At 72.0% G+C, this 57,594-nt stretch carries 24 protein-coding genes; 19 read left to right on the top strand and 5 right to left on the bottom strand.

Going from position 1 to position 57,594, the window contains the following annotated elements; translation table 11 throughout:
• Positions 1-145: 145 nt before the first annotated feature.
• Positions 146-985 carry a mycofactocin oligosaccharide methyltransferase MftM gene (gene mftM, locus HQ603_RS15835; protein WP_222685712.1) on the bottom strand — a complete coding sequence of 280 codons (840 nt, stop codon included), beginning with the start codon at positions 983-985 and terminating at the stop codon, positions 146-148.
• Positions 986-1,199: 214 nt separating this feature from the next.
• On the opposite strand from mftM, the gene mftA reads away from it, so the two are divergent.
• From mftA to HQ603_RS15785, 10 genes are all read left to right on the top strand, one after another.
• The gene (gene mftA, locus HQ603_RS15830) at positions 1,200-1,310 is read left to right on the top strand and encodes a mycofactocin precursor MftA (protein WP_068099570.1); all 111 of its coding nucleotides are present in this window, start codon (positions 1,200-1,202) and stop codon (positions 1,308-1,310) included.
• Positions 1,310-1,651, top strand: a complete 342-nt coding sequence (gene mftB, locus HQ603_RS15825; protein WP_222685710.1) for a mycofactocin biosynthesis chaperone MftB — start codon at positions 1,310-1,312, stop codon at positions 1,649-1,651. The genes mftA and mftB overlap by 1 nt, the downstream gene beginning before the upstream one ends.
• Positions 1,648-2,931, top strand: coding sequence for a mycofactocin radical SAM maturase (mftC, locus tag HQ603_RS15820; RefSeq protein ID WP_222685708.1), 1,284 nt, complete (start codon positions 1,648-1,650; stop codon positions 2,929-2,931). Before mftB ends, mftC begins: the two co-directional genes overlap by 4 nt.
• Positions 2,928-4,163, top strand: a complete 1,236-nt coding sequence (mftD, locus tag HQ603_RS15815) for a pre-mycofactocin synthase MftD (protein ID WP_222685706.1) — start codon at positions 2,928-2,930, stop codon at positions 4,161-4,163. The genes mftC and mftD overlap by 4 nt, the downstream gene beginning before the upstream one ends.
• 25 nt (positions 4,164-4,188) lie before the next feature.
• Complete coding sequence (locus HQ603_RS15810) at positions 4,189-4,689, top strand: GNAT family N-acetyltransferase (RefSeq protein ID WP_082895772.1); 501 nt, start codon at positions 4,189-4,191, stop codon at positions 4,687-4,689.
• Positions 4,690-4,772: 83 nt separating this feature from the next.
• Positions 4,773-5,438, top strand: a complete 666-nt coding sequence (locus HQ603_RS15805) for a GTP pyrophosphokinase (protein WP_082895773.1) — start codon at positions 4,773-4,775, stop codon at positions 5,436-5,438.
• The gene (gene mftE / locus HQ603_RS15800; protein WP_308126567.1) at positions 5,435-6,124 is read left to right on the top strand and encodes a mycofactocin biosynthesis peptidyl-dipeptidase MftE; all 690 of its coding nucleotides are present in this window, start codon (positions 5,435-5,437) and stop codon (positions 6,122-6,124) included. Before HQ603_RS15805 ends, mftE begins: the two co-directional genes overlap by 4 nt.
• 68 nt (positions 6,125-6,192) lie before the next feature.
• Positions 6,193-7,599: a mycofactocin biosynthesis glycosyltransferase MftF gene (mftF, locus tag HQ603_RS15795; protein ID WP_068099576.1), complete on the top strand. Its 1,407-nt coding sequence runs from the start codon at positions 6,193-6,195 to the stop codon at positions 7,597-7,599.
• A 5-nt stretch (positions 7,600-7,604) separates the two neighbouring features.
• The gene (gene mftG / locus HQ603_RS15790) at positions 7,605-9,110 is read left to right on the top strand and encodes a mycofactocin dehydrogenase MftG (RefSeq protein WP_222685705.1); all 1,506 of its coding nucleotides are present in this window, start codon (positions 7,605-7,607) and stop codon (positions 9,108-9,110) included.
• 60 nt (positions 9,111-9,170) lie between these two features.
• Positions 9,171-10,427: a transcriptional regulator gene (locus tag HQ603_RS15785; protein ID WP_222685704.1), complete on the top strand. Its 1,257-nt coding sequence runs from the start codon at positions 9,171-9,173 to the stop codon at positions 10,425-10,427.
• Between the two features lie 4 nt (positions 10,428-10,431).
• On the opposite strand, the gene HQ603_RS15780 is transcribed toward HQ603_RS15785, so the two are convergent.
• Together HQ603_RS15780 and HQ603_RS15775 are read right to left on the bottom strand one after the other, a co-directional pair.
• Entirely contained in the window at positions 10,432-11,247 is an 816-nt protein-coding gene (locus tag HQ603_RS15780; protein ID WP_222685703.1) for an ABC transporter permease, read from the bottom strand.
• On the bottom strand, positions 11,244-12,263 hold the full coding sequence (locus HQ603_RS15775; RefSeq protein ID WP_222685702.1) for an ABC transporter ATP-binding protein: 1,020 nt from the start codon (positions 12,261-12,263) through the stop codon (positions 11,244-11,246). The genes HQ603_RS15780 and HQ603_RS15775 overlap by 4 nt, the downstream gene beginning before the upstream one ends.
• A 123-nt stretch (positions 12,264-12,386) precedes the next feature.
• Here HQ603_RS15775 and HQ603_RS15770 point away from each other — a divergent pair, with 123 nt between their 5' ends.
• A complete protein-coding gene (locus HQ603_RS15770; RefSeq protein ID WP_222685700.1) occupies positions 12,387-13,013 on the top strand; it encodes a response regulator transcription factor in 627 nt (208 codons plus the stop codon).
• Between the two features lie 8 nt (positions 13,014-13,021).
• On the opposite strand, the gene HQ603_RS15765 is transcribed toward HQ603_RS15770, so the two are convergent.
• Positions 13,022-13,255, bottom strand: a complete 234-nt coding sequence (locus tag HQ603_RS15765; protein ID WP_222685699.1) for a hypothetical protein — start codon at positions 13,253-13,255, stop codon at positions 13,022-13,024.
• Between the two features lie 98 nt (positions 13,256-13,353).
• Here HQ603_RS15765 and HQ603_RS15760 point away from each other — a divergent pair, with 98 nt between their 5' ends.
• The 3 genes from HQ603_RS15760 (at position 13,354) to HQ603_RS15750 (ending at position 16,703) form a co-directional block, all read left to right on the top strand.
• Positions 13,354-14,514: a sensor histidine kinase gene (locus HQ603_RS15760; protein WP_068361429.1), complete on the top strand. Its 1,161-nt coding sequence runs from the start codon at positions 13,354-13,356 to the stop codon at positions 14,512-14,514.
• Between the two features lie 138 nt (positions 14,515-14,652).
• Entirely contained in the window at positions 14,653-16,176 is a 1,524-nt protein-coding gene (exaC, locus tag HQ603_RS15755) for an acetaldehyde dehydrogenase ExaC (RefSeq protein WP_222685697.1), read from the top strand.
• Positions 16,176-16,703, top strand: a complete 528-nt coding sequence (locus HQ603_RS15750; RefSeq protein WP_261773933.1) for a DUF779 domain-containing protein — start codon at positions 16,176-16,178, stop codon at positions 16,701-16,703. The genes exaC and HQ603_RS15750 overlap by 1 nt, the downstream gene beginning before the upstream one ends.
• Positions 16,704-16,736: 33 nt before the next feature.
• Here the strand turns inward: HQ603_RS15750 and HQ603_RS15745 are convergent, their stop codons facing one another.
• Positions 16,737-17,675: a type IV toxin-antitoxin system AbiEi family antitoxin domain-containing protein gene (locus HQ603_RS15745; RefSeq protein ID WP_308126566.1), complete on the bottom strand. Its 939-nt coding sequence runs from the start codon at positions 17,673-17,675 to the stop codon at positions 16,737-16,739.
• A gap of 89 nt (positions 17,676-17,764) precedes the next feature.
• On the opposite strand from HQ603_RS15745, the gene eat reads away from it, so the two are divergent.
• The 5 genes from eat to HQ603_RS15720 all read left to right on the top strand — a co-directional run bounded on the left by eat (position 17,765) and on the right by HQ603_RS15720 (position 57,492).
• Positions 17,765-19,183, top strand: coding sequence for an ethanolamine permease (gene eat, locus HQ603_RS15740; RefSeq protein ID WP_222685695.1), 1,419 nt, complete (start codon positions 17,765-17,767; stop codon positions 19,181-19,183).
• On the top strand, positions 19,180-20,592 hold the full coding sequence (locus HQ603_RS15735) for an ethanolamine ammonia-lyase subunit EutB (protein ID WP_222685693.1): 1,413 nt from the start codon (positions 19,180-19,182) through the stop codon (positions 20,590-20,592). The genes eat and HQ603_RS15735 overlap by 4 nt, the downstream gene beginning before the upstream one ends.
• Complete coding sequence (gene eutC / locus HQ603_RS15730; RefSeq protein ID WP_222685691.1) at positions 20,589-21,314, top strand: ethanolamine ammonia-lyase subunit EutC; 726 nt, start codon at positions 20,589-20,591, stop codon at positions 21,312-21,314. Before HQ603_RS15735 ends, eutC begins: the two co-directional genes overlap by 4 nt.
• A gap of 52 nt (positions 21,315-21,366) precedes the next feature.
• Positions 21,367-22,854 (top strand): amidohydrolase, encoded by a 1,488-nt coding sequence (locus HQ603_RS15725; protein ID WP_222685689.1) that lies wholly within the window; start codon positions 21,367-21,369, stop codon positions 22,852-22,854.
• 417 nt (positions 22,855-23,271) lie between these two features.
• The gene (locus tag HQ603_RS15720; RefSeq protein ID WP_261773932.1) at positions 23,272-57,492 is read left to right on the top strand and encodes a non-ribosomal peptide synthase/polyketide synthase; all 34,221 of its coding nucleotides are present in this window, start codon (positions 23,272-23,274) and stop codon (positions 57,490-57,492) included.
• Positions 57,493-57,594 lie beyond the last annotated feature (102 nt).

The raw sequence follows: 57,594 nt of genomic DNA, 5'->3' as shown, positions 1-57,594 counted from the left end.
CGACCCGCCCCACGCACCGAGCAGAAACACGCCCGCCGCCGCCAGGAACGCAACCGAAACCGACTGCGCAACAACCTCAACGGTGTCCGACCACCCGAACCCGACGACGCACCACCCCCGTTCTGACCGGGGCGGCGCCGCGCGGTCACACAGGCGACGCAGCGTCCAGTACCGCCCACCCCCCGTGGTGGGAGAACACCTCGTACGGCCGCCCGGAGCGGGCAGCGAGCGCGGTGACGGCGTGCGCGTCGAAGACTCGGACGTGACCGTGGCACGCCTGTGCCTCGTCCTCGTACGGCACCGCGATCACCACGCGGCGTCGGGCGACGCGTAGTGCTTCGGCGACGATGCGGTCGCCGAGGTCGGCGTCCACGTGCTCGAGCAGATGCAGCGCGGTCACGGTGTCGACGGCGTCGTCGGGCACGGGGACGTCCGCTGCATCGCAGACGAGTGTTTCGATGTCGATGCCGAGGGGTGCCCGCATCGCGTCGAGCAACCGCATCGTGCCCGCGTGGATGTCGGTGGCGATCACCGGGACACCGCGGGCCGCGAGTCGCAGCGGGAAGAACCCGAAGCAGGACCCGAGATCCAGAACGGTTCCCCGAACCAGTGATGCCGCGACCTCGTGCACGGGGGCGAAATCGGCGGTCCCGTCGACGAGGTCGCGCAGGGACTGTCGGTAGTAGGTCGCCCACGCGTCGATCGGGTCGTCCACGGTGGAGCGCACCAGCCCGACCATGACGGCCTCGAACTCGTCGCGACCGGCGCCGGCCTCCGCGATCCGCGCCGTCACCTCCGCCACGAGCGACTCCCGCAACCGGTCGGCGGACAGGGTGTGGGTGACCACCAGCCGGCCACCCTCCCGTCGCACCGTCAGCGACGCCGAACCGAGCATCCCCGACTCGCGCAGCACCGTGACCGTGCCGTGTGACCACACTCCCGGCGTGCCGGGGGCGAGGGAGTCGAACGGGGTGAGGGTCGGCATACGCCGAGCGTAGGTCGCGCACGAGGCCGGCCGGGCCGGATGCGCCCGAACCCTCGGGTGCGCCGGTGAGCCACCTACCCGATCGGGCGGTTCTGCACTGCCGCACCGGGTTCGCTTCACCGCGGACCGCCGCGAGGGGGGCCGCGACGGGCCTAGCGTCGTCGACCACGGGACGCACTCGACCGTCCCCGCCGCCCGTCCGAAAGGAAGTCCCATGACCGAGAAGAACACCGTCGCCACCACCGAGGACGACACCGCCCGCCCGTTGGTCCAGGAGTCGCTGGTCGAGGACGTGTCCATCGACGGCATGTGCGGCGTGTACTGATGACCGCCGCAGCGTCCCCGACGGCTCCCGCAGGGAGTCTGCTGACAGGTCGGTGGCAACTCGCCCCTCAGGTGGCCGTGCGCCCGGAGCCGTTCGGGGCGCTGCTGTACCACTTCGGCACCCGACGGCTGTCCTTCCTCAAGACCCGCGGTGTGCTGGCGGTCGTGCGATCGCTGCCCGAGCACCCCGACGTGAGGTCGGCGCTCACCGCGGCGGCGGTGCCGGATGACGCCGTTCCGCAGTACCTGCACGCCCTGACCGCCCTCGCCGAGTCGGCGATGATCGTGCCGGCGCAGCAGGATTCACCGATTCCGGTCTCACCCCTGGAGGACCTCGTATGACCGCCACCCTGCCGGATCGCCTCGCCCCGGCAACTCCGGCAACCCCGACCGCTCCGCAACCCGTGGGCCGACTGATCGACCGGTTCGAGCTGGGACTCGATGCCCCCATCTGCCTGACCTGGGAGCTGACCTACGCCTGCAACCTCTCGTGCGTGCATTGCCTGTCGTCCTCCGGCCGGCGCGATCCGCGCGAACTGTCGACGGAGCAGTGCAAGGCCGTCATCGACGAGTTGCAGCGCATGCAGGTGTTCTACGTCAACATCGGCGGGGGCGAACCCACCGTCCGCTCCGACTTCTGGGAACTCGTCGACTACGCCACCGAGCACCAGGTGGGCGTGAAGTTCTCCACCAACGGCGTGCGGATCGACGAGACCGTCGCAGCGCGCCTCGCCGCGTCGGACTACGTCGACGTCCAGATCTCGCTCGACGGCGCCACCGCCGAGGTCAACGACGCGGTCCGCGGGCCGGGCTCGTTCGACATGGCGGTCCGGGCACTGCGCAATCTGAAGGACGCGGGCTTCAGGGACGCGAAGATCTCCGTCGTCGTCACTCGCCACAACGTCGCCCAGCTCGACGACTTCAAGGCCCTCGCCGACACGTACGACGCCACCCTGCGCATCACCCGCCTGCGCCCGTCCGGCCGCGGCGCCGACGTCTGGGACGACCTGCATCCCACCGCGGCCCAGCAGCGCGAACTCTACGACTGGCTGGTCGCCAACGGGGAGGGCGTGCTCACCGGGGATTCCTTCTTCCACCTGTCCGCCTTCGGCGGCACCCTGCCGGGCCTGAACCTGTGCGGCGCAGGCAGAGTGGTGTGCCTGATCGACCCGATCGGCGACGTCTACGCCTGCCCGTTCGCGATCCACGAGCAGTTCCTGGCCGGCAACGTTCTGCGCGACGCCACCGACACCCTCGGCGGCTTCCAGGCCGTCTGGCAGAACTCCGCGTTGTTCCGAGACCTGCGATCCCCGCAGACCGGTGGTGCGTGCAGCTCGTGCGCCCACTTCGACGCGTGCCGCGGTGGGTGCATGGCAGCAAAGTTCTTCACAGGGCTCCCGCTGGACGGCCCGGATCCCGAATGCGTGCAGGGCTACGGCGAATCCGCGCTCGCCGCCGACCGCGGCGAGATACCGAAGTCGTCCGTCGACCATTCCCGCAGCGGTCAGCGATCGACCCCCCGAGCCTCCGTCCCGCTGACGCTGTTGACGCGGCGGCCGCCGACGACACTGTGCGACGAGAACCCCCTCGCGGGACTGTCGCGAGAGGAGCGTTCCCGATGAAGCGAATCCGATCTCCCTGGGCTCGGCCCGAGTGGATGGAGACCGTGGCCGAGGCCCAGCGGCGGGCGAAGAAGCGGCTGCCCCCGTCGGTCTATTCGGCGTTGATCGCCGGGTCCGAACGCGGCACGTCGTACGACGACAACCAGAGCGCGTTCGGCGAGTTGGGCTTCGCCCCCCGCGTCGCGGACCACGCCGCGTCCCGCGATCTCGCGACCACGGTTCTGGGACAACAGCTCTCGATTCCGGTGATCATTTCGCCGACGGGGGTGCAGGCGGTGCATCCGGACGGCGAGGTGGCCGTCGCCCGCGCCGCCGCGGCTCGCGGCGTTCCCATGGGACTGTCGTCGTTCGCCTCGAAGCCGATCGAGGACGTCACCGCAGTCCACGGTCAGACCCTGTTCCAGGTCTACTGGTTGGGTAGTCGCGCCGACATGGTCGCGCGTCTCGACCGTGCCCGCGCCGCCGGCGCCGTCGGAGTGATCCTGACGCTGGACTGGTCCTTCTCCTACGGTCGGGACTGGGGCAGCCCCGCGATTCCGGAGCGGATGAACCTCGCCGCGATGGTGAAGTTCGCGCCCGAGGGTCTGCGTCGCCCGGCGTGGTTGCTCGACTTCGCACGCAGTGGCCGCATTCCCGATCTGACGACGCCCAACATCGTCCCGCCGGGTGCACCGCAGACGCCGACGTTCTTCGGCGCCTACGGCATGTGGCAGCAGACGCCGCCGCCGACGTGGGAGGACATCGCCTGGTTGCGACGTCAGTGGGACGGGCCGTTCGTGCTCAAGGGCATCTCGCGCGTCGACGACGCGAAACGTGCCGTGGACGCCGGGTTCTCCGCGATCTCGGTGTCCAACCACGGCGGCAACAACCTCGACGGCACCCCGGCCGCGATCAGGATGCTGCCCGCGATCGCCGACGCCGTCGGCGACGAGATCGAGGTGCTGCTCGACGGCGGGATCCGACGAGGCAGCGACGTCGTCAAGGCCGTCGCCCTCGGTGCCCGAGCCGTCATGATCGGGCGCGCCTACCTGTGGGGCCTCGCCGCCGGCGGTCAGGCCGGCGTCGAGAACGTCCTCGACGTACTGCGCATGGGCATGGACTCGACCCTGCTCGGTCTCGGCAAGGCGTCGGTCCACGATCTGTCGCCGGCCGACGTCGTCGTTCCGGATGGGTTCACGCGCACCCTCGGTGTCGATCCGGCGCGCACCCTGACCGCCGTCGCGATGCCCTAGCGGTGCGGGGTGAGACGATGGGCCGGTGACCGATCGCACCGGGCCCGTCGTCCGCCTCGCCCCCATGGACGCGGATCGCCTGCCCGCCTGGATCGAGGCCGGCAAGGCGGACTACCGCGCCGACCGCATCAGAGCGGGCGAACCGGTGGACCGCGCCACCGACGAGGCCGAGCAGACCTACGCCGCGTGGTTCGCCCACGGCGAGCCGGCCCCCGACCACCTGGTGCGCGACGTCGTGTGGGACGAGACCGTCGTCGGGTCGCTGTGGGTCGGGCCGCAGAGCATCGGACGCACCGACGAGTGGTGGGTGTGGAACGTCGAGATCGCCGAGGAGCACCGCGGCCGCGGGTTCGGTCGACGTGCCATGGAGCTCGCCGAGGACCTGGTGCGTGAGCACGGGGCGACCTCGTTGGGCCTGAACGTCTTCGGCTTCAACAGTGCGGCCCGGCGACTGTACGAGTCGTTGGGTTACGACGTCGCGGCCGTGCGCATGAGCAAGCCGTTGGACGCGGAGCCCCGACCGTGACGGAGGAGGGGCAAGAGGACCCGCGACCCGACGCGGCTCTGCCCGCCGACCCGCGCGAACTCCGGGATGCCTTCACCCGCTTCATGATGTCGTACCGCTTCGGGCTCGACGAGTTGCTGACCAAGATCAACATCCTGCGGGACGAGTTCGCCCACCTGCACAGCTACAACCCCATCGAGCACGTCTCGTCCCGGCTGAAGACACCGGAATCGTTGGTGCAGAAGGCCGTGCGCAAGAACGTCCCGCTGACCTTCGACGGTATACGCGAGAACATCGTCGATATTGCCGGCGTGCGCATCAACTGCAGCTTCGTCGCCGACACCTACACCGTGAAGGACATGCTCGTCGGGAGGGACGACGTGCGGGTGGTCGACTACGAGGACTACATCGCGAACCCGAAACCCAACGGCTACCGCAGTCTTCACCTCACGGTGGAGATTCCGGTCTCGCTGTCCGATCGTGTGCAGCGGGTCCCCGTCGAAGTGCAGATCCGCACCATGGCGATGGATTTCTGGGCCAGCCTGGAGCACAAGATCTTCTACAAGTACGACGGCGAGGTTCCGACTCGGCTGCGGACGGAGCTGCGCGATGCCGCGATCGCCGCCTACCGCCTGGACGTCACCATGGAGCGTCTGCACACCGAGGTGACGGCGCTCGACGCCGAGCGGACGCCGCGGACGGACACCGTGGACGTCGGAGCCCTCGAGGGCGTCTTCCTGCGATCGCTGCTCGGGGACGGCGGGCGGTGACCTCTCTCGGCGAGCGGGTCTGGACGGACGTGCCCGGCGGAACCGTCGCGGTGCCCGTCGGATCGGTGGAACAGCACGGCCCGCACCTGCCGCTCGACACCGACACCCGCATCGCGGCGGCGGTCGCCGAGGCCGTCACGGAGACGGTGCGAGGCGGTCTGGTGGCCCCCGCGATCGCCTACGGCGCCAGCGGGGAGCACGAGGGTTTTCGCGGCACGGTGTCGATCGGACTCGACGTGCTCACCTCCGTCGTGGTCGAGTACGGACGGTCGGCGTTCCGGTGGGCCGAGCGGGTGGTGTTCGTGAACGGCCACGGCGGCAACGGCCGCGCCCTGCGTGACGCCGTGACGCTGCTACGCCACGAGGGGCGCGACGCCGCGTGGTTTCCGTGCGCGATCCCGGGCGCCGACGCGCACGCCGGCCGGACCGAGACCTCGCTGCTCCTGCACCTCGATCCCCGGTCGGTCCGGGTCGACGCGGCCGAGGCGGGGGTGACGGATCCGGTGACGAACCTCATGGACCGCTTGAGAGTCGAGGGGGTCGCGGGTGTCTCGCCCACCGGTGTGCTGGGCGATCCGACGGGCGCGAACGCCGCCGAGGGCACGCGCCTTCTCACCGAGCTGCGGCACCGCTTCCGAGTGTCCGTCGATCGGTGGACACCCGACGACCGCGCCGTGCTGCACTGATTCCGATCGCGGTTCCCGATGTCGAGGGAGCTATGACAAATCCCGATCCGGTTGCTTACGATGACCCGATGCGTGACGGTCGACTACCCGACGGATTCGGCGTCCGGATCGACCCGAGGGTGCGCTCGCTGTCCGGTGGTCGCGTTCTGATCGGCGGGTCGCCGCCTCGCATGGTGACCTTGGCGCCCGAGGCCGCGGCGATGATCGGCGACGGGTTTTTGCGGGTGAGCGATCCCGATTCCGCCGTCGTCGCCCGTCGCCTGCTCGATTCCGGTGTCGCCAATCCTCGCCCGATGTCCGTCCCCTCCGCCGCCGACGTCACGGTGGTGGTGCCGGTCAAGGACAACCGTGACGGGCTGCACCGGCTGCTGAAGTCGCTGCGGGGACTGCGCGTCGTCGTGGTGGACGACGGGTCGTCGGTGCCGATCGAGGTGCCCGCCGGGTTCGGCGACGACCCGGCCGCCCCGTCGGTCACCGTGGTGCGGCACGAGTCGGCCCGCGGCCCGGCCGCAGCCCGCAACACGGGACTGGGCGCGGCCGGCACCGATTTCGTGGCGTTCCTCGACTCCGACGTGGTGCCCCGGAAGGGGTGGCTCGAGGTGGTGCTGAGCCACTTCTCCGACCCGTCGGTGGGGCTGGTGGCGCCGCGCATCGTCGCGCTCGAACCGGAGGGCAGCGCGCTCGCCCGCTACGAGCACGCCCGGTCGTCGCTCGACCTGGGCCGGCGGGAGGGACCGGTTCGTGCCGGTGGTCCCGTGTCCTACGTGCCGAGTGCCGCCGTCGTGGTGCGCCGACGGGCCGTGCACGAGTGCGGCGGATTCGATCCCGACATGCACGTCGCCGAGGACGTCGATCTGTGCTGGCGCCTGCAGGACGCGGGGTGGCGGTTGCGGTACGAGCCGGTGGCGCGGGTGGCCCACGATCACCGCGTGACACTGCGAGAGTGGTTCGCGCGCAAGCTTTTCTACGGTACGGGTGCGGTGTCCCTGGCCGCTCGACACGAGGGCAAGGTGCCCCCGGTCGTGATGTCCGTTCCCACCCTCGCGGCATTGCTGATGACGGCCACGGGCACCCGAACCGGCCTGCTCGGCGCCGTGATCACCATGGCCGTGACCATCGGTCGGCTGCGACGGGTGTTCGCCGATCTCGATCACCCCACCCGCCTGGCCGCGGTCTTCGCCGCGCGTGGTTTCGTCGGTGGCGCCTGGCAGCTGGCGTCCGCGGTGGTGCGCCACTACTGGCCGATCACTCTGCTCGCCATCCTTCTCTCCCGACGCATCCGGCGTCTCGCCGTGGCGATCGCGCTCGCGGAGGGTCTGCGCGACTGGGCGTCCCATCGTGAGCCCGGCGGACTGGGCCCGGTGTCCTACGTGACCTACAAGCGTCTCGACGACGTCGCCTACGGCACCGGACTGTGGCTCGGCGCGGTGACCGAGCGAGACCACCGCCCCCTGATGCCCAAGCTCGTCGGGTAGTTCGCGTGCCGGATGTCGTCGTGGTCGGTGGCGGAAGCGCGGGATGCGTTGCCGCAGCGGGGTTCGCCCGCGCCGGCGCGTCCGTGATGCTGCTCGAAGCGGGGTCGACCACCATGGCCCTGCTGTCCGATCCGGGGTTGTCCATGACGGAGCTGACCGACGCGCGGCGTCTGCCGATCGGGCCGTCGTCCCGGTACGTCGACCCGATCACGACGCGAGTGGACGGCGCGCGCGACGTCGTCGGGACCCGCGGCCGGGTGCTCGGCGGGTCGAGTGCGGTGAACGGCGCGTACTTCGTTCGTGCCCCCCTCGCGGACTTCGCGCGGTGGCCTCGGGATCGGTGGTCGGCCGACGTCGTCGCCGAGGGGTTCCGCCGCATCGAGACCGACCTCGACCTGGGCGACCGGCCCGGGCACGGAACGGACGGGCCGATGCCGGTCTCGCGCGCCGTCGTCGCCCCCGTGGCGGACGCGTTCCGTCGCGCCGCGACGGCCGCCGGCCACCGGGATCTCGACGATCTGAACGCGGCGGATGCCGGCGACGGGGTGGGCGCGGTGCCGTCCAACGTGGCCGGTGGACGGCGGGTGTCCGCCGCGGAGGCGTTCCTGGCGCCCGTCGCCGGTCTCGTCGAGGTGCGCGGCGAGGCGGTGGTGGCGCGGGTGGACGTGGTCGCGGGCCGCGTCGTCGGGGTGTCGGGTCGAGATGTGCACGGCGCGTTCACCGTTGGCGCGGACCGCGTGATCCTCGCCGCCGGTACGGTACGGACCGCCACCGTACTGATGCACTCCGGCATCGGACCGCGAGAGACCCTGCGCGGCATCGGGGTCGACGTCGTCGTCGACCGGCCCGGGGTGGGCGTGGGGGTCGGCGATCACCCGGAGGTGGCTGTCGCCTATCGGCCACCGGAGGTGGCGGAAGCGTACCGGCCGCGCCGGGTCGCCCAGACCTGGCGCACCCCCCTGGAGGTGGTGCTGGAGGCGGGTCCTGTCGAATTACGCTGCTATTCCACATCGTTCGACCGACTGATCGACGGAGTTCCGCCCGGCGATCCCGTGATCGGAGTCGCGGCGATGGTCGCCGAACCCCTCGGGTCCGTCGTCCCGCTCTCCGCCGACCCGTTCGCCGCACCGCGCGTCGACCATCCCGTCGCCGATGCCGACCGGCGAGCACTCGTCGACGGGGTGGCGTTGGCGCACGATCTTCTCGGTCGGCCGGAGATGGCCGAGGTCGTCGACCACGTCACCACCGCCCTCGACGCGCCCCTGCCTCCGGGTGCCGCGCTGCACACCGTCGGCAGCGCTCGGATGGGAGCGGACGACGACCCGCTCGCCGTCGTCGACTCGTCCTGCCGGGTGTTCGGGGTGTCGGGACTGGCCGTCGTGGACGCGTCGATGTTCCCTGCGGTCCCGACGCGCGGGCCCCACGCCACGGTGATCATGGCCGCCCACCGGGCGACGGAGATGCTGGTCGCCGAGGCCGACCGGTCGGCTGCCGTTCGCCGAGGACGATGAATCGACACTGTGAGCTGAGTTACAGTGGAGCGGTACACCCCGGTCCCGAGAGGAGCGCACGTGACCAACCCGTGGGTCGCTGTTCGCCCCGGCGAGGACCCGACCGCCCTGGCCCGGACGGTGTCGCGGGCGCACGAGACCTTCCTCGAGCGTCCCAGCGGGACGGACAGCTCGGTGCGGTCGGTCGTGCTGGAATCGTGGCGTCGCAGCCGCACCATGGGCGTCGATCCGGATCGCGCGGCCGACGACGCCATGGACGCCGCGTCGCTCGAGCGCTATCGCACCGAACATCCGATGTCGTTGATCCGACCCGTCGTCCGCAAGCTCCTCGTCGAGGACGCCGCCGACACCGGCCTGCTCGTCGCCATCACCGACGCGTCGGGTCGGTTGTTGTGGGTGGAGGGCGACACCGTCGCCAAGGATCGGGCCCACGCCATGAACTTCGCCGAGGGCACCGACTGGAGCGAGAGCCGGATGGGCACCAACGCCCCCGGCACGGCGTTGGCCGTCGACCACTGCGTGCAGATCTTCGCCGCCGAGCATTTCGCCCGACCCGTCCAGGACTGGAGCTGCAGCGCCGCCCCGGTGCACGATCCGCTCACCGGCCGGATCCTCGGCGCCATCGACATCACCGGCGGCCCGCGGGTGGCGGTGCCGGAGGTGCTGCAGCTGGTGCGCGCCACCGTCGCCGCCGCCGAATCCGAACTGCGTCTGCGGCTGCTGGAGTCCCCGCGCCTCGAGACCGCGGGGCCGCGCCTCGAGGTGTTGGGCACCGCCCGTCCCACCCTGGTGCGCGGCGGGGAGCGGGTTCCGCTGTCCGGCCGTCACGCGGAGATGCTGCTGCTCCTGCAGACCCATCCGGAGGGCCTCGGCGCCGACCACCTCGCCGTGCTGCTCGACGAGAACGACCTCGACTCGGTGACCGTCCGAGCCGAGATGTCCCGTCTGCGCAAGGTTTTCGGGGCCGACGGCCTCGCCTCGCGACCCTACCGATTGGTGGGGACGCTCACCTCCGACGTCGAGGACGTCCGCGCCGCCCTCGATCGCGGCGACGTCGAGACCGCGCTGCGGCTCTACACCGGTGCCGTCCTGCCGTCGTCGTACGCCCCCGGTATCGAGGAGCTCCGCGACGAACTGCGGGTGCGGATGCAGGCGGCGCTGCTGCGGTGCGGAGACCCGGTGCTCCTCGCGCGCTGGACGGCCTCCGTGCACGGCCGCGACGACGCCCGGGCGATGGAGGCGTACCTGCACACCCTCGACCCGGCGTCGGCGCTCCACGCGCAGGTCGAGGCGCGGCTGCGGTTGCTCGGGGTCTAGACCGTCATCCCCGCGGTTCCCACCGCCAGGTGACGAAGGCCAGGAACCCCAGCGCCACGATCCAGAACCCGGTGATGCCGAGGTCGAACACGATGGGCGACACGGGAAGTGGAGTGTCCGCGAGGACCGGCACCGACTCGCCCGCGCGGGCCACCAGGTCCACCGCTCCGGTGAAGGGTGCGAAGAGCAGGTAGCTGCGCAGGCCCGGGTCCACGTTCGGGGCGACGACGAGGTTCGACCCGATCGCCGCGAGCAGCAGCAGCGGCATCACCGAGTACTGCACGCGCTCGCTGTTCGGGGACACCGACCCGACGGCGACGCCGGCGGTCACCGACAGCAGCGCCGTCGCCAGGGCCGCCGCCGCGACCAGAGCAGGATCGGCCGGCAACGGGCCGCCGAGCACGGCGACTCCCGCGACGACGATGCCCACCTGCACCAGTCCGAGCAGCACCAGCGGCACCATCATCGAGACGATCAACTGCGTCGGAGTGAGCTCCGAGGTGCGTAACCGCTTGAACAGCTGCGATTCTCGCCGGGCCGCGACGATGGTGGCGCCGTTGATGTAGACCGAGAACACCAGCACCAGCACCGTCATGGGCGCCATGAGCATGGTCCATCCGGTCGCGTCCTCGGGCCGGGACACGATGGGGAAGAAGAGCACGAACACCGGCGCGAGCAGCGTCGCGAGCAACGTGTTCCGTTGCCGGAAGACCATCGACGTCTCGAACGCGATCTGCCGACGCGTGCGGGTCCAGCCGGACAGGCGACGCGAGCGCCCCGAGGACGCTGTGGTGGGGAGGGTGGAGACGGTGGCGGTCATCGGGACACCTCGCTCGTCTTGTGGTCGGGGGTTGCCGGGTCGGTGGTCGAGTTGCGGACGTGGTGGAAGACCTCGTCGAGCGACGCTGGGCTCGCCCGCAGGGGGCCGAGGACCATGCGCTCGTGGTCGGCCGTGCGGATCAGCCACGACAATGCGGCCTGCTGATCGTCCGAGACCACCTCCAGCGCACGCAGACCGGCGTCGGCGGGCCGACGCGCGTCGTTCCACGCGGCGGTGACCCCGGCGGGGGCGGCGGCGATCAGGCGCTCGCCGTCGACGGGCCGGACGTCGACCTGGATGCGCGACGGACGGGTCGCGAGCACCTCGTCCAGCGTGCCGTGCACGGCCAGCGCGCCCTGGTGCATGATCGCCACCACGTCGGCCAGCTCCTCGGCTTCCTCGAGGTAGTGCGTCGTGAGGACGATGGTGGTGCCGGCGTCGCGCAGGTCGCGGACGAGGCTCCACAACGTGCGCCGGGATTCCGGGTCGAGGCCGGTGGTCGGCTCGTCGAGCACGATGAGTTCCGGTGCGCCCCAGATGGCCATGGCCAGATCGAGCCGTCGGCGCTCGCCACCGGAGAGCGAGTCCACCCGGTTCTCGCTGCGGTGCGTGAGATCGACCAGCCCCAGCACGCGGTCGACGGAATCGGTGCGGCTCGACAGCCGAGACCACATCGTGAGCTCGGCGCGGACGCTGATCTCGCCGAAGTGTCCCGCCTCCTGCAGCACCACCCCGGTGCGGGCGCGAATCTCCGCGGGGTCGCGGAACGGATCGACGCCGAACACCGCCAGGTCGCCTCCGGATCGCTCCCGGAAGCCCTGCAGAATCTCGAGCGTCGTCGTCTTGCCCGCGCCGTTGGTGCCCAGCAGCGCGACGATCTCGCCGCGGCGCACGGTCAACGACACGTCGCGCACGGCGTGGTACCCGTCGTAGTGGAAGTCGAGGCCGGCGGCGTGGACCACGGCGTCGGGGGGAGGTGCCGTGGTCGCGTTCTCGGGGTGAGTCGACTCGGTCATGGCTCGATACTCGGCGACCGCCGTCACGGCGAGTAGTGCCGTTCCAGCCGGTCTCGCATGAGCTTTGTCATGTGTGCCCCGGTCCGACTCCGTGTGCCGTCGTCCTCGGGCGATACTGGGCGGGTGGCGACGGGAGGGGACCGAGTGGGGGACGTCCGCATCGTGGTGGCGGACGACGAGGTGACCATCCGCTCCGCACTGGTCGAACTGATCGGCCTGCGTCCGGGCCTGTCCGTCGTCGGCGGAGCGGCCGACGGAGCGGAGGCCGTCGCTCTGGCCAAGGCCCACCGGCCGGACATCGCGCTGCTCGACGCGGACATGCCCGTGATGAGCGGCATCGAGGCGTGCGCGGTCCTCGCACCCCTGGGAGTGAAGGTCGTGATCCTCACCGCGAGCGTGGCCCCCTCGACGATGCGCGACGCCATGAACGCCGGCGCGAGCGGCTACGTCACCAAGGCCACCGCGGTGGACGAGCTGGCGGACATCATCGGCAAGGTTGCGCGCGGGCAGTCCTACGTCGACCCGCAGCTCGCGGCGAGCGTCCTCAGCGCACCGCAGAATCCGTTGAGCACGAGGGAGATCGAGGTGCTGCGTCTGGTGCTTCCGGGCACGCCGGTCGCGGACATCGCGGAGGAGCTCCATCTGGCGGTGGGAACCGTCCGGAACTACCTGTCGTCCGCGATGTCCGCTCTCGGCGCACGCAATCGGCACGAGGCCGCTCGGATGGCCGTGCAGAAGGGGTGGGTGTGACCGGCGCGTCAGCCGTGCGCCGGCCGATTGCCGCGCAGCGCGACGTACAGCGGGCGGCCGAGGCCGTAGGCCACCAGGACGACGGCGAGCACGACGAACATCGTGTCCGCGCCGCCGCCGACGGCGTAGACGATCGCCAGCGCCAGCGCGCTGACGAGCAGGTTCGCGACGGCCACGGGGATTTCGCGGGCGAGCGTCGGGGCGGGTCCGAACTTCATGACGTCCTCGGTGAAATGCGACATGGTGCGCGTCCTTCCCTTCTCGGAGGGTGTCGATCCGTCCCTCTCGACCCTGCTCGGAGCGGACCCCGCCGGGTAGTGAGGCCGGTCAGGACTCCGGTATGACGAATCACCCGTCCGACTCCCGCGAGCCGGTGGTGCGGCCACCGGTGACGAACTACACCCGCGTCGGCAGCCTCTACGTCGCAGCGACGCTCTACGTCATGTCGTGGGGAACGGTGCTCCCGCTGATGTGGCGGACCCCCCTGCGGCTCGATCGGCCCGCGGTCTGGCTCTGCTGTGGCGTCGTACTCGCGGCCCTGCTCGGTCTGACCTGGCTGATCACGCGGGCGGCCGTGCCCGGTCACGTAGAGTCGCGACCGTTCCGACGCGCGGTGGCCTGGTATCTCGGCGTCGTGGCCGTGGGCGCGGTGATCGTCGCGGTGGTGGGCCAGGCGGCCTACGCGCAGCTCGCCTGGCTCGGCACCCTGCCGTTGATCTGCGGCGCCTTCGCCGCGTCCATGGTGTCGACACGGTGGGGTGCGGCGGCCACGATCGTTCTCGTCCCCGCGTGCCTCCCGATCACCGGCACGCCGGGGGCGCTCTGGATCTTCCTGGTGCTGGGCGCGGCCAACTTCCTCTACGTCCGCCTGGCCATGTGGATCTTCCGCCACGTCCGTGAACTCGACGCGGCCCGGCGACAGATCGCCCGGATGAGCATCGACCAGGAACGGTCCCGGTTCTCCCGCGACCTGCACGACGTCATGGGCCGCTCGTTGTCGTCCATCGCCCTGACCTGTGAGCTGGCCCTGTCCGTGCGAGACGACGCCGCCGCGAAGGACGCACACGTCCGCGACGCGCAGCGGACGGCGCAGCGCGCCCTCGCCGACATGCGCGCACTGGTGCGCGGGTACCACGACATCGAATTCGACACCGAACTCGCCGACGCGCTCGTCCTGCTCCGCACGGCCGGCGTGTTCGCCGAGGCCGACGGCGACGGCGGAGCCGACCTGGACCCGGCGGCGTCGCAGGCCGCCGCGTGGGTGATCCGCGAGGCGGTGACCAACGTGCTGAAGCACGCTCCGGCCGCGACGGAATGCGAACTCACGCTGCGCGAGGGGGTGCTCGAGATCGTCAACGACGGCGTCGACGGGCAGGCCGCCGGCGACGGACTCGGCCGCGGTCTGGCCGGACTGCGCGAGCGGGTGGAGGCCGTCGGCGGGACGTTCGCGGCGGGCCGCGTCGGCGCCACGTTTCGCGTGCGGTGCCATTTCCCGGCGTGATGGCGGCGTGCGCTGACGGCGTGCGGTGACATGTGCTCGAGGCACGCAACGGTGTTGCAACGGTCGGCTTCGTAGTGTTCCCGGTCACAGCCCCCGGGAAACACGGGGGCGGATCACGAGCGACGAAGGAGCTCTTCGATGACCGTCTACACCCGCCCGGGTTCGCCCGACAGCGCGATGTCCTTCCAGAGCCGGTACGACAACTGGATCGGCAACGAGTGGGTCGCTCCCGTGAAGGGCCAGTACTTCGAGAACCCCACCCCGGTCACCGGCCAGAACTTCTGCGAGGTGGCCCGCTCGACCTCCGAGGACATCGAGCTCGCCCTCGACGCCGCCCACAAGGCCGCCCCCGCCTGGGGCAAGACCTCCGCCGCCGAGCGCGCCGTCATCCTCAACAAGATCGCCGACCGCATCGCCGAGAACCTCGAGTCGATCGCCCTCGCCGAGTCCTGGGACAACGGCAAGCCGATCCGCGAGACCCTCAACGCCGACATCCCCCTGGCCATCGACCACTTCCGCTACTTCGCCGGCTGCATCCGCGCGCAGGAGGGGTCCCTGTCGGAGATCGACAGCGAGACCGTGGCCTACCACTTCCACGAGCCCCTGGGCGTCGTCGGCCAGATCATCCCCTGGAACTTCCCGATTCTCATGGCCGTGTGGAAGCTCGCGCCCGCCCTCGCCGCCGGCAACGCCGTGGTGCTCAAGCCCGCCGAGCAGACCCCGGCGTCGATCATGCACCTGATCTCGATCATCGGTGACCTGCTGCCGGCCGGCGTCGTCAACATCGTCAACGGGTTCGGCACCGAGGCCGGCAAGCCGCTCGCCTCGAGCCCCCGCATCAAGAAGATCGCGTTCACCGGCGAGACCACCACGGGACGCCTGATCATGCAGTACGCGTCGCAGAACCTGATCCCGGTGACGCTCGAGCTCGGCGGCAAGAGCCCCAACATCTTCTTCTCCGATGTGCTCAGCCAGAACGACGACTACCAGGACAAGGCCCTCGAGGGCTTCACGATGTTCGCCCTCAACCAGGGCGAGGTCTGCACCTGCCCGTCGCGGTCGCTCATCCAGCAGGACATCTACGACGACTTCCTCGCGCTCGCCGCGATCCGCACCAAGGCCGTCCGCCAGGGCGACCCGCTGGACACCGAGACGATGATCGGTGCGCAGGCGTCGAACGACCAGCTCGAGAAGATCCTGTCGTACATCGAGATCGGCAAGGGCGAAGGCGCGCAGATCGTCACCGGTGGCGAGCGGGCCGAGCTCGGCGGCGACCTCAACGGCGGTTACTACGTGCAGCCGACGATCTTCACCGGCAAGAACAACATGCGCATCTTCCAGGAGGAGATCTTCGGACCCGTCGTGTCGGTGACGTCGTTCTCCGACTACGCCAACGCCATCGAGATCGCCAACGACACCCTCTACGGCCTCGGTGCCGGCGTCTGGTCGCGTGACGGCAGCGTCGCTTACCGCGCGGGCCGCGACATCCAGGCCGGCCGCGTGTGGACCAACACTTACCACCAGTACCCGGCCCACGCGGCGTTCGGCGGCTACAAGCAGTCCGGCATCGGCCGTGAGAACCACCGCATGATGCTCGACCACTACCAGCAAACCAAGAACCTGCTGGTGAGCTACGCCCCGAAGGCCCAGGGCTTCTTCTGATGCTGCCCCGCTTGAAGGCCACCGCCGGGGCGATGGAGTTGCTCCGTCGCCTCGGCGGTCTCCACGGCGCGCTGATGATGCATCAAAGCGGCGGGTGTTGCGACGGCTCGTCCCCGATGTGTTACCCCGCAGGCGAATTCATCGTCGGGGATCGGGACGTGCTGCTCGGCCTGCTCGATCTGCGCGCCGACGTGGACACGGTGCCGCCCGACCTTCCGGCGGACGCCGACGCCGTGCCGGTGTGGATCTCCGGGTCGCAGTTCGAGGCCTGGAAGCACACGCAGATGGTGCTCGACGTCGTGCCCGGGCGGGGGAGCGGCTTCTCCCTCGAGACGCCGGAGGGGCTGCGGTTCCTCAGTCGCGGCCGGGCCTTCACCGAGGACGAGCTGTCGACACTGGCCTCCCAGCCCCCACTCACCGGGGCGCAGTGGGAGGAGGGCGAGCGGCCCGAGGTGCCCGACGAGTCCGTCGTCGTCGCCGAGGCCGTCGACGCCTGCCCGGTGCCGGGTATGACGCTGCAGGGCTGACGGTTCGGTGCAGTAGTCCACCGTCACCGTGGACTACTGCACCCGAGTCACGAAGCGCCGGATCTCGGCGAGGACCTCGTCGGGTCGATGGGTCAGGTCGTGCCAGATATAGCGCAGCACCGTCCAGTGCCGGACGAGAACGTTCTGGCGCCGCCGGTCTCGATGGAAGACGGTGCTGTCCGAATGGAACGCCCACCCGTCGATCTCGATCGCGAGTCGCAGCGCCGGGAATGCGATGTCGATGACATAGCCTCCGAACGGGTGGTTGACTTCCCACCCGGTCAGCCCGCCGGCGGTGAGCAGGCGGACCGCCAGCCGCTCGGCCTCCGACCGGGCACCGCCTTCCGCCGCGCGCAGATATCGCTCGGCCACCCGATGGCCGTGGCGGCGAGCATTGCGGTCCTGCGCCCGTCGAAGGGCGGGGAGAGTGGCGCGGCGCTGCAACTGGCGGTCGACGAGTTGTTGGCCCAGAACGGTCGACGCCTCGAGCACCGTCAGCTCCAACCGTGTCACGCGAACGCCTCGCAGTTCGACGACGTCGGCCGGGTCGAGCGTGCGTCGTCGTCTGCGCACCCCCGAGGCGCTCCGCCCCGACGCCGTGCGAGGCACCGTCACCTCGATCACGGGAACGAGGTAGGTGGTCAGTCCCAGCCAGAACGCGGCGCCGGCGCCGCTCAACACCCCGGACCCGGTGGACCACACGGCGCACCGCGCTCGGGCTTCATCGGTGAACGGTCGATCCACGGCGACGTAAAGCCCCCGAGCAACACGGCGCCAGGCTCCGGAGTTCACCCGCCTCTCGATCACCCGGTGCGTCAGTCCGGCCTCGCGTGCCTGTGCAGCCGTGATCACGCCGTCCTGCCGGGCGAGCACCTTCTCGATCATGACCTGATCGACGCGGCACCGGCCCGCGCAGTTCCGAACCGCACCGTTCTCGGTGCAGTCGTCCACCTCCACGGTGGAGTACTGCACCGAAACCGCGACCGCAGGGAAACACGCGGCAACACCCCCGCAACACACCCCACCTACGGTTCCACCACCCCCCGCGAGAAAGGCTCACCATGGCCGTCAAGGAACCCCGACCCGACACCCAGCCCACCGACGACTACCTCGCCAAACGCACGCTGAGGTCGGGCACGGCGGGGTGGGTGCTGCTCGCCGGGCTCGGCGTGAGTTACGTGGTGTCGGGTGACTACTCGGGCTGGAACTTCGGGCTCGAGCAGGGCGGCTTCGGCGGCCTCGCGATCGCGGCGGTGCTCATCGCCGGCATGTACCTGGCGATGGTGCTGGGGATGGCGGAGATGTCGTCGGCTCTGCCCGCGGCGGGCGGCGGCTACACCTTCGCGCGGCGCGCACTCGGCCCGTGGGGCGGATTCGCCACGGGGACGGCCATTCTCATCGAGTACGCGATCGCGCCGGCGGCCATCGCGACCTTCATCGGGGCGTACGTCGAGTCGCTCGGGCTGTTCGGCATCACCGACGGGTGGTGGGTGTACCTGGCCGTGTACGCGATCTTCATCGGCGTGCACCTGGCCGGGGTGGGCGAGGCGCTCAAGGTCATGTTCGTCATCACGGGCATCGCACTGGTGGGCCTGCTGATCTTCGTGATCGCCGCGGTGCCGATGTTCGACGCCGCCAACCTCACCGACATCGAGCCGACCGACGCCGCGGGCGCGTCGAGCTTCCTGCCCATGGGCTACCTGGGCATCTGGGCGGCGGTGCCGTTCGCGATCTGGTTCTTCCTCGCCATCGAGGGCGTTCCGCTGGCGGCCGAGGAGGCCAAGGACCCGGCGCGCAACGTTCCGCGCGGCATCATCGCGGCCATGGCCGTGCTGCTGGTGACGGCCGCCGCCATGCTGATCCTGGTGACGGGGGCCGGCGGCGCGGACGCGATGCAGTCCTCGGGCAACCCGCTGGTGGAGGCGCTGGGCGACAGCGGAGCCGCGACGGCGGTGAACTACATCGGCCTCGCCGGCCTGGTCGCGAGCTTCTTCTCCATCATGTACGCCTACTCCCGGCAACTGTTCGCCCTGAGCCGTGCGGGCTACCTCCCGAAGTCGATGTCGGTGGTGAACTCCCGCAAGGCGCCGACGCTGGCGCTGATCGTGCCGGGTGTCATCGGCTTCGCCCTGACCTTCACCGGCAAGGGTTCGATGTTGCTGAACATGGCCGTCTTCGGCGCCGCGCTCAGCTACGTTCTGATGATGGTGAGCCACATCGTGCTCCGCCGTCGCGAGCCCGACATGCCGCGCCCCTACCGGACTCCCGGCGGCACGGTGACCACCGGCTTCGCGCTGGTCGTCGCGGCCCTCGCCGTGGTGGCCACCTTCCTGGTGGACAGTCAGGCGGCGCTGTGGTGCCTGGTCGTGTTCGCCGCCTTCATGGCGTACTTCGGTCTGTACAGCCGCAACCGTCTGGTGGCCTCGTCGCCGGACGAGGAGTTCGCCGCCCTGGCCGATGCGGAGCGTGACCTGGAATGACCGTGTACCGACAGTCCCTGGCCGGCAGCACCTTCACCTTCGACGGGCTGGTCGAGGTGATGGCGAAGGCGACACCGCCGCGATCCGGGGATCGTCTGGCCGGCTGTGCGGCCGAATCCGACGCCGAACGTGCCGCCGCCGCATGGGCTCTCGCCGACCTGCCCCTGCAGACCTTCCTCGACGAGCAGGTGGTGCCGTACGAGGACGACGAGGTCACCCGGCTCATCTGCGACGCGCACGATGCCGACGCGTTCGGCGCCGTCTCGCACCTGACCGTCGGCGGCCTGCGCGACCATCTGCTCACCGTCGCAGCGGAATCCGGCAGCGCGGAAACCCTGCGCGCCCTCGCTCCCGGTCTCACGCCGGAGATGGTCGCGGCGACGAGCAAGATCATGCGGAACCAGGACCTGATCGCGGTGGCCAAGGCCGCGGTGGTGACGTCGGCGTTCCGCACGACCATCGGTCTGCCCGGCACGATGGCGACGCGCCTGCAGCCGAACCACCCGACCGACGACCCGCACGGCATCGCCGCGGCCACGCTCGACGGCCTGCTCATGGGGTCCGGCGACGCGGTGATCGGCGTCAACCCCGCCACCGATTCCCCCTCCGCCACAGCCGATCTGCTGTACCTGCTCGACGAGATCCGGCAGCGGTTCGAGATTCCCGTGCAGTCCTGCGTCCTCTCCCACGTGACGACGACGGTCGGCCTGATCGAGAAGGGCGTGACGGTGGATCTGGTGTTCCAGTCCATCGCGGGAACCGAGGGCGCCAACCGCAGTTTCGGCGTCACCGTGCCCATGCTGCTCGAGGCGAACGAGGCGGGAAAGTCGTTGCACCGCGGCACCGTCGGCGACAACGTGATGTACCTCGAGACGGGCCAGGGGTCGGCGCTGTCGGCCGGCGCGCACCTCGGCGCCGGCGGGAAACCGGTGGATCAGCAGACGCTCGAGACCCGCGCCTACGGCCTGGCCCGCGCGCTGGACCCGCTTCTGGTCAACACGGTGGTCGGCTTCATCGGCCCCGAGTACCTCTACGACGGCAAGCAGATCGTCCGCGCCGGCCTCGAGGACCACTTCTGCGGCAAGCTGCTCGGCCTGCCGATGGGCGTCGACGTCTGCTACACCAACCATGCCGAGGCCGACCAGGACGACATGGACACGCTGCTGACGCTCCTCGGTGCGGCCGGGGCGGCGTTCGTCATCGCGGTGCCGGGCGCCGACGACGTCATGCTCGGCTACCAGAGCCTGTCCTTCCACGACGCGCTCTACGTCCGGCAGGTGCTGGGACTCAAACCCGCGCCCGAGTTCGAGGCGTGGATGCACCGACTCGGTATGACCGACGACGCCGGCCGGGTCCTCCCCGTCGACGCCTCCACCTCGCCGCTGCGTGCATTGGCGGCTCCGGCGTGACCGCCCCCGACTTCTGGTCCGACCTGCGGCTCACGACGCAGGCGCGGATCGGGCTCGGCCGGGCGGGCGACGCGCTACCGACGTCGCGGGTGCTCGAGTTCCAGGCGGCCCACGCGGCGGCCCGCGACGCCGTCCACATGCCCCTCGACGTCGACGCCGTCGTCGCCGACCTGGCCGAGCTCGGCCTCGGGGACCCCGTCGTCGTGTCGAGCCGCGCCGAGTCCCGCAGCGAGTACCTGCGCCGCCCCGACCTCGGGCGGCTGCCGGCCGATCTGTCGGCCGTGCCGCGCACCGACGCCGAGCTCGGGATCGTCCTGTTCGACGGCCTGTCCCCGCGGGCCCTCGCCGAGCACGGCGTCGGGCTCACGCGCGCCCTCGCCGACGCCCTGGGAACGTTCACGATCGCGCCGCCCGTCGTCGCCACGCAGGCGCGGGTGGCGCTCGGTGACCACGTGGGCGAGGCGCTCGGCGTCGGCACCGTCCTCGTGGTCATCGGCGAGCGGCCCGGTCTGTCGGTGGCCGACAGCCTCGGGATCTACCTCACCCACGGGCCGCGGCCGGGCCGCAGCGACGCCGAGCGCAACTGCATCTCCAACATCCACCCACCGGGCGGCATGACCTACGACCACGCGGCGCGCGTGGCGGCGTCGCTGGTCGCGGGGGCACGGCAGCTGGGCCGATCCGGCGTCGACCTGAAGGACTCGTCCCGCGAGCTGACCTGAGCATCGGGGCCTACAGCGTCGACGCCGGCGCCCGCGCCTACAGTCTCCACCCGTGCTGCTGCAACGGGTGCGGGTCGATCCCGCGCGGGAGGGGTTGTCCGACGTCCGCGTCGACGGCGACCGCGTCACCGAGATCTCCGCTCCCGGCGAGCGGCTGAGCGCCGCGGGCGAGGACGTCGTCGACGGCGCCGGCGGGGTGCTGCTGCCGGGCTTCGTCGACGCGCACGTGCACATGGCGCAGTGGTCGATGGCCCGCAGCCGGATCGACGTCGGCGACGCGACCAGCGCGGTTGACGTCGTCGACCTCCTGGTGGCGTCGGGGGAGCGGTCCGCCGTGCGGGCCCACGGGTATCGCGCCGCGCTGTGGTCGACGCCCCCGCACAAGGACATGCTCGAGGCGGCGCTGCCGGGTGTGCACGTCGCCGTCACGAGCATGGACCTGCACTCGGTGTGGCTGTCGCCGTCGCTGATGGACGCGCTGGGCGTGGTCCATCCCACCGGCTACCTGCGCGATCACGACGCCATCGCCATGCTCGCCGTCCTCGACGCGCGGGTCGACGACGCCGAGGTGGACCGGCAGGTGCTCGACGGCGCCGACGAGTTGGCGCGGCGCGGCATCACCGAGATCCTCGATTTCGAGTACGACGACAACTGGTCGTCGTGGGCGCGTCGGGCCGCGCGCCGACTGCCCGCGGTGCGGGTGACCGCGTCGACGTGGTCGACGTGGCTCGAGCACTGCGTCGCGGCGGGTCGGCGCACCGGTGAACCGGTGCCGGACACGGCCGGCACGGTCCGCATGGGCCCGCTGAAGATCATGGCCGACGGATCGCTGAACACGCGGACCGCGTGCTGCCACGACCCGTATCCCGACGACGGCGCCGGCGGCGAGTCCCACGGCCTGCTCCTGGTCGACGAGCCGGAGCTGGTCCGGCTGATGACCGTGGCCGCCTCGGGTTCGATCGCGTCCGCGGTCCACGCGATCGGCGATCGCGCCAACACCGTGGTGCTCGACGCCGTCGCGGCGGTGCGGGCCCGCATGCGCACCGGCGAGCTGCCCACCGTCGGCGCCCGGATCGAGCACGCCCAGCAGGTCCGTCCGGCGGACCTCGCCCGGTTCGCCGAGCTCGGCGTCGTCGCGTCGGTCCAGCCGCAACACGCGATGAGCGATCGCGACGTCGTCGACGTCCTGTGGGCGGGCCGCGCGTCGCGGGCCTATCCCTACCGCTCGTTGCAGCGGCAGGGAGTGACGCTGCAGTTCGGGTCCGACGCCCCGGTCTCGCCGCCCGACCCGCGCGCCGCGGTGGCCGACGCCGTGCACCGGACCGACGACGACCGCCCGCCGTGGGAGCCCGACGAGGCGCTGCCGCTGTCGGCGGCGCTGCGGTCGGCGTGCGGTGGACGCGACGCGGTGACGGTGGGATCGGCCGCCGATCTGACCGTGCTGGCGCAGTGGCCCCACCTGCTCTCGAACGCGGATCTGCGGTCGGTTCCGGTGCTCGCGACGATCTCCGGGGGGCGGGTCACCCATCTGTCCGCGTAGGGCGAACGAATGACGATCGTGAGGTCTCCCGATGGAACGACGGCGGCCTTACCGAGCGGTAGGGTCTGGAGTGCGTTCGTGTGGTCTCACGGGCGTCGAGTGCCCTCGGACACGGTGTCGTCGTGTGATGTCACGATTGGCCGTGGTCGAGAGCGCTCGAGTAGGCTCGGTCGGCGGTCCTGCCGATGCGGACCGGCAGTTGTCGAACGACGACGAGCACGAGGAGGAGGCCCGGCCCACGCGGCGCGCACGAGACGGCCGCGGTAACGGCACTCGACCACGGAACGATGTGACCATGTTGCAGTTCGGGTCGTGTGCGCACTTCGGCGCGCGCATGACCGGGTCGGAATCCGGGTACCGAGAGACACGGTGCGCCGGACCGGCGATCGTCGACGATCTTTGAGGATGGTGCAAGACTTGAGCGCTGGGAACGCAGCCGGCCCCGACCGTGTCCCGGACGGCGCCTTCCCGCTGTCCGCGGCGCAGCGTGGCATGTGGTTCGCGCAGCAGGCGCTGGGCGACATCCCGGTCACCATCGCTCAGTACATCGAGGTCGACGGTGACCTCGATCTCGACATGCTCACCGAAGCCTCCGTCATGGCCGGCAAGGAGTTCGGATCCGGCTACCTGCGCCTGCTCGACGTCGACGGCATGCCGTTCCAGATGGTCGACCGCTCCATCGACGACACCATCCGCCTGCAGGACTTCCGCGGCGAGGCCGATCCCGCCGGCACCGCGATGGAGTGGATGCGCCGCGAGTACAGCGCGCCCGTCGATCTGCTGAACTCCCGCCTGGTCGCGCTGTGGCTGCTCCGCCTGGACGACCGGCGCTGGTTCTGGTTCTCCCGCATCCACCACGTCGCGCTCGACGGCTACGGCGCCATGGCGATGATCACGCGCATCGCGGAGATCTACACCGCCATGGCGGCCGGGTCCGAGGTGCCGCCCGCCAAGGCGCTCGACGTCCGCACCGTCTTCGAGGACGAGGCGAAGTACCGGGAGTCGACGCGCTTCGAGAAGGACCGTGAGTACTGGCAGACGCGCACCGCGGATCTGCCCGCGCCGGTGTCGCTCGCCGGTCGCACCGCGCCCGTCGGGGGCCACGCCCGCATCGCGTCCGCGGCCCTGCCGCCGGCGTTGAGCGACGCCGTCGACGTCGCCGTCGACGAGTTGCAGACCGCGCAGGCGCCGCTCGTCATCGCCGCCTTCGCGGCCTACCTGGCGCGGATGACCGACACCGAGGACGTCGTGCTGAGCCTGCCGGTCTCGGCGCGCACGACGGCGCAGCTGCGCAACTCCGGCGGCATGACGTCGAACATCGTGCCGCTGCGGCTGTCGGTCACGCGGTCGGTGACGGTCGCGGAGCTCGTCCGCGACACCCAGCTCGAGCTCACGGGCGCGCTGCGTCGTCAGCGTTACCGGCACGAGGACATGCGCCGCGACATCGGCCGGGGCAACGGCGACCGGGGGCTGTTCGGCCCGTCGGTCAACATCATGCTGTTCCACCCGGTGATCCAGCTCGGCGAGGCCACCGGCCGCCTGCACGTGTTGACCACGGGCCCCGTCGAGGACCTCGCGGTGAACATCTACGCGGGCGTCGCGGGATCGTCGACCAACATCGACTTCGAGGCCAACCCGGCGCTGTACTCCGCCGACGACCTCGCGCGTCAGCACGCCCGCTACTTCCGCTTCTTCGAGGAGTTCGTCTCCTCCGACCCGAGTCGGTCCGTCGCGGACCTGCCGCTCGCGGACGACGCCGAGCGCCGTCTGACGCTCGAGCGCTTCAACGACACGGCCGACGACGTCGAGCCGGGCACGGTGATCGACCAGTTCCGCGAGCACGTGCGGCGGACGCCCGACGCCCTCGCGCTCGACTTCGAGGGTGCGCAGCTGACGTTCGCCGAGTTCGGCGAGAGCGTGGCCCGGCTGGCTCGTCACCTGATCGACCTCGGGGTCGGTCCCGAGGTGCGGGTGGCCGTCGCGATGCGGCGCTCGCTGGATCTGCTGATCGCCATCCACGCCGTCCTCGAGGCGGGCGGCGCGTACGTGCCTCTGGACCCGGATCACCCGCCGGCGCGAACGGACTACGTCCTGCGCACGGCCGACCCGCTGTGCGTGCTCACCACCTCGTCCGACGCCTTCACCGTGCCGGACCACGAGGCCGAGGCCGACCGGGTGGACGTCGACGTGCTCGAGGTCGACCGCCTGGACCTGTCCGCGGTGTCGGCGGAGGCGGTCACCGACGCCGAACGACGCGGGACGGTGCACCCGGCCACCACGGCGTACGTCATCTACACCTCCGGCTCGACGGGTCGGCCCAAGGGCGTCGCCGTGGCGCACGAGTCCGTCACCAATCAGCTGGGGTGGGTGTTCGATACCTACGGCTCGGCCACCGACCGCGAGGTGGTCCTGCAGAAGACCCCCGTCACGTTCGACGTGTCGGTGTGGGAGCTGTTCGCCCCGAGTCGCGGCGCGGCGCTGGTGATCGCCCGTCCGGACGGCCACCGGGACCCCGCCTACCTGGCGGACGTCATCGAGCGCACCGGCGTCACCGCCACGTCGTTCGTCCCGTCGATGCTGACGCTCTTCGTCGAGCAGATCGAACCCGGCCGCTGCGCCTCCCTGCGCGCGGTGCTGGTGGCCGGTGAGGCCTTCGCGCCGCGTCTGGTGGAGAAGTGGCGCCGGTTCGGGTCGGTGGACGTCATCCACAACCTGTACGGCCCCACCGAGTTCACCGTGCACGCCACCGCCGCGTCGGTGTCGTCGGTGCCGCGCATCTCCGTGCCCATCGGGTCCCCGGTGCGCAACTCGCGGGCGTACGTCCTGGACCACCTGCTGCGGCCGCGTCCGATCGGCGCCGCCGGCGAGCTCTACCTCGCGGGCCGGCAGCTCGCCCGCGGCTACGCCGACCGACCCGACCTGACGGCCGACCGCTTCGTCGCCGACCCCTTCTCGACGACCGGTGAGCGCATGTACCGCACCGGCGACCTGGTGCGGTGGAATCCGGACGGCGAGCTGGACTACCTGGGCCGCACCGACTTCCAGGTCAAGGTGCGCGGGCAGCGCATCGAGCTCGGCGAGATCGAGGCGACGCTGCTGCAGGACGACGCCGTCCGCGAGGCCGTCGTGGTGGTGCACCACGGCGATCTCGGTCAGCGCCTCGTGGCGTACGTGGTCCCCACGACCGGGCGGGCCGTCGACGTCGCCGCTCTCACCGACGTCGTGTCGGGCATGCTGCCGGCGTACATGGTGCCGGACACGATCACGGTCATCGACTCGATGCCGCTCAACTCCAGCGGCAAGCTCGACCGCCGCCAGCTGCCCGAGCCGGTTTTCCGCGACGTCGGCGCGAGCTTCCGCGCTCCGACCACCCCGGTCGAACAGCAGATCGCGGCCCTGGTCGCGGACGTCCTCGGCGTCGCGCGCGTGGGTGTCGACGACTCGTTCTTCGCCCTCGGCGGCGACAGCATCATGTCGATCCAGCTGGTCGCGCGGGCCAAGGCCGCCGGCCTGCAGATCACCCCGCGCGACGTGTTCGAGGCGAAGACCGTCGCGCGTCTGGCCGAGGTCGTCGGGTCCGCCGCCGAGGTGCCCGTCCTGGCCGAACTGCCCGGTGGCGGAGTGGGATCGGTGCCGCTCACCCCGATCATCGCCTGGATGACGGAGGACCCGGCGCTGACGGCGTCGTTCGCCCAGTCGATCGTGGTCGACCTGCCGCCGAACCTCGACCGCACCGGTGCGGACGAGGACCGCGTGGTCGCGACCGTCGCCGCCGTCGTCGCGCATCACGACGCGCTGCGCGCCCGGCTCGAGCGGGGCGAGGACGGGTGGGCGCTCACGGTGCCGCCCGTCGGGACCGTTGCGGTGGAGTCGATGCTCGAGCACCGGCCGCTCTCCGCGCGCATCGGAACCGCCGAGTTCGACGCCGACCTGGCCGCGATCTCCCGCGACGCGCTGACGCGGCTCGATCCCGAGACCGGTCGCACGGCCGCGCTCGTGTGGCTCGAGTCGGACGACCGTGACCGTCTGCTGATCGTCCTGCACCACCTGGTGGTCGACGGCGTCTCGTGGCGCATCCTGCTGCCGGACCTCGCCACCGCCTGGGCGCAGCTGAGCGCGGGGGAGCCGGTGGCGTTGCAGCCCACCGGAACGTCGTTCCGGCGCTGGGCGCACGCTCTGCGCGAGCGCGCCACCAGCGATGTCGTGCGCAGCCGACTCGAGCACTGGCGGACGGCTCTCGGCTCCGAGCCGGAGCAGTTCGCGTCGCGCGCACTCGATTCGGCGATCGACACCGTGGCGACGCTCGACCGCGTCGACGTGACGTCCCCGTACCCGGTGACCTACGCGATGCTGACCACGGTGCCGACGACGTTCCGCGGCGGGGTCAACGACGGCCTGCTGACCGCGCTCGCCCTGGCGGTCGGTGAGTGGGAACGCCGCCGCGGCAACGCGGTTCGCTCGTTCGCGGTCAACCTCGAGGGCCACGGCCGCGAGGAGGAGTTGGTGCCCGGCGCCGACCTGTCGCGGACGGTCGGGTGGTTCACGTCCATGTACCCGGTGCGTCTCGACGTCACCGACGTCGACCTCACGGACGCGTTGGCGGGCGGCGGCGCGGCCGGAACGGCCATCAAGGCCGTCAAGGAACAGCTGTCCGACGTGCCGGACCGCGGCATCGGCTACGGCCTGCTGCGCCACGGCCCGGATCCGGTGATCGACGCCGACGCTCCGGTGCCGTCGATCGGGTTCAACTACCTCGGCCGCGTGGGCACCGCCGACGTGCCCGAGGAGATTCGCGCCGGCGGCTGGTTCCCGGACGCGCGGCACGCGGCGCTGAACGGCCTGCGGGGCGACGACGTCCCGGTGCGGTTCGCCCTCGACGTCACCGCGATGGTGGTGGACGGCGAGCACGGCCCGACGCTACGGACGACGTTCGAGTACCCGTCGACCCTGTTCTCCCGCCAGGAGATCGACGATCTGGCGCAGACCTGGTCGGACGCCCTGGGCGCGCTGGCAGCGCACTCGGCGGAACCCGACGCGGGCGGCCTGACCCCCTCGGACGTCGATCTGGTGCGGGTCGACCAGGGCGTCATCGAGTCGTTGGAGACCACGTACCCGGGTCTCGAGGACATCTGGCCGCTGGCGCCGCTGCAGGCGGGCCTGCTGTTCCACTCCGCGCTCGCCGGCGACCGGCTCGACGTCTACTCGACGCAGATCGTGCTCGAGCTGGGCGGTCGCCTGGACGCGGAGCGGCTGCGTGCGGCGGCCGAGGGCCTGGTCGCGCGGCACCCCAACCTGCGCGCCGGCTTCGTGGTGGACGAGGAGGGCACGGCCCTGCAGGTGGTGGTCGACGCCGCGGTGGCGCCGTGGACCGAGCGGGACCTCACCGCCGATCCGGACCGGTCCGCCGCCGACGTGGAGCAGGCCGCCCGCGACGCGGTGCTCGCCGAGCGCACCGCGCGCTTCGACATGACCGCGCCGCCGCTGCTGCGGTTCCTGCTCCTGCGGACGGGGCCGGAGCGCCACGTCTTCGCGATGACCAACCACCACATTCTGCTCGACGGCTGGTCCCTGCCCATCGTGGTGCAGGATCTGTTGTCGCTGTACGTCTCTCGTGATCCGTCGTCGCTGCCGCGGGTGCGCCCGTACCGCGACTACCTGTCGTGGCTCGCCTCGCGGGACGATCGCGCGTCGCTGGCCGCGTGGTCCACGGCGCTCGAGGGGGTCGAGGAGCCCACCGCGTTGGTGCCCGTCGGCTCGCAGACCGCGACCGATGCCGCCGCCGACGCGGTTCCCGCCGACCACACCGTGATCGTGCCCGCCGAGGTGAGCGAGCGGCTGCACGCCTTCGCCCGCGACCGCGGCGTCACCCTCAACACCGTGCTGCAGGCGTCGTGGGGAATCGTGTTGGCGCGCAGCACCGGTCGTGACGACGTGGTGTTCGGCACCACGGTCTCCGGCCGCCCGCCGCAGGTGCCGGGCATCGAGTCGATGCTCGGACTGTTCATCAACACCCTGCCGGTGCGGGTCCGCCTGCGCCGCGGCGACGACGTCGGCACGCTCCTCGAGCGGCTGCAGCGGGAGCAGACCTCGCTGCTCGACCATCACTACGTCGGGCTGACCGATATCCAGCAGAGCGTCGGCGTCGGGCCGCTGTTCGACACGCTGATGGTGTACGAGTCCTACCCGCTCGACCGCGAAGCCCTCACGCGGGAAGCGGATTTCGACGGCCTGCGCGTGCTCGGCGTCGACTCCGGCGACGCGACGCACTACCCGTTGACCGTCATCGCGGTCGCCGATCCCGACCTGCGTCTGACCGCGAAGTACCTGCCGGGCCGAGTCGGCGCCGACGAGGTCCGCGACATCATGGCGGGCTTCCTCGACGTCCTCGCGGCGCTGGGCGAGGACCCGAGCCGCCGGGTCGACGACATCGAGCTCCTGCCCGCCGAGCGTCTCGCGGCCGTCACCGCCGTGTCGGGCGACCCGACACTCGAACCCCGGTTGCTCGGCGACCTGTTCGCCGACGCCGTGCGGCGTCGACCCGACGGCGACGCCGTGGTCACCGACGACGACTCGATCACCTACGCCGAGCTCGACCGCCGGTCGTCCGCGCTGGCGCGGGAACTGTTGGCGCGCGGCGCGACCACCGAAACCGTGGTGGCTCTGGCGATTCCGCGGTCCATCGCCTACTTCGTCGCGGTGTGGGCCGTGGTGAAGACCGGGGCGGCGTACCTGCCGGTCGACCCGCGCTACCCCGCCGATCGGGTGCGCCACATGGTCACCGACTCGCACGCGGTCCTGGGCCTGACGTCGGTCGGGGCCGACGCGGTGCTCGCCGACCCGTTGCCCGACGACGTCGAGTGGTTCCGGATCGACGACACCCCGGCACGGGCGCTGCTGTCGGCGCACCGCGACGGTCCGCTCGAGACCGGCGAGCTCACCGGCGCGCCGAGTGCCGACTCGATGGCCTACATGATCTACACCTCGGGCACCACCGGCCTGCCGAAGGGCGTGGCGGCGATCCACCGCGGTCTGATCAACTTCACGGCCGACGTGACCGCCACGTACGAGGCCGGGCCGGACTCGCGCGTCATGGCGTTCGCGTCGCCGAGCTTCGACGCGTCCGTGCTCGAGCTGCTGCTCGCGACGGGCGCGGCGGCGACCCTGGTGGTCGTGCCCGCCGACGTCTACGGCGGCGAGGAGCTCGAGGCGTTCCTGCGTCGGCACGAGGTGACCCACGGATTCGTCACCCCCGCCGCGCTCGCGACGGTCGATCCCTCGGCTGCACCGCATTTCGACCGTGTCGTCGTCGGCGGCGAGGCCGTGCCCGACGACCTGGTGCGCCGCTGGGCGCCCGGTCGGCGCATGTTCAACGGCTACGGCCCCACCGAGACCACCATCCTCGCGCACACCACCGAGCTGACCGCCGACCGTCGCGTCGTGATCGGCGCGCCGATCCGCGGCATGCGGGCGTCGATCCTCGACGGGCGTCTGCGGCCGGTCGGCCCCGGCGTGCCCGGCGAGCTGTACCTGTCGGGTCCGTCGGTGACGCGGGGCTACCACGAGCGCCGCGGCCTCACGGCCGAGCGCTTCGTCGCCGACCCGTCGGGTGTCGAACCCGGCGCCCGCATGTACCGCACCGGCGACGTGGCGCGGTGGGTCCTCGACCGCGGCGAGTACGCCGTGGAGTACCTGGGCCGCAGCGACTTCCAGGTCAAGATCCGCGGATTCCGCGTCGAGCTCGGCGAGATCGACGCGGCCGTGGGCAGCGAGGACGACGTCGAGTTCGCCGTCACCCTCGGCGTGCCGCTGCCGTCCGGCGCGACCACCCTGGTCACCTACGTGCTGCCGCGGGCGGGATCGTCGCTGGCGTCGGACGACGACGTCCCCGAGACGATCCGCACCCGCGTGGCCGCCGCGCTGCCCTCGCACATGGTGCCGGGCGCCGTGGTGCCGCTCGACTCCGTGCCGCTGACCCCGTCGGGCAAGCTCGATCGCCGCGCCCTGCCCGCCCCCGACTTCACCACCGCGGGCGACGACGGACCCACCACCGACACCGAACGCGCTCTGGCGCAGGTGTTCTCCGACGTGCTCGGGCTCCCGACGGTCGGGGTGCACGACTCCTTCTTCGACGTCGGCGGCAACTCGCTGGTCGCCACCAAGCTCGTCGCCCGGGTCAACGCGCTCGGCGCCGGGCGGCGCGTGGGTGTGCGTGACGTGTTCGAGAACCCCACCGTCGCCGGCCTCGCCGCGGTGGTGGACACCGCGACCGCCGACGACGCCGTCGTCACCGACCTGCCGGAGCTCACCGCCGGCCCGCGGCCCGAGCACGTGCCGCTCTCGCCCGCGCAGCAGTCGATGTGGCTGCTGAACAAGTTCGACACGTCGTCGCCGGCGTACAACATCGTGCTGCCCGTCCGACTCACCGGCACGCTGGACACCGACGCCCTGCAGGCCGCGATGATCGACGTGGTCGAGCGGCACGAGGTGCTGCGCACCCGCTACCCGGAGACCGACCAGGACGGTCCCCGCCAGGACGTGCGTCCCGCGTCCGAGGTGACCGTGGACCTGACGCCGGTCGCGCTGCTGGGCAGCACGGCCGACGGGGCGGGCGCCGAGGATCGCCTGCTCGCGGCGGTGCTCGACTTCGTCTCCACCGGATTCGACGTGGCCGCGGCGCCACCGGTCCGCGCACGTCTGTTCCAGGCCGGCGCGTCCGATCACGTGCTCGTGGTGGTCGTCCACCACATCGCCGCCGACGGCGCGTCGATGGCCGCTCTCGCGCGCGACGTGATGATCGCCTACAGCGCTCGCGCGACCGGAGCCGAGCCCGCCTGGGCGCCGCTGCCCGTGCAGTACGCCGACGTCGCACTCTGGCAGCGCCGCGTCCTCGGGGAGCCGGGCGACCCGGACTCGCCCGCGGGCCGCCAGCTCGAGTTCTGGCGTCGTACCCTCGCCGGCGCGCCCGAGGTGCTCGAGCTGCCCACCGACCGACCGCGTCCGGCCCGCCGGACCACCGACGGCGACTTCGTGCCCGTCTCGATTCCCGCCGACGTCGTCGAGGCGCTCGACGCCGCCGCGAAGGGGGTGCAGGGGTCGCTGTTCATGGCGGTCCACGCCGCGCTCGCCGTGCTGCTCGCGCGGGCGACCGGCAGCGACGACATCACCGTGGGCACGCCGGTGGCCGGCCGCACGGCCGGGCCGGCCGAGGACCTCGTCGGCATGTTCGTCAACACCGTCGTGCTGCGGACGACGGTCGACCCGTCGGCGACGTACCTCGATCTGCTGCGGCGGACGCGCGACGCCGACCTCGACGCGTTCGCCCACGCCGACATCCCGTTCGAGTCGCTGGTCCGCGAGCTGAACGTGCCGCGATCGACCGCGTTCACGCCGCTGTTCCAGACCATGCTCTCGTTCCAGAACAACGCGCCCGTGCAGTTCGAGCTGCCCGACCTCACGGTCTCGGTGCTCACCGACCTCGCCGACGGCGCCAAGTTCGACCTGCTCGTCGCGCTGGAACCCACGGCGACCGACGACGGCCGTACCCGCCTGGACGGCCGCTTCACCTACGCCACGGACCTGTTCGATCGCGCGACGATCGAGACGTTCGTGTCGTGGTTCGTGCACGTGCTCACCGCGGTTGCGGTCGACCCGACGTCGGTGGCGGGGGACATCGACCTCGACGGGTCTGACCTCGACGGAACCGACCTCGACGGGACAGACACCGGCACCGGCACTGCAGGAACCGACCCCGCTCTCGACCAACCCGAAAGGCCCTCTGTGCCGTCTGCTCTGCCCCCTCGTCGCATGACGGTGCGCGATCTCCCCGCGCTCCTCGCAGCGGCTGCCGAGGTCGATCCCTCGGGCGTCGCGGCGTCGTTCGACGGCATGGAGGTGACGTACGCGCAGTTCCACGAGCGGCTGCAGATGCTGTCGGGTCCGATGTCGGCGCGGGGGATGGGCCCGGACGCGATCGCGTCCGTGGTGCTCACCGGTCTGCTGCCCACGCTGATGGCGGCGCCGCCGAACGCGGACGGCACCGACGCCTTCGGCCAGGTGCTCGACCGGGTGATCGCCGATGCGCACGCGCTGGTCGGCGACATCGAGATCCCCGAGCCGGTCGAGGCCGTGACACCGGCCGACACCGTGACCCCGGCCGAGACGCCCGCCCCTGCGGAGACCGGCACCCCCGAGGCGGACACGCTGCTCGCGCTCTGGTCGCGGTCGGTCGCCGCCGACGCGGACGCGCCCGCGCTGCGGATGGGCGAGACCACCGTCGGCCGCGGCGAGCTGGACCGTCGCGCGACGCGCCTCGCCCGGACGTTGATCGACGCCGGTGCCGGTCTCGACACCGTGGTGGCGCTGGTGCTGCCCCGCTCGATCTCCTGGGTGACGGCGATGCTGGCCTGCTGGAAGGCCGGCGCCGCGTACCTGCCCGTCGATCCCGCCGCGCCCGCGGACCGCACCGCGTCGGTGCTGGCCGACGTGCACGCCGTGGCGATCGTGACCGAGGGCGGAGCAGCCGGGGCGGCGTTCGCGTCCGATCTCGACCTGCCGGTGATCGACGTGGCCACGGCCGAGCAGGACGGGGACGCGAGCCCGCTGCCGGACCCGTGGACCGTGCCGGGCGCGGATGCCGCGCTGGCCTACGTCATCACGACGTCCGGGTCCACCGGCCGCCCGAAGCCGACGCTGGTGCCGATGGCGGGCGTCGTCAACACCTACGCCTGGTACCGCGAATTCCTCGGTCTCGGTGAGGGATCGACGACGCTGGTGGTCTCCTCGCCGCGCTTCGACCTGACGCAGAAGAACGTGTGGGGACCGCTGACCTCCGGCGGCGTCGTGCATCTGGTGGACGAGGGATTCGACCCCGCGGTGATCCTCGGCGCCATCGCCGCGGCCGACGCCGCGGGCGAGCGTATCGACGCGATCAACCTGGCGCCCAGTGCCTTCGAGGCCCTCGTCGATTCCGACACCGACACCGATCCGGTCCTGACCCGCCTCGGCGCCGTCGTCCTCGGCGGTGAGCCGATCCGTCCGGCCGTGTACCGCACGCTCATGAACTCCGATGTGCGGCTGATCAACTCCTACGGGCCCACCGAGGCGTCGGATGTCACCTCGGCGTTCGTCATGTCCACCACGGGTGAGCCGCTCGACGCCTCCCGCGTCCCCATCGGCGCCCCGATCGACGGCGCGGAGTACCGGGTGCTCGACGCCCGCCTGCGCCGGGTTCCGCGCGGTGTGGTCGGTGAGCTCTACATCGGCGGCATCGCGGTCGGCCGCGGCTACGGCGGCCTGCGCGGCCAGACGGCCACCCGCTTCGTCGCGGGGTCGGACGGCACGCGGCTCTACCGCACGGGCGACCTGGTGCGCGTGCAGCCGAACGGCGACGTGCTGTTCGTCGGGCGCTCCGACTTTCAGGTCAAGATCCGCGGTCTGCGGGTCGAGCTCGGCGAGATCGAGGCGGCGCTGACGGCCCGCGACGACGTCGCGCAGGCCGTCGTGGTCGTCCAGTCGGAGACGACGCCCGACGGCGGCCCGGTGGACCGGTTGGTCGCGCACCTCGTGCCCGCGGCCGGCGCCGAGCTCGACCCGGCCGAGGTGCTCGGCTCGGTGCGATCGTCGTTGCCGGACTACATGGTTCCGGTCGCGGCCGCGGTGCTCGACGCGCTGCCGCTGAACGCCAGCGGCAAGCTCGACCGCAAGGCGCTGCCGACGGTGAGCATCGGCGACACCGGCTCCGGTGAGTTCGTCGCGCCGCAGACTCCCACCGAGGAGATCGTGGCCGGCGTGTTCGCCGAGGTGCTGCACCTGCCGCGGGTGAGCGCGACCGACTCGTTCTTCGAGCTCGGCGGCGATTCGCTGGTGGCGACCCGCGTGGTCGCGCGCCTCAATGCGGCGCTGGGCGTGGCCGTCACGATGCCGGACATCTTCGAGTCCCCGACGGTGCGCACCCTCGCCTCCGCGGCCGAGGCGTCCCGCGGTGCGGCGCCGCGCCCGCCGCTGGTGCCGGTGCCGCGCACCACCGCCGACGGCGATCCCGCGCCGCTGCCGCTCTCGCTCGCACAGCAGCGGATGTGGATCATCAACCGGTTCGATCCGGAGTCGGTGGGCTACAACATCCCGCTGACGCTGGGCCTCACCGGTGAGTTGGACACCGACGCGCTACGAGGAGCGCTGCGCGACGTGGTGACGCGTCAGGAAGCGCTGCGCACGGTCTTCCCCGACACCGGACACGGTCCGGTGCAACGGATCCTGCCGATGGACGACGTCGTGCTCGACGTGGACGTGGTCGATGTGAATGTGGTCGATGCGGACGCCGGCGACGCGCAGGCCGCGGTGCGGACGTTCGCGGCGCAGCCGTTCGACGTCACCACCGAGATTCCGGTGCGCGCCCGCATCGTCCGGACGTCGCCGACCGAGCACCTGCTGGTGTTCGTCGCGCACCACATCGCCTCGGACGGCGCCTCGTTGCTGCCGCTCGTGACCGATCTGGTGACGTTCTACACCGCGCGTCTGGAGGGTGGGGCCGAGGCGTCCACCGCGACCCCCCTCGAGATCGCCTACGTCGACTACGCGACGTGGCAGCGCGAGCTCCTCGGGTCACCGGACGACCCGGAGTCGTTGTGGGCGACGCAGACCGACTACTGGACCACGGCGCTCGCGGGCATCCCCGAGGTGGGCGAGCTGCCGCTCGACCGTCCGCGGACGACCACCCGCACCGGCGTCGGCGCCGCGCTGCACTGGGAGATCGAGCCCGATCTGCACGCGGAGATCGCGCGGCTGGCCCGCCGCCACGGCGTGTCCCGGTTCATGGTGATGCACGCCGCCGTCGCGGTGCTGCTGTCCCGGCTCGGCGGGGGAGACGACATCGTCGTCGGTACCCCGGTGGCGGGTCGCGGCGAGCCGGCTCTCGAGTCCATCGTGGGCATGTTCGTCAACACCCTGGCGCTGCGGACCCCGATCGAGCAGGACATGACCGTCGCGGAGGTGCTCGCGGCGGTGCGGGACGCCGACCTGGCGGCCTTCGCGCACAGCGAGATCCCGTTCGAGTCGTTGGTCGAGGCGCTGCAGCCGTCGCGTACCACCGCGCACTCGCCGCTGTTCCAGACCATCGTCTCGTACCACTCGGACGCGCAGCCGACCATCGAGCTGCCCGGCCTGTCGGTGACCCCCGGCGCGGTCGACGTCGAGTTCGCCAAGTTCGACCTGGCGTTCGAGTTCTCCGAGCGCGTCGACGAGTCCGGCGCCCCGGCCGGCATCGGCGGCTACCTCGGGTACGCCACCGACATCCTCGACGCCGACACCGTCGCGTCGATGCAGCGTCGACTGCTCGCCGTGCTCCGCGGCTTCGTCTCCGCCGACGCAGCCGCCGACGCAGCCACCGACACGGCCGGCGAGTCCGCCACGGCGGTCGGGGATCTGGAGATCCTCGACCCCGCGGAGACCGCGGAGCTCCACCCGTTCCGCGCGCCCGCCGCCGCGGATCCGGCCGTCGCGACCACCACCCTGGTCGACCTGATGGACGAGGCCGTCCGGCGCAATCCGGACGGTGTCGCCGTGGTGACCACGGACGCCACCGGCTCCCCGGTCGAGATCAGCTACGCCGACCTCGACGCACGCTCGAGCCGCCTCGCCCGCGCGCTGATCGCCCGCGGCGTCGGACCGGAAGTCCGAGTGGCCGTGGCCATCCGGCGGTCCTCCGAATCGCTGCTCGCCGAATGGGCCGTCACGCGCGCCGGCGGCGTCTTCGTGCCCGTCGACCCGAACCACCCCGCGGACCGCATCGAGCACATGCTCACCGATTCCGACTCCCGCTTCGGACTGACGACGGCGGACCGCCTCGGCGACCTGCCGACCGTCGACGGCGTCGAGTGGATCGTGCTCGGCACAGGATCGGCCGGGGGACAGGACGATCCGGCCGACGTCGTCGCGGCGTCGTCCGCGCCGCTCACCGAGACCGACCGTCGCGGACCCGTGCGCATGGACGCGGCCGCGTACGTCATCTACACCTCCGGCACCACCGGTCTGCCCAAGGGCGTCGTGGTCACCCACACGGGTCTGGCGAACCTCGCGGTGTTCCAACGCGAGCGCTACGAGGTCACCACGGCCTCCCGCGTGCTGCACTTCGCGTCGCCGAGCTTCGACGCCTCGATTCTCGAACTGCTGCTCATGCTCGGCGCGGGCGCGACGATGGCGATCGCGCCGTCGGACGTCTACGGCGGAGAGGAGTTGCGCGAGTTCCTGATCCGTCATCGGGTGACGCACGCGTTCCTCACTCCGACGGTGTTGTCCTCGCTCGACCCGACGGGTCTGGACGAGTTCCAGTGGGTGATCGCCGGCGGCGAGGCCGTCTCGCGCGACGTCGTCGCCACCTGGGCGCCCGGTCGACACCTGATCAACGGCTACGGCCCCACCGAGACCACCGTCATCGCCAACACCGCCGCGCTGACCCCCGACCGGCCCGTCGTCATCGGGCGCACCATCGACGGCGTCTCGGCGCTCGTGCTGGACCAGCGCCTGCGACCCGTTCCGGTCGGTGTCGCGGGTGAGCTCTATCTGATCGGCCCCGGCGTGACCCGCGGCTACCACGCCCGACGCGGGCTCACGGCGTCGCGCTACGTCGCCGACCCGTCGTCGTCGACCGGCTCGCGGATGTACCGCACCGGCGACGTGGTGCGGTGGGTCCAGGGTCCGGAGGGACTGCAGGCCGCCTACGTCGGCCGCTCGGACACGCAGGTCAAGGTGCGCGGTTTCCGCATCGAGCTCGGGGAGATCGACGCCGTCCTCACCGCGCACGACGACGTGGCGTTCGCCGTCACCGTCGGGCGCACCGCGCCGTCGGGTGACACCGTGCTGGTCGCGTACGTCACCGCCGCGCCCGGCGCGACGCCCGATCCGCACGCCCTCGCCGCGCACGCCGCGTCCTTCCTCGCGTCGTACATGGTCCCGTCGTCGATCGTGGTGATCGACGAGGTGCCGCTGACGCCGGTGGGCAAGCTCGACACCCGCGCGCTGCCCGAGCCGGAGTACTTCGAGCACGCGGCGGAGGGGCGCCTGCCCGCCACCGCGATCGAGCACACCGTCGCGGAGGTCTTCGCCGAGATCCTCGGCGTGGACCACGTCGGGGCCGACGACTCGTTCTTCGAGATCGGCGGCAACTCCCTGGGGGCGACGCGCGTGATCGCGCGCCTGAACTCCGCCGTCGGCGCCCGACTGGGTGTGCGCGAGATCTTCGAGAACCCCACCGTCGCCGGGCTGGCCCGACGACTCGGCGACGTGGCCGGCAGCGGTGGACGACCGCCGCTCGTGGCCCGGCCGCGCCCGGATCGCGTGCCGCTCTCGCTGGCGCAGCAGCGCATGTGGTTCGTCAACCGGCTCGACCCCGAGTCCGCGGTCTACAACATCCCGCTCGGCCTGCGGCTCACGGGTGACCTCGACGTCGACGCGCTGCGCGCGGCGCTGACCGACGTGCTGGCCCGTCACGAGTCCCTGCGGACGCGCTTCCCCGACTCGGTGGACGGCCCGTCTCAGGTGGTGCTCGACGTCGACGAGGTGGCGGCCCACGTCGACCTCGACGCCGAGATCGTCTCTGACGAGCAGGATCTGCACGGTCGCATCGTCGCCGCGGCGAGCGCCGGATTCGACGTGACGGCCGCACCGCCGGTGCGGGTGCACCTGTTCCGGGTCGGGGACGCGGCCGAGCACGTGCTCCTGCTGGTCGTCCATCACATCAGCGCGGACGGGTCGTCGATGGCTCCGCTGGCCGCGGATCTGGTGCGCGCGTACGCCGCTCGGGTGTCGGGCGGCGAGCCGGACTGGTCGCCGTTGCCGGTGCAGTACGCCGACTTCGCGCTGTGGCAGCGCGCGGTCCTCGGCGTCGAGGAGGACCCGGAGTCCCTCGCCGCCGATCAGGCGCGCTACTGGCGCGAGAACCTGGCGGGTCTGCCGGACCTGCTCGAGTTCCCGCTCGACCGGCCGCGCCCGTCGGTGCGGTCCATCGAGGGCGGCGCCGTCGAGACGACGATTCCGGCCGAGATCCAGTCCGCGCTCACCGATCTCGCGCGCGAGACCGACACGACGCTGTTCATGGTGATGCACGCGGCCTTCGCCGTGCTGCTGTCCCGGCTGTCCGGAACCGACGACGTCGCCGTGGCGACGCCCACCGCCGGACGCGGCGAGGAAGCGCTCGACGGACTCGTCGGCATGTTCGTCAACACCCTCGCGCTGCGGACCCGGGTGGACTCCGACGCGGAGTTCGACGGCGTGCTCGCCGCGACCAAGGAGACCGATCTCGGGGCGTTCTCGCACGCGGATCTGCCGTTCGAGCGGGTGGTGGAGCTGCTCGCGCCGACCCGGTCGAAGTCCTTCTCGCCGTTGGTCCAGGTGCTGCTGACGTTCCAGAACGTCGAGTACCCGTCGGTGGAGCTGCCCGCGCTGACGGTGCAGGCGGTCGACGGCGGTCTGCGCGACGCGAAGTACGACCTGGGTCTGGCGCTGCACGAGGAGTTCGGTGACGACGGCGCTCCCGCCGGCATCACCGCCCACTTCACCTACGCCACCGACATTCTCGACCATGACTCGATCGAGACGTTCGCGGAGCGGTTCCTCGCGGTGCTGCGTGCCGTCGTCACCGACCGTCGCGTGGTCGTCGGCGACATCGACATCCTCACCGATGCCGAGCGCGGCACGGTGGCCGTCGCGGCGCCGGCCGCCCCCGCCCCCGCGCTGGGGTCGGCCCTGGCCGAGCTGGAGGGGCTCTCGCTCGCGGAGCTGCTGGAGCGGGCCGCGCGGGTCAACCCCGACGGCGTCGCGATCTCGCACAACGGGTCCGACGTCACCTACGGCGCGCTGCAGCAGAAGTCGGCCGAACTGGCCGTGACCCTCGCCGCCGTCGGCGTGGGTCCGGAGGCGGCGGTGACCGTCGCCCTGTCCACCCTGCTGCCCGGCATCCTCGACGGGGCGGCGGCGGAGGGCTTCGCCGACCGGTTCTCGACCATGCTGGCGTCGGCGATCGCGGAGTCCTCGGCCGCGGACACCGGCGGCGGGGCGGCCTTCGATGCCACCCTCGCCTCGATGTTCGTCGACCGGCTCACCGCGTCGCCGGACGCGCCCGCGATCACGGTCGAGGGGACGACTCTGTCCTACGCCGAGTTCGGCGCGCGGGTGTTCGCCCTGGCCCGCGAGCTCGTCGACCGCGGCGTCGGGCCGGACGTCCATGTGGCGCTGGCCCTTCCGCGCTCCGTCGAGTTGCTCGTCGGCATGTACGCGGTGGTCGCCGCGGGCGGTGCCTACGTGCCGCTCGACCTCGAGCACCCGGCCGATCGCATCGCATACGTCGTGGGCAGTGCCCGCCCCGCGCTGGTGTTGACCACCGCCGGCAGCGGATTCACGCTGCCCGACGAGGTCTCGGACGTCCCGCTGCTCGACCTCACCACGCTCGACGTGTCGGCTCGGGACACCGCCCCGCTCACCGACGCCGACCGACGCGCACCGCTGCGACCGGACCACACCGCCTACGTCATCTACACCTCCGGCTCCACCGGTCGCCCCAAGGGCGTCGCGGTGTCGCACCGCTCGATCGTCAACCGCATCGTGTGGATGCAGGACGAGTACCGCCTCACCGAGTCGGACGTGGTGCTGCAGAAGACCCCCGCCACGTTCGACGTGTCGGTGTGGGAGTTCTTCTGGGCCCTGCAGATCGGCGCCCGCCTGGTGGTCGCCGAGCCGGGCGGACATCGCGATCCCGCCTACCTCACGCGGCTGATCGCCGCGGAGAGCGTGACCACCCTGCACTTCGTGCCGTCGATGCTGTCGGTGTTCGTCGCCGCCGCCGACCCGGAATCCCTGCGGACCCTCCGCCTGGTCTTCGCCAGCGGCGAGGCGCTCCCGCCCGCCACCGCGGCCCGGCTCTCCGGGCTGACCGACGCGGGGCTGCACAATCTCTACGGCCCCACCGAGGCCGCCGTCGACGTCACGTACCACCGGTACGTCCCGACCGACGTGGACAGCGTGCCCATCGGTCGACCCGTCGCGAACACCGATGTGCGCGTGCTGGATCAGCGGCTGCGGCCCGTTCCGCCGAACGTCGCCGGCGAGCTGTACCTGACCGGTGTCCAGCTGGCGCGGTGCTACGTCGGACGCCCCGACCTCACCGCCGACCGCTTCGTCGCCGACCCGCAGGACGCCGGCGCGCGGATGTACCGCACCGGCGACCTCGTCCGTCGTCGTCCCGACGGGGAGCTGGACTACCTCGGGCGCACCGACTTCCAGGTGAAGCTGCGCGGTCTGCGCATCGAGCTGCCCGAGATCGAGACCGCGCTGACGGATCTGGACGGGGTGTCCGAGTCGGTCGCGCTGGTGATCGACGCCGCGGGCGATCAGCACCTGGTCGCGTACGTCGTGCCCGCCGCGGGCGCGGCCCTCGATCCCGCCGAGCTGACAGCCGCACTCGCGGATCGGTTGCCCGAGTACATGGTTCCGGACGTCGTCCTGCTCCTGGACGCGCTCCCGGTGACCGCCAACGGCAAGCTCGATCGTCGTGCCCTGCCGCAGCCGGAGTTCGGCGTGTCGACGGCGGAGTACGTCGAGCCGCGCACCGAGACCGAGCGCGCGGTCGCCACGGTCTTCGCCGAGGTGACCGGAGCCGAGCGCGTCGGCGCGCTGGACTCGTTCTTCGAGATCGGCGGCACCTCGCTCGGCGCCACCCGCGTCGCGGCGCGCGTGTCGGCGTCCCTCGGCGTCGCGCTGACCGTGCGGGAGGTCTTCGATCACCCGACCGTGGCCGAGGTGGCCGAGCTGATCGGCGGCCGCGACCACACCGGCGCCCGCCCGGTCCTCGAACCGCAGGAGCGCGGGGAGACGATCCCGCTGTCGCTCGCGCAGCAGCGCATGTGGTTCATCAACCGCTTCGATCCCGAATCGCCCGCGTACAACCTGCCGCTCGCGGTGCGGGTCACGGGCGCGCTCGACGTGGCCGCCATGCGGGCGGCGCTGCGCGACGTCCTCGACCGCCACGAATCGCTGCGCACGGTGTTCCCGGACGCGGCGGACGGGCCGCACCAGGTGATCCGCCCGACCGACGAGGTCGCTCCCGACCTCGCGGTGGAGACGGTCGCCGACGAGAGCGCACTGATCGCCCGGATGCGGGAGTTGGCGCTCACCGGCTTCGACGTCACCGAGTCGGTGCCGCTGCGGGTCGCCCTGTTCGCCGTCGCGGGCAGTGGTGACAGCGCTGACAGCGGCGAGAACGGCGGGAACGGCGGGGACGGCGAGAACGGCGAGAACACCGAGCACGTCCTCATGCTCGTCGCGCACCACATCAGCGCGGACGGCGCGTCGATGACGCCGCTGTTCACGGACGTCTTCACCGCCTATCTCGCGCGGGTCGAGGGGCAGGCGCCACAGTGGGCTCCGCTGGCGGTGCAGTACGCGGACTTCGCGATCTGGCAGCGCCGAGTTCTGGGCGACGAGTCCGATCCGACGTCGGTGGCGGCGCAGCAGATCGACCACTGGCGCCGCGCGCTCGACGGTCTGCCCGAGGCGATCGACCTGCCCACGGACCGCCCACGGCCGGCCGTGCAGTCGCTGCGCGGAGCCACGCACGGGTTCACCGTCGACGCCGACACGCACGCGGCATTGGCGGACATCGCTCGCGCACACGACGTCTCGCTGTTCATGGTGGTCCACGCGGCCCTGTCCGTGCTGCTCGAACGACTCTCCGGCAGCGACGACGTCGCCGTCGGCACGCCGGTCGCCGGTCGCGGCGACGCGGAACTCGACCCGCTGGTGGGCATGTTCGTCAACACCCTGGTGTTGCGGGCGCACGTCGACGCGGACATCCGATTCGTCGATCTGCTGGCGCAGGTGCGCGAGACGGACCTGTCGGCGTTCGGCAACGCGGACATCCCGTTCGAGCGGCTGGTCGAGGTGCTGAAGGTGCCGCGATCGACCGCGCACCAGCCGCTGTTCCAGGTGGCGTTGGCGTTCAACAACACCGAGCGTCCCGACTTCGCGCTGCCCGGCCTGGGCATCGCGCCCATCGAGACGTCGCTCGAGGCCGCCAAGTTCGATCTGCAGCTCTCCCTCGGAGAGAACGTCGACGCGGACGGCCGCCCCGCCGGCCTCGAAGCGTCCTTCGACTACGCCACCGATCTGTTCGACGACCGCACGGTGGCGTCGTTCGCGGACCGCTTCCTGCGCATCCTCGCGACGGTGACCGTCGATCCCACCGCGGTGGTGGGCGACATCGAGATCCTCGATGCCGACGAGCGCCGCACGCTGGCTCCCGTGCGCGGCGGCGCGAGCGTTCCCGGCCGCACGCTGGCGGAGCTCCTGGCCGCCGGCGCGGCGATCGACCCGTCGGCCGACGCGGTGACCTTCCGCGGCGAGACGATGACCTACCGCGAGCTCGACGACGCGTCGACGGCGTTGGCGCGCAGGTTGATCGACACCGGGGTGGGCCCGGAGCAGTTCGTCGCGCTGGTGGTGACTCGCTCGCTGGAGTCGATCCTGGGCATCTGGGCGGTGGCCAAGACCGGCGCTGCCTATCTGCCGGTCAACCCCGAGTACCCGGCCGAGCGCATCGAGGAGATGCTGCGCGATTCCGGCGCGGTCCTCGCCCTCACCACGGCCGAGCACGCCGCCGTGCTGCCCGCCGACGTGCCGACGGTGGACCTCACCGCCGCCCTGACCGCACCGGACGGAGCGAACACCGCTCCCGTCACCGACGCGGACCGCACCGCCGTGCTGCGCCGCGAACACCCGGCCTACCTGATCTACACGTCCGGGTCGACGGGCAAGCCGAAGGGCGTCGTCGTCACCCACGGCGGGCTGGCCAACCTGGCGACCGACGTCCGCGAGCACTACGACGTCTCGCCCGAGTCGCGGTTCCTGCACGTGGCGTCGCCGAGCTTCGACACCTCCGTCGGCGAGCTCCTCGCCTGCTTCACGGCCGGCGCGACGCTCGTGGTGGCCCCGAACGACGTCTTCGGCGGCGACGAGTTGGCGGCCCTGATCGCGCGGGAGTCGGTGACCAACGTGGTCATGACCCCGACGGCGCTCATGACGGTCGACCCGACCGGACTGGACACCGTGCGGTCGGTCGTCGTGGGCGGCGACGTGTGCCCGCCCGAGCTGGCCACCCGGTGGTCCGGGAAGCTCCGGAACGCCTACGGCCCCACCGAGACCACGGTGATCGTCACCATCACCCCGGCGCTGTCGCACGGCGACGCGGTCACCATCGGCTCGCCGCTGCGCGGGGTGTCGGCGCTGATTCTCGACGCGCGGCTCCGGCCGGTGCCGCGCGGGGTGCGCGGCGATCTCTACCTGGCCGGTCCGGGCCTGGCCCGCGGGTATCACGAGCGCCCGAGCGTCACGGCCGAGCGCTTCGTCGCCAACCCGTACGGCGAGCCCGGTGAGCGGATGTACCGCACCGGCGACGTGGTGCGCTGGAGCGGTCGGCACGACGTGCCCGCCGATTCGGTGGAGTACGTGGGCCGCAGCGACTTCCAGGTGAAGGTGCGCGGTTTCCGCGTGGAGCTCGGCGAGATCGACGCGGTGCTCTCCGCGGACGACCGCGTCGAGTTCGCCGTCACCGTCGGCGCTCCGGGCCCGGACGGCGACACCGCCCTGGCCGCCTACGTCCTGCCCGCCGCGGGCGCGGTGATCGCTCCCGAGGACATGACGGCCGTGGTGGCCGAACACCTTCCGGCGCACATGGTGCCGTCCGCGGTGATCGTGCTCGACGAGATCCCGCTGACGCCGATCGGCAAGCTGGATCGGCGCGCGCTGCCGGAGCCCGAGTTCGTCACCACCAGAGCCGAGTACCGCGCTCCCACCACCGATCTGGAGCGCGCACTGGCGGGCGTCTTCGAGGACGTCCTCGGTCTCGACCGGGTGAGCGTCGACGAGAGCTTCTTCGAGCTCGGCGGCAACTCGCTGTCCGCGACGCGCGTCGTCTCCCGGGCGGGCGCCGTCGTCGGCTCGCGGGTCGGGGTCCGCGAACTCTTCGAGGCTCCCTCCGTCGCCGAGCTGGCCGCGGCCCTCGCGGACCGCGCCGCCGACACCACGGCCCGACCGGTGCTCGGCCGCGTGCCGCGCGGCGAGCGAATCCCGTTGTCGCTGGCGCAGTCCCGCATGTGGTTCCTCAACCGCTTCGATCCGGACAGTGCGGCGTACAACATTCCCCTCGCGGTGAAGATGGTCGGCGCGTTGGACGTCGACGTGCTCACCACCGCCGTGGCGGACGTCCTCGAGCGGCACGAGTCGCTCCGCACCGTCTACCCGGACACCGCCGACGGTCCCGTGCAGGTGATCCTGCCCGCGGCCGACGTCGCGCCGGACCTGACGCCGGTCGACGTCACCGAGGACGCCCTGCCCGGACACCTGTACGAGCTGGCGACCGGCGGCTTCGACGTCACGGCCGCGGTGCCGGTGCGCGTGCGGCTCTACCGCACCGCCGCCGACACCTACGTGCTGGCACTCGTGGTGCACCACGTCTCCGCCGACGGCGAGTCGATGGCGCCCTTCGTCCGCGACGTCACCACGGCCTACGTGGCGCGCGCCGCCGGGCAGGCCCCGCAGTTCGCTCCGCTGGCCGTGCAGTACGCCGACTACGCCGTCTGGCAGCGGCAGGTGCTCGGCGACGAGAACGACCCGTCGTCGGTCCTCAACGCGCAGGTGTCCTTCTGGCGCCGCGCGCTGGCGAACGCGCCGGATCAGCTCGAGCTGCCGACCGACCGTCCCCGCCCGCCGGTGCAGTCGCTGCACGGCAAGCGCGTCGAGTTCGCGCTGTCCGCGGACGCGCACCGCGGCCTCGAGGCCGTCGCACGCGCCCACGGCGCCAGTACGTTCATGGCCGCGCACGCCGCGTTCGCGGTGCTGCTGGCGCGGCTGTCCGGGACCACCGACATCGCCGTGGGCACCCCGATCGCCGGTCGCGGCGAGGAGGCACTCGAGGGCGTCGTCGGCATGTTCGTCAACACCCTCGCGCTGCGCACGCAGGTCGACCTCGGGGCGTCGTTCGGCGGCGTCCTGGACTCGGTGAAGGACACGGACCTCGCGGCGTTCTCGCACGCCGACGTGCCGTTCGAGCGCCTGGTCGAGGTGCTCAACCCCGTGCGCTCCACGGCGCGCCACCCGTTCTTCCAGGTGGGCCTGTCCTTCCAGAACATCGAGCGCGGTGAGCTGGCCCTGCCGGATCTGCGCATCGAGGCGCTCGACGTCGAGGGCGACAACGCCCAGTTCGACCTGCACCTGATCCTGTCGGACTTCTACGACGACGGCGTCGCGGCCGGCATGTCGGCGATCTTCACCTACGCCACGGATCTGTTCGACGAGTCGACGGTGCGCGACGTCGCCGACCGCTTCGTGCGGCTGGTGGACGCGATCGTCGCCGATCCGGATGCGCTGGTGGGCGACCTGCCGATGCTCTCGGCCGACGAGACGCGCGCGGTGCTGCAGGAGCGCAACGCCACGGACGTCGACCTGCCGCCCGCCACCCTGGCGAGCCTGTTCGACGACGCCGTCGCGGCGCACCCGGAGCAGACCGCGATCGTGTTCGAGGACACCGAACTGACCTACGCCGAGTTCGCCGCACGGGTGCATTCCGTGGCGGCGCGGCTGATCGAGGACGGCCTCGGCACCGAGGACGTCGTGGGTCTGGCGTTCGAGCGGTCCGTGGAACTGCTGGTCGGCATGTACGCGGTCGCGGTCGCGGGAGCGGTCTATCTGCCGATCGATCCGGACCACCCCGCCGAGCGCACGGCGTACGTGCTCGAGACGGCGCGGCCCGCCGTCGTGCTGACCTCGTCCGCCCGCCCGGTGAACCTGCCCGCGGACGTGCGGACGCTCGACGTGGACACCGTGCCCGTGACGGACACACGCGTGACCGACGCGATCCGCGTGCGCCCCCTGCGCAGCGACAACACCGCCTACCTGATCTTCACGTCCGGCTCGACGGGACGGCCCAAGGGTGTGGCGATCTCGCACGGCGCCATCGCGAACCAGTTGCGCTGGAAGCAGTTCGAGTACCCGCTGACCACCGACGACGCCGTGCTGCAGCGCACGCCGGCGACCTTCGACCTGTCGGTGTGGGAGTTCTGGTGGGCGCCGACCGTCGGCGCGACGCTCGTCGTCGCCAAGCCCGAGGGACACCGCGACCCGGTGTATCTCGCGAACCTCGTGCACGACCGACGCATCACGACGACGCACTTCGTGCCGTCGCTGCTCGCGTCGTTCCTCGCCGTGGCCGACCCCGCCCGGCTGACCTCGCTGCGCCGCATCCTCGCGATCGGCGAGGCGCTGACCCCGGACACCGTGCGGCGGGTGTTCGAGGTGTTCGGCGACGGATCCGCCTCCCGTGCACCGCAGGTCGAGCTCCACAACCTCTACGGACCCACGGAGGCCGCCGTGTCGATCACGCACCATCCGGTGTCGCCGACCGAGCAGTCGGCGTACTCGTCCGTGCCGATCGGACGTCCCGAGTGGAACAGCCGCGTCTACGTGCTCGACGACCGTCTGCACCCGGTTCCGGTCGGGGTGACGGGTGAGCTCTATCTCGCGGGAGATCAGCTGGCCCGCGGGTACGTCGATCGCCCGGATCTCACCAGCGAGCGGTTCGTCGCGGATCCCTTCGCGGCGAGCCTCGGCGCTCCGGGTACGCGGATGTACCGCACCGGCGACCTCGTCCGCTGGAGCCGCGCCGCCGACGGGTCGGGTCGCTCGGAGCTGCTCTACGTGGGCCGCAGCGACTTCCAGGTGAAGGTGCGCGGTTTCCGCATCGAGCTCGAGGAGATCGAGCGGGCGCTGCTCGCGCACGACGACGTCGACTCCGCCGTCGTCGCGGTCCGCGGCGACCAGCGGACCGGCGATCAGTTGGTGGGCTACGTGGTGCCGCGCGGCGGTGCCGTCGTGGACACGGCGGCCCTGCTGGAGTTCGTGGGTCGGCGCGTGCCGACGTACATGGTGCCCGCCACCGTCGTCGTCCTCGACGCGATGCCGCTCAACGTCAACGGCAAGCTGGACCGAAAGGCCCTGCCGGAGCCCGAGTTCGAGCTCGGCGGCGGCGAGTACCGCGCCCCGCGCACCCCCGTCGAGGACGTGGTGGCGTCGGTGTTCGCGGACGTCCTCGGCACCGACCGGGTGGGTCTCGACGACAGCTTCTTCGCGCTCGGGGGCAACTCCCTCAGCGCGACGCGCGTGGTCGCACGGATCAACGAGGCCCTCGGCGTCGACCTCGGGGTGCGCGAGCTCTTCGAGGCGCCCACCGTCGGCGGTCTCGCGTCGCGCGCCGAGCACTCGGGCGGTTCGGGGACGGCCCGTCCGGCCCTGACCGCGCAGCATCGTCCCGCGCGAATCCCGTTGTCCACGGCGCAGTCCCGGATGTGGTTCGTCAACCAGTTCGACACGTCGTCGGCCGCGTACAACATCCCGATGGTCATCCGGCTCACCGGCACGCTCGACGTCGACGCCCTGCGCGCCGCCGTCGAGGACGTGATCGACCGGCACGAGTCGCTGCGGACCTACTACCCCGACGACGGGCACGGCCCGGTGCAGCGGATCCTCACCACCTCCGGACTCGCCGAGCAGGGTGTGCTGACCGACGTCGAGGTCGAGCACCTGCCCGACCACGAGGCGATTCTCGCGCGGGTGACCGAACTGGTCACCGGCGGATTCGACGTCGCCCAACGCGTGCCCGTGCGGGCCGGCCTGCTCAGCGCCGGACCCGAGGACCACGTGCTGGTCCTGGTGGTCCACCACGTCTCCGCGGACGGTGCGTCGATGGCGCCGCTGGCCCGAGACATCATGCTGGCCTACGGATCCCGCGTCGGCGGGGGCGAGCCGGGCTGGACGCCGATGGCCGTCCAGTACGCCGACTACGCCCTGTGGCAGCGCGAACTGCTCGGTGACGAGTCCGACCCCGAGTCGCTCGCCTCCCGTCAGCTCGAGTTCTGGACGCGCGAACTCGACGGGTTGCCCGACGCCCTCGACCTGCCCACCGACCGCCCGCGGCCGGCGACGCAGTCGATGCGTGGCGCCGACCACACCTTCACCATTCCCGCGGAACTGCAAGCGGCACTGGACGATCTGGCGCGTCGGAACAACGCGTCGCTGTTCATGGTGGTGCACGCGGTCCTCGCGGTGTTGCTCGCGCGCTCGTCGACCACCGACGACATCGCCGTCGGCACCGCCATCGCCGGTCGCCCCGACGAGAAGCTCGACGACGTCGTCGGCATGTTCGTCAACACCCTGGTGCTGCGGACGCAGATCGACCCGGCGGAGTCGTTCCGCGACCTGCTGGCGCGCGTGCGCAGCACGGACCTCGCGGCGTTCACCCACACCGACATCCCGTTCGAGCGGCTGGTCGAGGTGATCGCGCCCGAGCGGTCCACCGCGCACTCGCCGCTGTTCCAGGTGGCCCTGGCGCTGCAGAACAACCAGCAGGCGCGGCTCGAACTCCCCGGCCTCACCGTCGAGGGACTCGAGGGCGGCACCGGCACCTCGAAGTTCGACCTCCAGCTTTCGCTCGCCGAGAACGTGGGCGAGGACCGGTCGCCCGCCGGGATCGACGCCGTCATCACCTACGCCACGGACCTGTTCGACGCCGACACCGTCGCGCGGCTCGGGGACCGACTGGTGTGGCTCTTCGAGGCCGTCGTCGCCGACCCCACCGTCGCCGTGGGTGACATCGACCTGCTCGACGCGGACGAGCGTCGACAGCTGCTGCCGGTCCGCGGACCGGAGAACGCCGAGCCGCGCACCCTCGCCGCACTGCTGGCCGACTCCGTGGCCGCGAACCCGGACGGCGTCGCCGTCATGCTGGGCGACGAGCGGGTCACCTACCGCGAACTCGACACGCGCGCAGCCCGTCTCGCCCGCGTGCTCGTCGACCGCGGCGTGACGGCGGAGACCGTGGTGGCCTCCGCGCTGCCGCGCTCCGTGCACTCGGTCGTGGCCTTCCGGGCCGTCGCCAAGGCCGGCGGCGCCGTGGTGCCCGTCGACCCGGGCTACCCGTCGGACCGCATCGAGTACATGGTCTCCGACTCCGGGGCGACCGTGGGCCTGACGCTCGCGTCGTCCGTCGACACCCTGCCGGACTCGGCGCGCTGGATCGCGCTCGACGACCCCGACACCGTCGCCGAGATCGAGGCCGCCGACCCGCTCACCGCGCCGGCGCGCGCGACGCGTCTCACCGACGCGGCGTACATGATCTACACGTCCGGCTCGACCGGACGGCCCAAGGGCGTCGTCGTCACGCACACGGGCCTGGCCAACGTCGTCGTCGAACAGCGCGAGCGCATGGGCCTGACCCCCGAGTCGCGGGTGCTGCACTTCGCCTCGCCGAGCTTCGACGCGTCGGTCTTCGAGATCCTCATGGCGGTCGCCGCGGCGTCGACCATGGTGATCGCCCCGACGTCGATCATCGGCGGCGAGGACCTGGTCCACCTGCTGCGCGGCGCGCACGTCACCCACGCCTTCGTCACCCCGGCCGCACTGACGACCGTCGACCCGTCCGGGCTGGACGAGCTCGCCGTCCTCGCCGTGGCCGGCGAGGCGTGCCCGCCCGAGGTCATGCGCCGCTGGGCGCCCGGCCGCCGGATGTTCAACCTGTACGGGCCCAGCGAGGCCACCATCTGGAGCACGTCGTCCGTGCCGATGTCGCCCGACCGCCCGGTCACCATCGGTGGCCCGACGCGCGGCGTGGAACTCGCGGTGCTCGACGAGCGTCTGCAGCCCGTCCCGGTCGGCGTGCCCGGCGAGCTGTACGTCGCCGGTCCGTCCGTGGCGCGGGGATATCACGACCGCGAGTCGCTGACGTCGGAACGCTTCGTCGCGGCGCCGTTCGGCGAGCCCGGGGCGCGGATGTACCGCACCGGTGACGTCGTGCGGTGGGTCGACTCCGGTGCCGACTCGTCCGCCGCCGACCTCGAGTACGTCGGCCGCAGCGACTTCCAGGTGAAGGTCCGCGGTTTCCGCATCGAGCTCGGCGAGATCGACTCGGTGCTCGGCCGCCACGACGACGTGGACTTCGCCGTCACGGTCGGACACAAGCGGTCGCAGACCGGCCAGACCGTCCTGGTCTCCTACGTCCTGCCCGTGCGCGGTCGCACCGTCGACGTCTCGGCGCTGTCCGAGCACGTCGGGGCGTCGCTGCCCGGCTACATGGTGCCGTCGTCGATCGTCGTGCTCGACCGGGTGCCGCTGACGCCCGCGGGCAAGCTCGACCGCCGGGCGCTGCCGGAACCGGTCTTCACCTCCGCCGCGGACACGTACCGCGCACCGGCGACCCCGATGGAGGAAACCCTCGCGGCCCTGTTCGCCGAGGTGCTCGGCGTCGAGCGCGTCGGCGTCGACGACTCGTTCTTCGGGCTCGGCGGCGACAGCATCGTCTCGATCCAGCTGGTCACGCGGGCGAAGGCCGCCGGCGTGGTCTTCCGTGCGCGGGACGTCTTCGAACGTCGCACCGTCGCCGCGCTCGCCGAGGTGGCCACCCTCGCCGACGACGCGGTCGTCGGCGAGACCCTTGCCGAGATCGAGGGCGGCGGCGTCGGCACGATGCCGCTCACGCCGATCATGCGCTGGCTGGTCGACACCCGCCGCGAGTACGACCGCTTCTCCCAGGCCGTGTTCCTCACGCTGCCCGAGGGTGTGACGGCCGACCCGCTGCACCGCACGGTCGCCGCGGTGCTCGATCACCACGATCAGCTCCGCACCCGCCTCGGCGCCGACGCGCTCGAGGCCCTGCCGGCCGGATCGATCGACCCGGCCGACGTGGTCACCCGCGTCGCCACCGACGCGGCGCCCGGCAGCGACGAGTTCGTCGCGCTCGCCGAGGCGGAACTCGACCGCGCGGCCGCGCGGCTCGCGCCCGCCGAGGGCCGGATGGTGCAGATCGTCTGGTTCGACCCCGCGTCCCGTGAGGCCGGCGGCACCGGCCGACTGCTGATCCTGATCCACCACCTGGTGGTCGACGGGGTCTCCTGGCGCGTCCTCGTGCCCGACTTCGCGACCGCCTGGGCGCAGGTCACCGGCGGTCAGGAGCCGTCGCTCACCGCCGTCGGCACCTCGATGCGGACCTGGGCGCACGCCCTGGTCGACGAGGCCGCGTCGGAGTCGCGGGTCGCGGAACTGGCGCACTGGCGCTCGGTCCTCGCCGACGCCGGCCCGCGGCTGGGATCGCGGCCGGTGGATCCGGCCGTGGACACGGTGTCGACGACGGACCGGTTCGAGATCGAGCTGCCCGTCCCGGTCACCGAGGCGCTGCTCGGCCCGCTGCCCGAGGCCTACCGCGGCGGCGTCAACGACGCGCTTCTCACCGCCCTCGCCCTGGCCGTCGGCGCCTGGCGCCGGAAGCGCGGACAGGACGCGGGTGCGCTGACCCTCGACCTCGAGGGCCACGGCCGCGAGGAGGATGCCGTCGGCCGCGCGGATCTCGGCCGGACCGTCGGCTGGTTCACCACCCTCTACCCGGTGCGTCTGAACGTCACCGGCGCCGACCTCGACGACGCGCTGCGCGGCGGTCCCGCCGCCGGCACGGCGATCAAGGCCGTCAAGGAGCAGCTGCTCGCCGTGCCGGAGCGCGGTATCGGCTACGGCCTGCTCCGCCACCTGAACGCGGCGACGGCCGACGAGTTGGCGGCCCTGCCGTCCCCCGAGATCGGGTTCAACTACCTCGGCCGCGTCTCCGGACCCGCCGGGGCGGACGCCGAGCAGTACGCGGCGTTCGGCTGGCAGCCCGCCTCCGACGGGGGACAGCTCGGCGGCGCGCAGGACCCCGGCATGGTGGTCCCGGCGGTGTTGTCGATCAACGCCGCGACGTCCGACACCGCGTCGGGCCCGGTGCTGACCGCGTCGTTCGCCCACGCCACCGGCGTGCTGTCCGGCGCCGACGCGCGTCGTCTCGCCGACCTGTTCGTCGACGCCGCGACGGCGTTGGCGGACCACGCCCGTCGTCCGGACGCCGGGGGCCTCACCCCGTCCGACGTGCCGCTGGTGCCGGTCACGCAGCCCGTGCTCGACCGGCTCGAGAAGCGCTACCCGACGCTCGCGGACGTGTGGTCGCTCGCGCCCCTGCAGGAGGGCATGCTCTTCCACTCGGTGCTGGCCGGCGAGGTCGGTGCCGACGGCGCGGGAACCGACGTCTACACCGCCCAGGTGGCGCTGCGTCTGACCGGATCGGTCGACATCGAGCGCATGCGTGCCGCGGCCGCGGCCCTGATCACGCGGCACCCGCACCTGCGGGCCGGCTTCGTCACCGACCCCGACGGGGCGATGGTGCAGGTGGTCGTCGACCTCGCGGACCCGGTGCACGACATCGACTTCCGGACGGTCGATCTCACGGACGCCGACCCGGCGACGCGGGACGAGACCGTCGCGACGTTGCTGCACGAGCACCGCGTCGCCCGCTTCGATCTGGCCGCGCCGCCGCTCATGCGCTTCCTCATGATCGTCACCGGCCCGTCGTCGTACGTCTTCTCGGTGAGCAACCACCACATCCTGCTCGACGGCTGGTCGATGCCGTTGATGCTCAAGGACCTGATCGTGCTGTACGCCGCCCGCGGCGACGGCTCGGTGCTGCCGCGCGTGCGGCCGTACAAGGACTTCCTGTCGTGGCTGTCGGAGCGGGACTTCGCGGCGGCGACCACGGCGTGGACCCACGCGCTGGACGGGCTGGACGAGCCGACGCTGCTCGCGCCGACCCTGCCCGCCGAGGGCGTGGACGTGGTCCCGGCCGAGCTGGACGTCGTGCTGCCCGACGGCGTCTCCGACGCGCTGTCGGCGGTGGCGCGCGAACGCGGCGTCACCATGAACACGATCGTGCAGGCGGCCTGGGGCATCCTGCTCGCGCGCACCGTGGCGTCCGAGGACGTCGTCTTCGGCGCGACCGTGTCCGGCCGCCCGCCGGAGATCAGCGGCATCGAGTCGATGCTCGGCCTGTTCATCACCACCATCCCGGTGCGGGTGCGCCTCGACGAGGACGAGTCCGTCCACGCTCTGCTCGAGCGCATCCAGTCCGAGCAGGCCGACCTGATCGAGCACCACTTCCTGGGGTTGCCGCGCATCCAGCAGGCGGTGGGCACGGCGGGTCTGTTCGACACGCTGACGGTGTTCGAGTCGTACCCGATCGAGAGCGCCGGGATCGACGAGACCACCGACATCGACGGCATGCAGTTCGCCGGCGCCGACGTCGAGGACGCGTCGCACTATCCGCTGACCGTGCTCGCGCACACCGACACCGCGCTGCACGTGACGCTGAAGTACGTGCCCGCGATCCTCGGTGAGGCCCGCGTGACGGCCATCGCGGCCCGCCTCGGCCGCATCCTCGAGGCCGTCGCGACCCGCGGATCCGCGTCCGTCGGCGAGATCGACGTGCTGTCCGCCGCCGAGCGTCGGGCGGTGCTCGAGGAGTGGAACGACACGCGCCACGAGGTTCCGACGACGACCGTCGCCGACCTGCTGGCCGACCGCGTCCGACGGTCGCCCGACGCCGTCGCCGTCGAGTTCGCCGGTGAGTCCCTGACCTACACCGAGTTCGGGGCTCGCGTCGCGCAGGTGGCGCGCGGGCTCGTCGACCGCGGCGTCGGACCCGACGACCGGGTCGGCGTCTCGTTGCCGCGCTCGATCGACCTGCTGGTGGCCCTCGCCGCCGTCACGACGGCCGGAGCGGCCTACGTGCCGATCGACCCGGACAACCCGGAGGCGCGCACCCGTGCGGTGCTCGCCGCGTCGTCGCCGCGGTGCGTGATCGCGGCCGCCGGGACGACCGCGCCGGAGGGGATCGCCGACGTGGAGTACGTCGACGTCGCCTCGCTGGCCGACGGCCGGTCCGGTGCGGCGCTGACGGACGCCGATCGACGCGGCGTCGTGCGACCGGACTCGCTGGCATACGTGCTGTTCACCTCCGGATCGACCGGCGTGCCCAAGGGCGTCGAGGTGACGCAGGGCGCGCTGGTCAACCAGCTGCTCTGGCTGATCGACGAGTTCGCGCTCGACGAGTCGGACGTGGTGCTGCAGAAGACGCCGTTCACCTTCGACGCGTCGGTGTGGGAGCTCTTCGCCCCGTCCGTCGTCGGTGCCCGCACCGTCGTCGCCGAGCCGGACGGTCACCGCGACCCCGCCTACATGGCGCGGATCGTGGCCGATCGCGGTGTCACCGTGGTGCAGTTCGTGCCGTCGGTGCTCTCGCTCTTCGTCGACGCCGCGGCCGAACTCGGACCGGACACCCTGCGTTCGCTGCGGGCCGTGTTCTCCGGCGGCGAGGCGCTGACCGCGGCGCTCACCGAGCGGGTGCACCGCGTCACCGATGCGCGGGTGGTCAACCTGTACGGCCCCACCGAGGTGACCGTCGACGCGACCAGCTTCGACGCCGTCGGGGTCGACGGCAGCGTGGCGCTCGTCGCCGGACCGGCCATGCCGATCGGCCACCCGGCCTGGAACGTCACCGCGCGGGTGCTCGACCACCGACTGCGCCCGGTCGCCCCGGGGGCGGCGGGCGAGCTGTACCTGGCCGGCGACCAGCTGGCCCGCGGGTACGCGGCGCGTGCCGACCTCACCTCCGAGCGGTTCGTCGCGGATCCGTTCGGCGGTGCGGGCGAGCGCCTGTACCGCACCGGTGACCTGGTGCGCTGGACCGACGACGGCGAGCTCGAGTTCGTCGGCCGCGTCGACTTCCAGGTGAAGCTGCGCGGTCTGCGCGTCGAGCTCGAGGAGATCGAGTCCGTGCTCGCCGGTCACCCCGACGTGGCGCAGGCCGCGGTGGTGGTCCACGAGATCGGCGCGGCGAGCGTGCTCGCCGGGTACGTGGTGCCGCGCGCCGGAGCCACCGTCGACGTCGCGTCGGTGACCGACGCCGCCGCCCGGGTGCTGCCCGGGTACATGGTTCCCGACGTCGTCACCGTCCTGGACGCGTTCCCGTCGACGGCGAGCGGCAAGACCGATCGCCGCGCGTTGCCGGTGCCGGAGCTGTCCGCCGGGCAGTACCGCGCGCCGTCGACCCCGACGGAGATCACGGTGGCAGGGGTCGTCGCCGAGGTCCTCGGCATCGACCGTGTCGGTGCGGACGACTCGTTCTTCGACCTCGGCGGCGACTCCATCGTGTCGATGCAGCTGGTGGCACGGGCCCGCGCCGCGGGCGTGGCGTTCACCGCACGCGAGGTGTTCGAGCTGAGGACGGTCTCGGCCATCGCCGCGGCCGTCGATGCGCGCGGACCCGGCTCGTCGGCGACCGTGGCGGACGACGGTGTCGGCATCGCCCCGCTCTCGCCCGTCGCGGAGAAGATGGTCGAGCGCGGCGGTGACTGGTCCGGCTTCGTCATGCCGCTCATGCTCACGCTGCCCGCGGGAGTCACGGCCAACGCGCTGACCACGGTGCTGTCCGCGGTGGTCGAGCGGCACGACGTGCTGCGGGCGCGGGTGGACGTCGCCGGTCGTGCGCTGGTGGTGCCGCCGGCGAGCGAGTACGACCTCGCCTCCCGGATCCGGCGCATCCCGCTGGCCTCCGGGTCCGAGCCGGGGACCGACGGCTACGCCGACGTGCTGCGGCGCGAGTTCGACGCCGCGATGGCGCGGCTCGACCCGGAACGCGGCGACATGCTCGAGCTGCTGTGGTTCGCCCCGGAGGACGACGCCGCGGCGGGTCGTCTGCTGGTCCTGCCGCACCACCTGGTGATCGACTCGGTCTCGTGGCGCATCCTCGTCACGGACCTCGTCACCGCCGGCGTGGCCGTGTCGTCCGGACAGGTCCCGAGCCTCGCTCCCGTCGACACCTCCTGGCGGACCTGGAGCACCGAACTGGTGCGTCGGGCCGCCGCGCGGCGCGGAGAGCTGGACTACTGGCGGTCCGTGCTCCGCGCCGACGACCCGACCCTCGGGCGTCGTCGCCTCGACCCGGCCGTCGACACCGCCGACCGGTTGACCCGCACCACCGTCGTCGTTCCCGACGAGGTGTCGGAAGCTCTGCTGTCGCCGCGGGGAGCCGAGTCGGCCACCACCGCCGAGGTGCTGGTCGCAGCCCTGTCCGTCGCGGTGGCGGCGTGGCGGGCCGAGCGAGGCGAGACGGCGGCGGCGCCGCTGCTCACGCTGGAGGGCCACGGTCGCGAAGAGGCCGTGGTGCCGGGGTCCGACCTGGCTCGCACGGTCGGCTGGTTCACCACGATGTACCCGGCTCGGGTCGACCTGTCCGGCCTCGACCCGGCTGCGGTCGTCGACGGTCGAGCGGCCGGGGACGACGTGGTGGAGCGGACACGGTCGAGCTTCGCGACCGTGCCCGATCACGGCATCGGCTACGGCATGCTGCGGTATCTCGACGACCCGTCCGCGGCCACGTTGCGTGAGTTCGCGGAACCGCAGATCGTGTTCAACTACATCGGACGCGTGGCCGAGACGGGCGTGCCCGAGGAGTTGCGCGGATCGGCGTGGTTGCCGGACTTCGACACCCCGGACCTGACCGACGTGGCGCGCAACCGCATGCCGGCTCAGGCCGAGCTGGACATCCAGTCCATGGCGGAGACGGACGAGGCGGGCTCCCGCATCAAGGCGTTCCTGTCGTTCCCGCCGGACGTGTTCGAGGAGGACGAGGTGAATGCGTTGACGCAGAAGTGGTTGGCCGCGTTGGCCGTCCTCGCCGGCCGCCGGACGTAGAAGCGCACGACCAGCACCCCGAACCGCACTGCGGTTCGGGGTGCTCGTGCATGGGGGTCGGGCCCCGGCGGTCAGGGGCTGCCGGGGCCCGACCCCCATGCA

The sequence above is a fragment of the Rhodococcoides corynebacterioides genome (genome assembly GCF_019834675.1).
GTDB classification, from domain to species: domain Bacteria; phylum Actinomycetota; class Actinomycetes; order Mycobacteriales; family Mycobacteriaceae; genus Rhodococcoides; species Rhodococcoides corynebacterioides_A.
The sequence above is the reverse complement of the archived record's forward strand: the minus strand, read 5'-3'. Positions and strand labels throughout refer to the sequence as shown.

Coding starts and splice junctions, on each gene's coding strand:
- mftF (WP_068099576.1), top strand. CDS start 6,193: ATGCGTGACGGTCGACTACCCGACGGATTCGGCGTCCGGATCGACCCG.
- mftM (WP_222685712.1), bottom strand. CDS start 985: ATGCCGACCCTCACCCCGTTCGACTCCCTCGCCCCCGGCACGCCGGGA.
- HQ603_RS15760 (WP_068361429.1), top strand. CDS start 13,354: ATGACGAATCACCCGTCCGACTCCCGCGAGCCGGTGGTGCGGCCACCG.
- HQ603_RS15805 (WP_082895773.1), top strand. CDS start 4,773: ATGATGTCGTACCGCTTCGGGCTCGACGAGTTGCTGACCAAGATCAAC.
- HQ603_RS15735 (WP_222685693.1), top strand. CDS start 19,180: ATGACCGTGTACCGACAGTCCCTGGCCGGCAGCACCTTCACCTTCGAC.
- HQ603_RS15780 (WP_222685703.1), bottom strand. CDS start 11,247: ATGACCGCCACCGTCTCCACCCTCCCCACCACAGCGTCCTCGGGGCGC.
- mftB (WP_222685710.1), top strand. CDS start 1,310: ATGACCGCCGCAGCGTCCCCGACGGCTCCCGCAGGGAGTCTGCTGACA.
- eat (WP_222685695.1), top strand. CDS start 17,765: ATGGCCGTCAAGGAACCCCGACCCGACACCCAGCCCACCGACGACTAC.
- HQ603_RS15765 (WP_222685699.1), bottom strand. CDS start 13,255: ATGTCGCATTTCACCGAGGACGTCATGAAGTTCGGACCCGCCCCGACG.
- exaC (WP_222685697.1), top strand. CDS start 14,653: ATGACCGTCTACACCCGCCCGGGTTCGCCCGACAGCGCGATGTCCTTC.
- HQ603_RS15775 (WP_222685702.1), bottom strand. CDS start 12,263: ATGACCGAGTCGACTCACCCCGAGAACGCGACCACGGCACCTCCCCCC.
- mftD (WP_222685706.1), top strand. CDS start 2,928: ATGAAGCGAATCCGATCTCCCTGGGCTCGGCCCGAGTGGATGGAGACC.
- mftC (WP_222685708.1), top strand. CDS start 1,648: ATGACCGCCACCCTGCCGGATCGCCTCGCCCCGGCAACTCCGGCAACC.
- mftA (WP_068099570.1), top strand. CDS start 1,200: ATGACCGAGAAGAACACCGTCGCCACCACCGAGGACGACACCGCCCGC.
- HQ603_RS15750 (WP_261773933.1), top strand. CDS start 16,176: ATGCTGCCCCGCTTGAAGGCCACCGCCGGGGCGATGGAGTTGCTCCGT.